At 71.2% G+C, this 57,671-nt stretch carries 44 protein-coding genes and 1 pseudogene (2 of these 45 only partly in view); 26 read left to right on the top strand and 19 right to left on the bottom strand.

Features of this window, described 5'->3' with window-relative positions; all coding sequences use genetic code 11:
- Positions 1 to 966 carry the 3' portion of a YihY/virulence factor BrkB family protein gene (locus ACIBCK_RS12045; protein ID WP_399389267.1) on the top strand. 177 nt of this gene lie to the left of the window's left edge, so the window shows 966 of its 1,143 coding nt (coding positions 178-1,143); its start codon lies beyond the left edge, outside the window; the stop codon is at positions 964 to 966.
- 179 nt (positions 967 to 1,145) lie between these two features.
- Here the strand turns inward: ACIBCK_RS12045 and ACIBCK_RS12040 are convergent, their stop codons facing one another.
- Positions 1,146 to 2,021: an NAD(P)H-binding protein gene (locus tag ACIBCK_RS12040; protein WP_399389265.1), complete on the bottom strand. Its 876-nt coding sequence runs from the start codon at positions 2,019 to 2,021 to the stop codon at positions 1,146 to 1,148.
- Positions 2,022 to 2,101: 80 nt separating this feature from the next.
- Here ACIBCK_RS12040 and ACIBCK_RS12035 point away from each other — a divergent pair, with 80 nt between their 5' ends.
- A complete protein-coding gene (locus ACIBCK_RS12035) occupies positions 2,102 to 3,037 on the top strand; it encodes an AraC family transcriptional regulator (protein ID WP_399389263.1) in 936 nt (311 codons plus the stop codon).
- 27 nt (positions 3,038 to 3,064) lie between these two features.
- Positions 3,065 to 3,784 (top strand): helix-turn-helix domain-containing protein, encoded by a 720-nt coding sequence (locus tag ACIBCK_RS12030; RefSeq protein WP_399389261.1) that lies wholly within the window; start codon positions 3,065 to 3,067, stop codon positions 3,782 to 3,784.
- On the opposite strand, the gene ACIBCK_RS12025 is transcribed toward ACIBCK_RS12030, so the two are convergent.
- A complete protein-coding gene (locus ACIBCK_RS12025) occupies positions 3,765 to 4,184 on the bottom strand; it encodes a VOC family protein (protein ID WP_399389259.1) in 420 nt (139 codons plus the stop codon). The genes ACIBCK_RS12030 and ACIBCK_RS12025 overlap by 20 nt on opposite strands.
- A 100-nt stretch (positions 4,185 to 4,284) precedes the next feature.
- Here ACIBCK_RS12025 and ACIBCK_RS12020 point away from each other — a divergent pair.
- Positions 4,285 to 4,616 (top strand): annotated as a pseudogene (locus tag ACIBCK_RS12020) (NUDIX hydrolase); the annotation flags it as partial.
- 8 nt (positions 4,617 to 4,624) lie between these two features.
- On the opposite strand, the gene ACIBCK_RS12015 reads toward ACIBCK_RS12020, so the two are convergent.
- Both ACIBCK_RS12015 and ACIBCK_RS12010 read right to left on the bottom strand, forming a co-directional pair.
- A complete protein-coding gene (locus ACIBCK_RS12015) occupies positions 4,625 to 4,774 on the bottom strand; it encodes a hypothetical protein (protein ID WP_399389792.1) in 150 nt (49 codons plus the stop codon).
- A gap of 155 nt (positions 4,775 to 4,929) precedes the next feature.
- Entirely contained in the window at positions 4,930 to 7,857 is a 2,928-nt protein-coding gene (locus ACIBCK_RS12010; protein ID WP_399389258.1) for a glycoside hydrolase family 2 TIM barrel-domain containing protein, read from the bottom strand.
- Positions 7,858 to 8,139: 282 nt separating this feature from the next.
- On the opposite strand from ACIBCK_RS12010, the gene ACIBCK_RS12005 reads away from it, so the two are divergent.
- Both ACIBCK_RS12005 and ACIBCK_RS12000 read left to right on the top strand, forming a co-directional pair.
- Positions 8,140 to 8,805: a pyridoxamine 5'-phosphate oxidase family protein gene (locus ACIBCK_RS12005; RefSeq protein ID WP_399389770.1), complete on the top strand. Its 666-nt coding sequence runs from the start codon at positions 8,140 to 8,142 to the stop codon at positions 8,803 to 8,805.
- A 256-nt stretch (positions 8,806 to 9,061) separates the two neighbouring features.
- Positions 9,062 to 11,605 carry a polysaccharide lyase family 8 super-sandwich domain-containing protein gene (locus tag ACIBCK_RS12000; RefSeq protein WP_399389256.1) on the top strand — a complete coding sequence of 848 codons (2,544 nt, stop codon included), beginning with the start codon at positions 9,062 to 9,064 and terminating at the stop codon, positions 11,603 to 11,605.
- A gap of 80 nt (positions 11,606 to 11,685) precedes the next feature.
- Here ACIBCK_RS12000 and ACIBCK_RS11995 read toward each other — a convergent pair whose 3' ends face one another.
- The 3 genes from ACIBCK_RS11995 to ACIBCK_RS11985 all read right to left on the bottom strand — a co-directional run bounded on the left by ACIBCK_RS11995 (position 11,686) and on the right by ACIBCK_RS11985 (position 14,287).
- Positions 11,686 to 11,895, bottom strand: coding sequence for a ferredoxin (locus ACIBCK_RS11995; protein ID WP_399389254.1), 210 nt, complete (start codon positions 11,893 to 11,895; stop codon positions 11,686 to 11,688).
- Positions 11,896 to 11,916: 21 nt separating this feature from the next.
- On the bottom strand, positions 11,917 to 13,119 hold the full coding sequence (locus ACIBCK_RS11990; RefSeq protein ID WP_399389253.1) for a cytochrome P450: 1,203 nt from the start codon (positions 13,117 to 13,119) through the stop codon (positions 11,917 to 11,919).
- Between the two features lie 136 nt (positions 13,120 to 13,255).
- A complete protein-coding gene (locus ACIBCK_RS11985; protein WP_399389251.1) occupies positions 13,256 to 14,287 on the bottom strand; it encodes an AraC family transcriptional regulator in 1,032 nt (343 codons plus the stop codon).
- Between the two features lie 69 nt (positions 14,288 to 14,356).
- Here ACIBCK_RS11985 and ACIBCK_RS11980 point away from each other — a divergent pair, with 69 nt between their 5' ends.
- The 3 genes from ACIBCK_RS11980 to ACIBCK_RS11970 all read left to right on the top strand — a co-directional run bounded on the left by ACIBCK_RS11980 (position 14,357) and on the right by ACIBCK_RS11970 (position 18,868).
- Positions 14,357 to 15,997, top strand: coding sequence for a flavin-containing monooxygenase (locus tag ACIBCK_RS11980; protein WP_399389249.1), 1,641 nt, complete (start codon positions 14,357 to 14,359; stop codon positions 15,995 to 15,997).
- A gap of 222 nt (positions 15,998 to 16,219) precedes the next feature.
- Positions 16,220 to 17,347, top strand: a complete 1,128-nt coding sequence (gene rsgA / locus ACIBCK_RS11975; protein ID WP_399389247.1) for a ribosome small subunit-dependent GTPase A — start codon at positions 16,220 to 16,222, stop codon at positions 17,345 to 17,347.
- A 129-nt stretch (positions 17,348 to 17,476) separates the two neighbouring features.
- Entirely contained in the window at positions 17,477 to 18,868 is a 1,392-nt protein-coding gene (locus ACIBCK_RS11970; RefSeq protein WP_399389769.1) for a DNA-3-methyladenine glycosylase 2 family protein, read from the top strand.
- A gap of 111 nt (positions 18,869 to 18,979) precedes the next feature.
- Here the strand turns inward: ACIBCK_RS11970 and ACIBCK_RS11965 are convergent, their stop codons facing one another.
- The 4 genes from ACIBCK_RS11965 to ACIBCK_RS11950 all read right to left on the bottom strand — a co-directional run bounded on the left by ACIBCK_RS11965 (position 18,980) and on the right by ACIBCK_RS11950 (position 23,461).
- A complete protein-coding gene (locus ACIBCK_RS11965) occupies positions 18,980 to 19,348 on the bottom strand; it encodes a PPOX class F420-dependent oxidoreductase (RefSeq protein ID WP_399389245.1) in 369 nt (122 codons plus the stop codon).
- A gap of 9 nt (positions 19,349 to 19,357) precedes the next feature.
- Entirely contained in the window at positions 19,358 to 21,772 is a 2,415-nt protein-coding gene (locus tag ACIBCK_RS11960; protein WP_399389243.1) for a glycosyl hydrolase family 95 catalytic domain-containing protein, read from the bottom strand.
- 142 nt (positions 21,773 to 21,914) lie between these two features.
- Positions 21,915 to 22,397, bottom strand: coding sequence for a DUF456 domain-containing protein (locus ACIBCK_RS11955; protein ID WP_399389241.1), 483 nt, complete (start codon positions 22,395 to 22,397; stop codon positions 21,915 to 21,917).
- 80 nt (positions 22,398 to 22,477) lie between these two features.
- Complete coding sequence (locus ACIBCK_RS11950) at positions 22,478 to 23,461, bottom strand: helix-turn-helix transcriptional regulator (protein WP_399389239.1); 984 nt, start codon at positions 23,459 to 23,461, stop codon at positions 22,478 to 22,480.
- A gap of 234 nt (positions 23,462 to 23,695) precedes the next feature.
- Between ACIBCK_RS11950 and ACIBCK_RS11945 the strand changes: the two genes are divergently transcribed.
- The 3 genes from ACIBCK_RS11945 (at position 23,696) to ACIBCK_RS11935 (ending at position 31,058) form a co-directional block, all read left to right on the top strand.
- Positions 23,696 to 27,448 (top strand): S8 family peptidase, encoded by a 3,753-nt coding sequence (locus ACIBCK_RS11945; RefSeq protein WP_399389237.1) that lies wholly within the window; start codon positions 23,696 to 23,698, stop codon positions 27,446 to 27,448.
- A gap of 129 nt (positions 27,449 to 27,577) precedes the next feature.
- Positions 27,578 to 29,230, top strand: a complete 1,653-nt coding sequence (locus ACIBCK_RS11940) for a protein phosphatase 2C domain-containing protein (protein ID WP_399389236.1) — start codon at positions 27,578 to 27,580, stop codon at positions 29,228 to 29,230.
- A gap of 85 nt (positions 29,231 to 29,315) precedes the next feature.
- The gene (locus tag ACIBCK_RS11935; RefSeq protein WP_399389234.1) at positions 29,316 to 31,058 is read left to right on the top strand and encodes a pyruvate dehydrogenase; all 1,743 of its coding nucleotides are present in this window, start codon (positions 29,316 to 29,318) and stop codon (positions 31,056 to 31,058) included.
- 16 nt (positions 31,059 to 31,074) lie between these two features.
- Here ACIBCK_RS11935 and ACIBCK_RS11930 read toward each other — a convergent pair whose 3' ends face one another.
- Positions 31,075 to 34,131 (bottom strand): alpha-mannosidase, encoded by a 3,057-nt coding sequence (locus ACIBCK_RS11930; protein WP_399389232.1) that lies wholly within the window; start codon positions 34,129 to 34,131, stop codon positions 31,075 to 31,077.
- Positions 34,132 to 34,348: 217 nt separating this feature from the next.
- On the opposite strand from ACIBCK_RS11930, the gene ACIBCK_RS11925 reads away from it, so the two are divergent.
- Positions 34,349 to 34,831 (top strand): ATP-binding protein, encoded by a 483-nt coding sequence (locus tag ACIBCK_RS11925; protein WP_399389231.1) that lies wholly within the window; start codon positions 34,349 to 34,351, stop codon positions 34,829 to 34,831.
- 39 nt (positions 34,832 to 34,870) lie between these two features.
- Here the strand turns inward: ACIBCK_RS11925 and ACIBCK_RS11920 are convergent, their stop codons facing one another.
- Both ACIBCK_RS11920 and ACIBCK_RS11915 read right to left on the bottom strand, forming a co-directional pair.
- Entirely contained in the window at positions 34,871 to 35,947 is a 1,077-nt protein-coding gene (locus tag ACIBCK_RS11920) for a DUF2637 domain-containing protein (RefSeq protein WP_399389229.1), read from the bottom strand.
- Positions 35,948 to 36,181: 234 nt separating this feature from the next.
- Positions 36,182 to 37,033 (bottom strand): (2Fe-2S)-binding protein, encoded by an 852-nt coding sequence (locus tag ACIBCK_RS11915; RefSeq protein WP_399389227.1) that lies wholly within the window; start codon positions 37,031 to 37,033, stop codon positions 36,182 to 36,184.
- A gap of 135 nt (positions 37,034 to 37,168) precedes the next feature.
- On the opposite strand from ACIBCK_RS11915, the gene ACIBCK_RS11910 reads away from it, so the two are divergent.
- On the top strand, positions 37,169 to 37,963 hold the full coding sequence (locus tag ACIBCK_RS11910) for a GntR family transcriptional regulator (RefSeq protein WP_399389225.1): 795 nt from the start codon (positions 37,169 to 37,171) through the stop codon (positions 37,961 to 37,963).
- Between the two features lie 259 nt (positions 37,964 to 38,222).
- Here the strand turns inward: ACIBCK_RS11910 and ACIBCK_RS11905 are convergent, their stop codons facing one another.
- Positions 38,223 to 38,984, bottom strand: coding sequence for a hypothetical protein (locus ACIBCK_RS11905; RefSeq protein WP_399389223.1), 762 nt, complete (start codon positions 38,982 to 38,984; stop codon positions 38,223 to 38,225).
- Between the two features lie 154 nt (positions 38,985 to 39,138).
- Positions 39,139 to 40,851: a PucR family transcriptional regulator gene (locus ACIBCK_RS11900; protein ID WP_399389221.1), complete on the bottom strand. Its 1,713-nt coding sequence runs from the start codon at positions 40,849 to 40,851 to the stop codon at positions 39,139 to 39,141.
- A 343-nt stretch (positions 40,852 to 41,194) separates the two neighbouring features.
- Between ACIBCK_RS11900 and ACIBCK_RS11895 the strand changes: the two genes are divergently transcribed.
- From ACIBCK_RS11895 to ACIBCK_RS11870, 6 genes are all read left to right on the top strand, one after another.
- Complete coding sequence (locus tag ACIBCK_RS11895) at positions 41,195 to 42,085, top strand: FAD binding domain-containing protein (RefSeq protein WP_399389220.1); 891 nt, start codon at positions 41,195 to 41,197, stop codon at positions 42,083 to 42,085.
- Positions 42,085 to 42,678 carry a (2Fe-2S)-binding protein gene (locus tag ACIBCK_RS11890; protein WP_367045984.1) on the top strand — a complete coding sequence of 198 codons (594 nt, stop codon included), beginning with the start codon at positions 42,085 to 42,087 and terminating at the stop codon, positions 42,676 to 42,678. The genes ACIBCK_RS11895 and ACIBCK_RS11890 overlap by 1 nt, the downstream gene beginning before the upstream one ends.
- Before the next feature lie 2 nt (positions 42,679 to 42,680).
- Positions 42,681 to 45,071 (top strand): xanthine dehydrogenase family protein molybdopterin-binding subunit, encoded by a 2,391-nt coding sequence (locus ACIBCK_RS11885; protein ID WP_399389218.1) that lies wholly within the window; start codon positions 42,681 to 42,683, stop codon positions 45,069 to 45,071.
- A 293-nt stretch (positions 45,072 to 45,364) separates the two neighbouring features.
- Positions 45,365 to 46,843, top strand: coding sequence for an NCS2 family permease (locus tag ACIBCK_RS11880; protein ID WP_399389217.1), 1,479 nt, complete (start codon positions 45,365 to 45,367; stop codon positions 46,841 to 46,843).
- Positions 46,844 to 46,879: 36 nt separating this feature from the next.
- The gene (locus ACIBCK_RS11875; RefSeq protein ID WP_399389215.1) at positions 46,880 to 48,037 is read left to right on the top strand and encodes an XdhC family protein; all 1,158 of its coding nucleotides are present in this window, start codon (positions 46,880 to 46,882) and stop codon (positions 48,035 to 48,037) included.
- A 91-nt stretch (positions 48,038 to 48,128) separates the two neighbouring features.
- Positions 48,129 to 49,385, top strand: a complete 1,257-nt coding sequence (locus ACIBCK_RS11870; RefSeq protein ID WP_399389214.1) for an FAD-dependent monooxygenase — start codon at positions 48,129 to 48,131, stop codon at positions 49,383 to 49,385.
- 16 nt (positions 49,386 to 49,401) lie between these two features.
- Here the strand turns inward: ACIBCK_RS11870 and ACIBCK_RS11865 are convergent, their stop codons facing one another.
- From ACIBCK_RS11865 to ACIBCK_RS11855, 3 genes are all read right to left on the bottom strand, one after another.
- Complete coding sequence (locus ACIBCK_RS11865) at positions 49,402 to 49,860, bottom strand: SRPBCC family protein (RefSeq protein WP_399389212.1); 459 nt, start codon at positions 49,858 to 49,860, stop codon at positions 49,402 to 49,404.
- 18 nt (positions 49,861 to 49,878) lie between these two features.
- Positions 49,879 to 50,682 (bottom strand): polysaccharide deacetylase family protein, encoded by an 804-nt coding sequence (locus ACIBCK_RS11860; RefSeq protein ID WP_399389210.1) that lies wholly within the window; start codon positions 50,680 to 50,682, stop codon positions 49,879 to 49,881.
- A gap of 67 nt (positions 50,683 to 50,749) precedes the next feature.
- Positions 50,750 to 52,213, bottom strand: coding sequence for an aminopeptidase P family protein (locus tag ACIBCK_RS11855; protein WP_399389208.1), 1,464 nt, complete (start codon positions 52,211 to 52,213; stop codon positions 50,750 to 50,752).
- 90 nt (positions 52,214 to 52,303) lie between these two features.
- On the opposite strand from ACIBCK_RS11855, the gene ACIBCK_RS11850 reads away from it, so the two are divergent.
- The 6 genes from ACIBCK_RS11850 to ACIBCK_RS11825 form a co-directional block, all read left to right on the top strand.
- Positions 52,304 to 53,485, top strand: a complete 1,182-nt coding sequence (locus tag ACIBCK_RS11850) for an NAD(P)/FAD-dependent oxidoreductase (RefSeq protein WP_399389206.1) — start codon at positions 52,304 to 52,306, stop codon at positions 53,483 to 53,485.
- A 20-nt stretch (positions 53,486 to 53,505) separates the two neighbouring features.
- A complete protein-coding gene (locus ACIBCK_RS11845) occupies positions 53,506 to 53,766 on the top strand; it encodes a (2Fe-2S)-binding protein (protein WP_399389205.1) in 261 nt (86 codons plus the stop codon).
- A 171-nt stretch (positions 53,767 to 53,937) separates the two neighbouring features.
- Entirely contained in the window at positions 53,938 to 55,365 is a 1,428-nt protein-coding gene (locus ACIBCK_RS11840; protein WP_399389203.1) for an NAD(P)/FAD-dependent oxidoreductase, read from the top strand.
- A gap of 77 nt (positions 55,366 to 55,442) precedes the next feature.
- Positions 55,443 to 56,342, top strand: a complete 900-nt coding sequence (locus tag ACIBCK_RS11835; RefSeq protein WP_399389767.1) for a dihydrodipicolinate synthase family protein — start codon at positions 55,443 to 55,445, stop codon at positions 56,340 to 56,342.
- A 40-nt stretch (positions 56,343 to 56,382) separates the two neighbouring features.
- Positions 56,383 to 57,384 (top strand): proline racemase family protein, encoded by a 1,002-nt coding sequence (locus ACIBCK_RS11830; RefSeq protein ID WP_399389202.1) that lies wholly within the window; start codon positions 56,383 to 56,385, stop codon positions 57,382 to 57,384.
- Between the two features lie 61 nt (positions 57,385 to 57,445).
- Positions 57,446 to 57,671: the beginning of a GntR family transcriptional regulator gene (locus tag ACIBCK_RS11825; RefSeq protein WP_399389200.1), read on the top strand. 467 nt of this gene lie beyond the right edge of the window; the window shows 226 of its 693 coding nt (coding positions 1-226); the start codon lies at positions 57,446 to 57,448; the stop codon falls past the right edge of the window.

Raw genomic sequence — 57,671 nt, 5'->3', positions numbered from 1 at the left:
CTCTCCGTGCCGCCGCTGCTCCTGAGCCTGATCGGCCTGCTCGCGTACGTGGACCGGTGGACCGGCGCGAACACGATCGCCAGCGTCGAGAACAACATCCTCGAAGCCTCCCGTACGGTCCTCTCCGACAAGGGAGTCCGGCAGATCGCGGAGCCGATACTGGAGGACGTGATGCGGGTCGGCCGGCCCGACGTCATCTCCATCGGATTCCTGTTCGCCCTGTGGTCGGGCTCGCGCGCCGTGAACGTCTTCATCGACACGATCACGGTCATGTACGGCCTCGACGGCGCGCGCGGCATCGTCAAGACCCGCCTCCTCGCGTTCGGCCTGTTCATCGTGGCGCTGCTGATCGGTTCGGTGGCGCTGCCGCTGATGGTGGCGGGTCCTGACGCGGTGGTGAATCTGGTGCCCGGCTCCACGACGGTGGTGCAGATCCTGTACTGGCCGGTGGTGACACTTCTGTCGGTGGTCTTCCTGACGACGCTGTACCACGTGTCCGTCCCCGTGCGCTCGCCCTGGGTGGAGGACATGCCGGGCGCGCTGATCGCCCTGGGGATGTGGGTCCTCGGCAGCTTCCTGCTCCGGATCTACCTGACGAGCACGGTCGAAGGCCCCACGATCTACGGTTCGTTGGCGGCGCCGGTGGCCGTGCTCCTGTGGATCGGCGTGTCGGCGTTCGCGGTCCTTGTGGGCGCGGCCGTGAACGCGGCCATCGACCGGGTGTGGCCCTCCGTCGCCACGGCCGCTGCGCGAGCTGCCAATGACCGGATACGGGAGGCGCGGGCGGTGGAGGTGGTTGCGCGGGCCGCGGCTGCTCGGGAGGCTTCCGCGGACCCGGACGACCCCGACATGCCGTCGGAGTTCCCCGAGCGCTGGTCCCGCTTTCTGCCCCCGGATGACGTCTCTTCACGCCTGCGGACGCACGTGAAGAAGAACGGGGCGAACGGGGAGAAGCCGCCGGAGTAGGGCGGATTCATCCCCAACCCCGCCCCTTCCCGAAAACCGTGCCTGCGCCCCGGGCCTACCTGGGGCTCCGCCCCAGACCCCACTCCTCAAACGCCGGAGGGGCTGAATTCTCAGCCCCTCCGGCGTTTGAGGAGGCCCTCGCGCAGCCAGTTTTCGGGAAGGGGCGGGGTTGGGGAATTTCACGCCTTCCAGACGCCCGCCTCCGCCTGCTCCCTGGCGAAATCAGCGAAGTCACGCGGCGCCCGCCCCAGAATCTCCCGCACCCCCTCGGAGAGATACGCGTTGCGGCCGTCCAGGTTCGTCTCGAAGAGTTCGATCAGGAACTCCGCCTCCTCCGCAGGAACCCCGTACTCGGCAAGAGCACCCCCGTACTCCCTCGCCGAGACGGGGACATACCGAATCTCCCGCCCCACGGCCGCCGACACCTCGCCCACCGCGTCGCGGAAGGAAAGCAGCCGCGGCCCCGATATCTCCACCACCCGCCCCGCGTAGCCCGAGTCGGGGCGAAGGACCGCCACCACCACATCCCCGATGTCCCGCGCGTCGATGAACGGTTCGAGCACCTCCCCGGCGGGGAACACCAGCTCCCCGGCCCGCATGTCTTCGAGCAGCGGCCCCTCGCTCAGGTTCTGGGCGAACCAACTCGCCCGTACGACCGTCCACTCCGCCCCGGACTCCCGCACCGCCCGCTCGGCCGGCTCCGCCTGGTCCTCGCCCCGTGCCGACAGAAGGACGAGCCGCCGTACGTCGAGCTCCACCGCCCGCCGGGCCAGCGCGCCCACCGTGTCACCCGCGCCGGGCGCGCCGACGTCCGGCATGTAGGCGAGGTACGCGGCGTCCGCGCCCCGCAGCGCGTCGTCCCACGTCGAGGTGTCGTACCAGTCGAACCGCACGGCCCCCGAGCGCGATGCCGCCCGCACCGTGCAGCCCGCCGCCTCGGCGGCCTCCGCGACTCGGCGCCCGGTCTTGCCGGTGGCCCCCGTCACCAACACCGTCATGTTCTGCGTGCCATTCGTGCTCTGCGTGCTCTGCGTGTTCCCCGCGTTCTCTGTCATGACTTCAGTGAACTGGCTCGCGCCACAAGGAACCATCCGCCAGGGACTCACCCCCATACGCGTGCGTCTACGCTCGTGACATGGACGTACTCGCAGGCTTGCTGGAAGGCCCCCGCGCCCGAGGAGCCTTCATGATCCGCGCGTGCTTCGACCCGCCCTGGTCCGTCCGCATCGCGGACGAGGCGCCGCTCTCGGTCATGATCATGGTGCGGGGATCCGCCTGGATCGTGCCCGATCACGACGAACCCCAGCTGATCCGCCCCGGAGACGTCGCCATCGCCCGCGGCCCAGACCACTACACCGTCGCCGACGAGCAGGCGGCCCCGCCCCGCGTCGAGATCCGGCCCGGCGAACACTGCGTGCCCCTCGGCGACACCCCGGCCGACCAGTACCGGGACCTGGGCCCGCGCACCTGGGGCCAATCGCTCGACGGCGCGTCGGAGATGCTGATCGGCACCTATCAGGCGCGCGGCGAGATCACCGGACGGCTCCTCGACGCCCTGCCGCCGCTCCTCGTCCTGCCCACCGAGGTGTGGGACTGCCCGCTCACCCCGCTGCTCGCCGACGAGATCGCCAAGGACGAGCCGGGGCAGGACGTCGTCCTCGACCGGCTGCTCGACCTGCTGATGATCGCTTCGCTGAGGGCGTGGTTCTCGCGGCCGGAGGCGGAGGCCCCCGCCTGGTACCGCGCGATGGGTGACCCGGTCGTCGGACAGGCGATCCGGCTGCTCCAGGACGACCCCGCACACCCCTGGACGATTGCCGCGCTCGCCGCGAAGACGGGCGTATCGCGGGCCGCACTCGCCCGGCGGTTCACCGAACTCGTGGGCGAGCCGCCGATGGCGTACCTCACGGGCTGGCGGCTCGCGCTCGCCGCCGACCTGCTGCGGGACAGCGAGCAGACGATCGCCTCCATCGCCCGCCGTGTCGGATACGGCAGCGCGTTCGCGCTCTCCAGCGCCTTCAAGCGGGTGTACGGCGTCAGTCCGCAGGAGCACCGCTCACCCGCCGCGTGACCCCGTTGGCGGCGTAGCCTGAAGAACGTGTCGTACGAGAGCGTCGAGTACGCGGAGCGGCCGTCCCGGCTGGCGGGCGCGGTCCTGTGGACCCGGGCCTCCGGCGGCGCGGCGGGCCCCGTGTACCCCGTCCTGCCCGACGGCTGCATGGACCTGCTGTGGACCGGCGGCAAGCTCCTGGTCGCGGGCCCCGACACGCGCGCCCACCGCCCCGAGGCGAACGTCGCCGCCCGGTACGTGGGCATCCGTTTCTACCCCGGAACCGCCCCCGCCTTCCTCGGAGTGCCCGCGCACGAACTGCGTGACCGGCGCGTCGACCTCGCCGACCTGTGGCCGTCCGCAGAAGCACGCCGCCTGACCGAACGCATGGCCACGGCCCGCGATCCCGCGGCCGTCCTGGAATCCGTCGCCCTGGCGCGCGCGGGCGCCGTGGAGCCGCCCGACCCGCTGCTCGCGCATGTCGTCAAGGCGCTGGACGCGGGGCGCAGCATCGCGGCGACCGCCGAGGAGGCGGGCATCAACGCCCGCCGCCTGCACCGGCGTTCACTCGCCGCGTTCGGCTACGGCCCCAAGACCCTGGCCCGGGTCCTGCGGCTACAGCGCGCGCTGACCCTGGCCAGGGGAGGCCTTGCGTACGCGGAGACCGCGGTCGTCGCGGGCTTCGCGGACCAGGCCCATCTGGCGCGTGACGTCAAGGAGTTGGCGGGCGTACCGCTGAGCGAGCTGCTCAGCCCGCGGCCGGAGTAGGCAGCGGCGCGAACAGGTCGACGCCGTTGCCGTCCGGGTCGAGGACGGAGGCGTACCGCTGGCCCCAGAAGGCGTCCCACGGCTTGAGCTCACCGTGATACCCGGCGCCGACCAGCTCCTCGTACGCCGCGTCGACGCCCGCCGGGGTCTCGCAGTGGAACGCGAGTCCGATGCGGCCCGAACCGCTCGGCGGCTCCCAGTTCTCGGCGAAGGAGCGGATGGTCTCCTCGGTGTCGAACGCGATGCGCAGGCCGCCGGGGAGCGCGGCCTCGACGTGCGGCTGGTCCTCGGAACCCGCGGGGAACTCCAGGCCGAGGCGGCGGTAGAAGGCGAGTGTGGCGGCCATGTCGGCGACGACGATGCCGACGAGGTCGAAACGGGGTGTGATGTTCGTGTTCATGCTTCGCAGCGTAGACAGCCCTTCGCCACCCGTATTGAAGAAATCGGACGCCCCATCGGCCGACTGTCCCGTGCCGCGAATCCTCGCCACGGTGGATGCCATGCACTTGCCGAGCGACAATCGCGGGCGTGTGCTGCTCGTGCGGCGCAGTGGGACCGAGCGGTTCCTGCCCCGAGTGTGGGGCGTTCCGTGCGGCAAGCTGGAGCCCGGCGAGAGTCCCCTGGACGGCGTGCTGCGGGAGCTGAAGGAGGAGACCGGCTCCTCGGCGAGGTGCTCGAAAAGGTCGGCGAGTCGTCCTTCGTTAGCCGGTACCGCGGGCACGAGGTCAAGAACTGGTAGGACAACTTCCTGGTGCGGCCGCTGAGCCTCGAGGTGTCGCTGCCCCACCCCGACCAGGACCACCGCTGGCTCGCCCCGGCCGACTTCGGCACGGCGCCGGGTCACGGGGAGATCAGTTTCGCCAGAGACTCCAGCTCCGCCAGATACTCCTCCACCTCCATCGGCCGCTTCACCACCGCCTCTGCGCGGCCACCCGCGTGCGATTCGGACGACTCGGCCGAGCCGGTCGAGGCTGCCGAGTCGGCGAACACGTCCGTGTGGCCAGTTCGCGCACCAGGTCGAAGAGTCGTTCGGGGGAGCCGAGTTCGGCGACAGCGACGCGGGCGGCCCCCCGCAGCCGAAGCCGCCGAGCCAGCCCGCGAACCGTCCGGGGCGTGAGTAGTGCTGAGTCACCGGAAATCCCCGGTCAGAGCGAGGTTCCCCCGGGCGTATCCGGTACCGGCGGCTCTTCCTCGGGCGTGGCGTCCCGGTACGAGAAGGTGAACGCGAACTCGGCGGGTGCGGCGTGGAGTTCGTAACGTGGCAGAACCCCGGGGCCGCAGGACTGCGAGCCGATGCCGTGCTGCCCGTGGTCGAGGTGGACCCACACCGTGTCGCCCGGGGTGAGATCCGTACGGTGCGTGGCCGCGTCGAGCTGCTCGGTGGTCCAGCGGCGCGCCGTGAACCAGAAGGCGGGCTCGCCGACCATCCGTACGCCCTCGCCGGTGAAGCCCGCCCGCAACTCGGCCCAACGGACGTCCGCACGGGCGCCGTTCTCCTGAGGGCGGACGTAGGGCGTCTGCATCCGGTCGACCGGTGAGAAGTGCCGACTGCTGATGGATGCCGCCGCCGTGTCCGGATAGGCCTCGCCGATGCCGCCGAACCAGTGCGCGTACCCGTACGCGGCAGGCAGCCCGAGCCGGATGCCGAGCCGGGGCAGCGGCGCCGTCCACTCGCCTTCGGGCGTGACCGAGACCGTGAGCGTCAGCCGGTCGCCGTCGGAGGTCCATCGGTAGGCCGTGCGCAGGCCGATGTCACGCGCGGCGGGTGCCACGCGGGTACGGACGGTGAGGCCGTCGTCCGTCAACTCCACCGCGTCGACCCGGTGTTGCATCCGATGCAGGCCGAGCTCGCGCCAGACGATGCCGTGGCGCTGCCCGCTCTGCCAGGACGCACCGTTGTCGTTGTCGGTGGGGGCGCGCCAGATGTCCAGGCGGGGGGCGCCGGACAAGGTGATGTCGTTCAGGGTGAGCAGCTCGCCGGTGCGGGCGTCGAAAGTGCCGGGGCCGAGCGTGATGAAGTGCCCGCCGTGCACCGGGCGTTCACCGGTGGCGGCGGGGACGGCCGGCCGTGGCGTGACGGGGAACTCGGCCCGCGCGACGACGTGGTCCAGCTTCGCCCAGTTCGTCTTGACGCCGACCATCGCCGTGAGGTGCAGGAGGGTCTCGGCCCGGCGGCTCGCGGGCGGCGCGTCGGGCAGCTTCAGGTCGACGGATTCACCGGGACCCAGGTCCGGTGGGACGGCCAGCTCTCCGGCCTCGTACACCGCGTCGTCGTCGCTGATGTACGACCACTCGAACGACAGATGGGACAGGTCCGCGAAGTCGTGGAGGTTGGTGATCCGGGCCGTCCCCGCTTCCGCGTCGTACGCGAAACCCACCGGCTGGATCACCCGCTTGTACACGTCGAGCCCCGGCGACGGCAGCCGGTCGGGGAAGACCAGGCCGTCGCAGACGAAGTTCCCGTCGTGCAGCTCCTCGCCGAAGTCGCCGCCGTACGCATAGCCGAACTCCGGGTGCCTGAGGCCGTGGTCGATCCACTCCCAGACGAAGCCGCCCTGGTTGCGCTCATGCGCGTCGAACAGCTCCTGGTACTCGCTCAGGCCGCCGGGTCCGTTGCCCATCGCATGGCCGTACTCGCAGAGGATGAAGGGGAGTTGGCGCCGGGACTCCGGACCGTCCGTGTCCGCTCGGTGGCCGATGCGCTCGACCTCGGCATGGTCGGCGTACATGCGCGAGTACATGTCCGTGTCCGCGCAGGAGCGGTCGCCCTCGTAGTGGATGAGGCGACCCGTGTCCCGCGCGCGGATCCAGTCGGCCATGGCGGTCAGGCCGCGGCCCGTGCCGCATTCGTTGCCGAGGGACCAGATGATCACCGAAGCGTGGTTCTTGTCGCGCTCGACTATGCGGGCCGCGCGGTCGAGGAGGGCGGGCGTCCAGCGGTCGTCGTCGACGGGGTTGCCGCGCCAGCCCTGCTCGGTGAAGCCGTGGGTCTCCAGGTCGCACTCGTCGATGACCCACAGGCCGAGCTCGTCGCAGAGGTCGGGGAAGGCGGGGTGCGGCGGATAGTGGCTGGTGCGTACCGCGTTGATGTTGTGCTGTTTCATCAGCAGGACGTCGGTGCGCATGGTGTCGAGGTCGAGCGCGCGGCCCGTCTCCGGGTGGAACTCGTGCCGGTTCACGCCCCGGAACAGGATCCGCCGCCCGTTGACCTTGATGACGCCGTCCTCGACGGCGACGGTGCGGAAACCGATCCGCAGCGGGACGCGTTCGCCCGTCGTGGCGAGGACACCGTCGTAGAGGCGTGGTGTCTCGGCGGTCCAGGGCTCGACGACCACCGTCACGGACTCGCCCGTGGCGACATCGATCCCCAGCTCGGGCACACTGACCCGCCCCTCGACGTCCGATGCGACGCGCAGGGTTCCCGTCCCCGCGCGATGGTCGTACGACGCGTGCGTGAAGAAGTCGGACACGCAGCCCTCGGGGCGGTGCAGCAGGGTCACGTCCCGGAAGATTCCCGGCAGCCACCACTGGTCCTGGTCCTCCAGATAGGAGCCGGACGACCACTGGTGGACGCGGACCGCGAGGACGTTGCCGGACGGCTTCAGAAGGTGGCCGACCGCGAACTCGTGGGGCAGGCGCGAGCCCTTGAACTCACCGAGCTCGGTGCCGTTCAGCCAGACGCGCGCACAGGACTCGACGCCGTCGAAGCGGAGTGTGCCGCCGCCGGTCGCGGGCCAGTCGTCCGGCAGGTCGAAGGTGCGCAGGTGGTCGCCGGTCGGGTTCTCGGTGGGCACGCGGGGCGGGTCGACGGGGAAGGGATAGACCACGTTGGTGTAGATGGGCGCGCCGTGGCCCTGCAACACCCAGTGACCGGGCACCGCCACGGTGTCCCAGCCATCGGCGTCGAAGCCGACCGATGCGAAGGAGGCGTCGGTGGTGTCGGCGGCAGGGGAGAGCCGGAAGCGCCAACTGCCGTTCAGCGAAAGGGAGATGGCATCGGACTTCGCATACCACGCGCGGGGCGGGAGGCTGCCGGTGCCGGGGGATACGTCCTCGAGGTAGGGGAGCTCCATGGCTTCCATCAGACAGGGGAGGGGCGGGGCGTCACAACACTCACGCGGCGGGGGTTGTTGGATTCTCGGCGGCGCGGTTGGACGAATCGCGCATGAGGTGCGGATTTCGTCGTACGTCGCCGACTACTCGGGCGTAAACCGCTGAGGTATGGCATTCGCGGCACGATATCGGTAGCTTGCGGAAGCGTGACCACCAGCGAACAAGCCACCAGCGAACAAGAAAGCGGGCCGGAGAGCGCCCACCCCGTGCCCCAGACCTCCCCCTCACCCCCACCCCCGCCCCTGTCCGGCACGCTCCCGCTGACCGACCGCACCCGCCACAGCCGGCTGCGGGAGCAGGGCAGCCAGGACCGCGCCGACCTCGAAGCGATCCTCGACGCGGGGTTCATCTGCCATCTGGGCGTTGTCGTAGACGGTCACCCCATGGTCGTGCCCACCGTCTACGGCCGCGACGAGAGCCACCTCTACCTGCACGGCTCGGTCGCGAGCCGCAGCCTGGCCGCCGATCCCGAGGCCACGGTCTGCGTCACCGTCACCCACGTGGACGGTCTGATCCTGGCCCGCTCGGTCTTCGAGCACGGCGTCAACTACCGCAGCGCGATGATCTATGGCGTCCCGCGCAAGGTCACCGACCCGGACGAGAAGCTGGCGGGCCTGCGTCTGCTCACCGAGCACGCGACCCCCGGCCAGTGGGACTACGCCCGACGCCCGAGCCGCAAGGAACTCGCCGCCACGACCATCCTCGCCCTCTCCCTGGCGGAGGCCTCGGTCAAAACGAGCGAGGGCCCTCCGGACGACGGCGAAGGCCCGGACGCGAACCTAGGACTCTGGGCGGGAAACCTCCCCCTGACGTCCACTTGGGGCACCCCGCTCGCCGACCCGCTGCTGCCGCCGGGCATCGCGGTCCCGCGGCACATCGCGGAGCGGGGCGGGAGGCGGCACGGCTGAGAGCACCCGGAGTGGAGGTGGGGCGCTCCGGTCCGCCGACCAACTGCTGGCGCCCGGCACGCTCCGGGACCGCACGTGACGCCATCAACAGGGACCAGGCCGCCGCTGCTCCGATCGGTCCGTGCTGCGGGGCGGCGGGGCGCTCACCCTTGTCGTCGCCCTGGGCATCTGCTTGACTCCGCCCGCCAGAACGCGAGTACAGCTGAACGCGAGTACGCCAGAACGCCAGTACGCCATCTCACCGGCGGAGGCCGCCATGGACATCACCCGCAGACGTCTGTTGTCCGCCCTGTCGGCCGCAGGCCTCCTGGCAGTGGTCCCCGCACCGCCCGTCGGTGCCGCCGAGGCCGCGGCCGGCGGGGAACGCCTCCTGGCCAACACCGTCGGGATCTTCGCGGGGACCGCCGAGTCCAACGCACGCCCAGAGACGGCCGCCAAGCTCGCCGCGATCGACAGGACAGCCCGGACGAACCTGAAGGCGATGGACGACGCGGGCGAGGGCGAGCTCTTCGCCGGTCAGGCGCTCGGCACCGACGACGCCAACCTCAACACGGCCTTCAAGCGGCTGTACGAGATCGCCCTCGCCACCCGCACACCGGGCTCCCTCTCCGACCTCCACGGGAACACCGCCGTGCAGCGCCGCGTGATCGACGGCCTCGGATGGCTGCACGAGCGCTACTACGGCGACCAGTCCAAGGGCTACTACGGCAACTGGTTCAACTGGGAGATCGGCATCTCCCAGTCCGTCAGCAAGACACTCGTACTCCTCCTCGACGAGGTGCGCGCCTACAAGCCCGACCTCATCACCACGTACGTCGCCTCGATGGACGCCTACCTCCGCAACGGCACCGACGGGGACGTGAACCTGGACTCGCGCTTCCACACCGGCGCCAACCTCGCCGACATCACCACCAACCGGATCCTCCAGGGCGCGCTCCTCGGCGCGGGCGGCGAGGCCCGCATCCGCAAGGCCCTCACCGACCAGCTGACGGTCTTCGTCACGATCGACCCCTACCGCCTCAACCATGGTGTGACGGACGGCCATTACGCCGACGGCTCCTTCATCCAGCACGCCTCCGTCGCGTACACGGGCTCGTACGGCAAAGGTCTGCTCACCCGGGTCGTGCAGACCCTCAAGATCCTCGACGGCACGGGCTTCGCGCACGGCGAGGAGCTGGTGCCGACCATCCGGGGATGGGTGCGCGACGGCTTCGCTCCGCTCATCTTCGAGGGCTGGATGATGGAGATCGTCAAGGGACGCGCGGTGTCGCGGCCGGACGGCGGCTACGTCGACGTGGCGGTCGTGGTCGAGGCCGTCGTCGACCTCTCGTCCATCTCCACCGGCGCCGACGCCACCGCCCTCAAGAGCTACGTGAAGCACATCCGCTCCACCTCGCGCGCCACGCTCAACCCGACCGCATTCGTATCGCCGGTCAGCGTCGCGCTCCACGCCGACATCATCGGTGACGCGTCGGTGCCGCCCGCCGACCTGAACCCCGCCTCGCGCAGCGTCGCCTTCAACGCCATGGACAAGACCGTCCACCGCAGACCGGGCTACGCCTTCGCGCTCGCGCGCAGCTCCGACCGGATCAGCAAGTACGAGTACATGAGCGGCGAGAACCTCATGCCGTGGTTCCAGGGCGACGGGGCGTACTACCTCTACCTCTCGGGACAGGACCAGACGCAGGCGTACGGGGTCGACTACTTCACCACGGTCTCGCCGTACGGCCTGGCGGGAGTGACCGCGCCCGTCGAGCAGCGCCGGACGGTACCGGACCTCTACGGGAAGCCGTACTACGACAACCCCGGCCACCCGCTGAACTTCACCGCGTCGTCCGAGTCGCAGAACAAGTACGTCTACTTCCCGCGCGGCACCAACCAGTACTCGGGGGGCGCCGTCCTCGGGACGTACGGCGCGGCCGGGGCGGTGCAGTCCAGTGACGCCGCCTTCCACGACCGGGAGTTGCTGCCGGACGACTTCGTGGTCTACCGGGGCGCGACGGCGACGAAGTCGTGGTTCTTGCTCGACGAGGAGATCGTCGTGCTCGCGGCGGGCGTCGGGGACGGCGCGGGGCGGGCCGTGACGACGACGGTCGACGCGCGGACCGCGGCACCGGACGACCAGGTCTCCGTCACCGGGGAGTTGCGTGACGGCCGCCCCTGGACCGGCGCGGGCACGGGCGACCTCCGGTGGCTGCGCTACGCCAACACCACGCAGCGCACCTCCGTCGGCTACGTCTTCCTGGACACGCCGAAAGTGCGGGTCGCCCTGGACAAGGTCACCCGAAGCCGCCGGGTCGTCCGCACCGCGAACCCGGACACCGCGGTGACGCGCACGGTCCTCGGCGTGAGCGTGGACCGGGCTGCCGGCGCCCGGCCCGTCTCCCTGGCGTACGCGCTCGTGCCGAACGCGGCCGATGCGGGGCTGCGGTCCTACCGGGGCGGACGGCCGCTGAAGGTCCTGGCGAACACTGTCCGGCTCCAGGCCGTCAGCCACGCGGGCCTGGGCCTGACCGCCGCGAACAGTTTCACGGCGGGCCGCCACGAGGTCGCGGGGCTGCGGATCGATGGGCCCGCCTCCGTACTCGTACGGCGCGAGCGGCGCGGCACCACCACCGTGGCGGTGTCCGACCCGACGATGGACCGCGCCGGTATCAGCGTGTGGCTGCGCGGCCGTCTGCTGCGGGAGGTGAGGGCGGATGAGGGGGTACGCGTGAGCCGGGCCCACGGCGGAACTCGGATAGACGTGAACACCCGCCAGGCGTACGGCAGAAGCTTCACGGTGACGCTGCGGGTCTGACAACTGCTGCTAGGGCGAAGGGGCTTGGTCCGATGCCGCTACTGCAGTGGGGTCACTGAGCCCACAGCCAGGCCGAACAGCTACTCGCCCGGGGGGCCGTCGAGGGTAACGGCCTGCACCGGGCAGGCCCGTACGGCCTCGCGCACCAGCGGGTCGCCGCCGCCGTCGGCGCGGCCGGGGAGCACCTCGCTGAAGCCGTCGTCGTCCTGGGTGAAGACGCTCGGCGCGGTGAGCGCGCACATTCCCGCGCCCACGCACCGGTCCTTGTCCACATGAACGTTCACACTCATCGCTTCCCGCTCCTCCATCTCCTACCAGGTGACGGGCAGTTCGAGCATCCCCTGGATCGTGTCGCCCGGCTTGAACGGTATCTCCCGTGCGGGCACCGCGAGGCGAAGCTCCGGCATCCGGTCGAAGAGCGTCCGCAGGGCGATCTCGATCTCGGCGCGGGCGAGGTTCTGACCGAGGCACTGGTGAATGCCGAACCCGAAGGCGAGATGGTGGCGGTCGGCACGGTGGAAGTCGAGCTCCTCCGGCGTCTCGTAGGCCGCGCCGTCGCGGTTGATGAGGGAGGTGGAGAAGATGACGCCGTCGTCCGCGCGGATGGTGCTTCCGGCGATGTCGATGTCCTCCTTCGCCACCCGCAGCATGCCGTCCGCGATGGACAGGAAGCGCAGCAGTTCCTCGACGGCCGCGGGCATCAACTCCCGCTGGGCGCGCAGTTCGTCGAGCTGGGCGGGGTGCTGCAGGAGGGTGAAGACCCCCAGGGAGATCATGTTCGCCGTGGTCTCGTGCCCCGCTACCAGCAGGATCGTCGCCAGGCTGACCAGTTCGCCGCGGTCGAGCGCGCCCTCGGAGAGCTGCCGGTGGATCAGCTCGTCGAGGAGCCCGTCTCCCGGCTCCCGCCGCTTGCGGTCGATCAACGCGTGGAAATACGCGTCCAGTTCGTCCCGTGCCCGCTCCGTGTCCTCGGCGCGGGGGCCGCGAAGCAGCCGGCGCGACTGCTCCTCGAAGAACTCGTGATCGGCGTAGGGCACTCCGAGGAGGGCGCAGATCACCATGGACGGAACCGGCAGCGCGTACGCGCCGACCAGTTCGGCCCGTGACCCCTGCGCCTCCATGGCGTCGAGGAGCCGGTCGACCGTCTCCTGGATCCGGGGCCGCAGCGCGGCGATCCGCTTGACGGAGAAACTCGGGATCAGCATGCGGCGCTGCGCGTTGTGCACGGGGTCGTCGACACCGAGCAGGGCGACCCGGCGGTTGCGTAGCTTCGCGAAGCGTTCGGTCGGCGCGGGAAACGCCTCGTTCTCGCGGTCGGTGGACAGGCGCGGGTCGATGAGCAGGTCACGGGCGGCGGCCTGCCCGGTGACCACCCAGACGGAACGCCCGTCGAACAATCGCACCCGCGACAACGGCCGGGCCTCGCGGAGCGGCTCGTACGACTCGGGCGGGTGGTAGGGGCAGGTGCGGTCCTGCGGGAAGGCGACTGACTCGGACGCGACTGACTCGGTCATGGACGTACCTCACAAGCGGAGGGGCTCCTTTTACCTGTTTCCATTGGATGCCTGGGGCATCTAGTTGGTCCACGGCAAGACAAGCCAGATCACACCTGATCTGCGGCGTAAATCTGGCCGGAACCAAACCCTCCGCTCAACCTCGGGAACCCGGCGGCTCCGCCGAGCCCGGCCCCTGTGCGCGGACTGCGCGGGGTGTCGTGTTCCACCAGCGGCGGCAGCAGCGGTTCAGGGCCGACTGTTCGGAGAGGCCCAGGAGCAGGGCCACCTGGCCCAGGGGGAGGTCGGTTTCCGTGAGGTAGCGGTGCGCCGCCGTGCGTCGTTCGGCGTCGATGACCTCGGCGAACGTCGTGCCCGCGGCCCGCAACCGGCGCTGCAGGGTCCGCGGATGGACGTTCAGGAGGTGCGCGACGGTGCCGATCTCCGGTGGCGATGTGCCGAGCGAGCGGCCCACCACGGCACGGACGCCGCTGACGATCTCCGTTCGCTCCGCGGGCAGTTGCTCGTCCAGGTACGCGAGGGCGAGGCGGCGTAGGTGGGCGTTGCCGCCGCCCAGCGGCCGGTCGGCCAGGCTGAGCGGGACGCGCAGCAGCGCCGCGGGGCGGTCCGCCTTCACGGGTACGCCGAAGAAGTCCTCGTACGCCGGCAGCGGGGCAAGGAGCGGATGCGGCAGTTCGACCGAGCCGAGGCCGTACGGGCCGACCAGGTAGACGATGGCCCGGTGCATGAACCCCAGGGAGAGGTCGATGCCCTGCGGCGGCGCCGCCACCCCCTCGCGCACGCCGTAGCGCAGGGCGGCCACCCCCGGCGTGCCGTACGGGTCCGGCTCCAGGCTCAGGCTCAGCGAGCGCGCGTGGACGAACAGATAGCGCGTGGTGCACTCCAGGGCGTCCCCGAGCGTGGCGGAGTTCTGGATGGCGAGGGCCAGGGCGCCGAGCATGCCCAGGTCCTGCCGGGCCGCGATGCGCAGGCCGAGGTCGGGGCAGACGAGGTCCTCCGCGGCCAGCTCCAGTACCGTGGCCATCGCCTCCTCGGGCACCAGAAGGTCGTCCCCGTCGAGCGCGGCCGTGGGCACGCCCGCCTGCCGGGCGTAGGCTTCGGCGTCGCCGCCGAGCTCCGCCACCGTGGCGCGGAACCCACGTAGCCCCGCCGATCTGATCACGGACATGTCGTCCAGGGTCAAAGATCTGTCGTCCCGGGTCAATTCCTGCCGGGTGTGCTTCCGGACACTGGAGGAATGACGTACTCCGCAGACTCAAGGACCGAGGGCCCGGAAGGCGCCGCCGACCCCGGCACCCCCACCGAGCACATCGACGTCGTGATCGTGGGCGCCGGGCTCTCCGGCGTCGGCGCCGCCTACCGGCTGCAGACCGAGTGCCCCGAGCGCTCGTACGCGATCATCGAGGCGCGGCAGTCCATGGGCGGGACCTGGGACCTGTTCCGCTACCCGGGCGTCCGCTCGGACTCCGACATGTTCACCCTCGGCTACGCCTTCAAGCCCTGGCGCGACACGAAGGTGCTCGCCGACGGCCACTCCATCCTGAGCTACATCAAGGAGACGGCGGCGGAGTTCGGCATCGACCGGCGCATCCGCTACGGCACCAAGGTCGTCGGCGCCGACTGGTCCACCGCGACCGCACGCTGGACCGTGACCCTGGAGCGCACCGACGCGGACGGCAGCCGCACCCTGACCACCATCACCTGCGACTTCCTTTACTCCTGCGCGGGCTACTACGACTACGACCAGGGCCACGCCCCCGAGTTCGCGGGCGTCGACTCCTTCACCGGCACGGTCGTGCACCCGCAGTTCTGGCCCGAGGACCTGGACCACGCGGGCAAGCGCGTGGTCGTCATCGGCAGCGGCGCCACCGCCGTCACGCTGGTGCCCGCGATGGCGAAGAGCGCCGCGCACGTCACCATGCTGCAGCGCAGCCCGACCTGGATCGGCTCGCTGCCCTCGCGGGACAGGCTCGCGGACGGCATCCGCGCCGTACTGCCCGCGGGCGCCGCGCACCGGGTCGTGCGGACGAAGAACATCCTCTTCGCCATCGGCCTCTACCAGTTCTGCCGCCGCAGCCCGAAGGCCGCGCGGAAGCTGCTCACCGGCCTCAACAAGCGCATCGTCAAGGACGACCGCCTGGTCGCCGACCACCTCACGCCGTCCTACGACCCGTGGGACCAGCGGCTGTGCGCGGTGCCCGACGCCGACCTGTTCGAGTCGCTGAAGGCGGGCGACGCCGAGATCGTCACCGACCACATCGACCGCTTCGTCCCCGAAGGCATCCGGCTGAAGTCCGGCCGTGTCCTGGAGGCCGACGTCGTCGTGACCGCCACCGGGCTCCAGCTCCTCGCCTTCGGCGGCATCGCGCCCCGCGTCGACGGTCAACCGGTCCAGCTGAACCGGCAGTTCGTGTGGCGCGGCGCGATGATGACGGGCGTACCCAACTTCGCCGTGTGCATCGGCTACACCAACGCGTCCTGGACGCTGCGCGCCGACCTCACGTCCCGGCTCGTCTGCAAGGTGCTCAACCACATGCGCGCCAACGACTACGCGGCGGTGGAACCGAAGCCGGCCGGCACGCTCACCGAACGCCCGCTGCTCGACCTCGCCTCCGGATACGTCCAGCGTTCCATCGACGCCTTTCCCCGGCAGGGCGACCGCGGCCCCTGGAAGGTCCGGCAGAACTACGTGCTCGACGCCGCGTCGACGATGCGTACCAACCTGCGCAGGACGCTGGCGCCCACGCCGATGTCCGCCGTACGCCGGGCCCGCGCGGCGGCGGCCGTGTCGCCCGTCGCGGTCGGGGGCGTCGCGGGCGGGCGCGTCGTGGGCGGGCCTGTCGCGGCCGGGCGGGAAAAAGGTTGGCGCTCCGCCTGAGGCCGGGGCTAGGGTTGGTTCCGTTCCACCGGCGGCCGTGAAGGCCGTCGGTCGTCGGCGGAGTGTGTGATCCAGGAGGTGTGACCGATGGCTGTCGTTGAGATGGGCGCTGCCCGCATCGAGAAGTCCGTTCATTCCACCTCCGTGGCCACCGGCTGACCTTCCTCTTCTTCGCGCGCCCGTGTGCGCGTGCGCCGGGGCCACCCCTGTGAAGGGTCCCCCTTGTCTTCCTCTTCTCCATCCCAGTTTCGATCTCAGCCTTCATCCGCGTCCTCGCACCCTCTGGCGCCCTACGGCTGGGACGAGGACTGGGAAGCCGAGTTCACCCCGTACGCGGCGCAGGGTCTGCTGCCCGGCCGCGTCCTGCGCGTCGACCGAGGCCAGTGTGATGTCGTCACGCCGGACGGCACGGTCCGTGCCGACACCGAGTTCGTCGTGCCCCGCGACCCGATGAAGGTCGTGTGCACGGGGGACTGGGCCGCCGTCGACCCCGACGGCGGCGATCCTCGGTACGTCCGTACGCTGCTGCCGCGCCGGACGGCCTTCGTGCGGTCCACTTCCTCGAAGCGGTCCGAGGGGCAGATCCTCGCGGCCAACGTCGACCACGCGATCATCGCGGTCTCGCTCGCCGTCGAGCTCGACCTCGGCCGGATCGAACGGTTCCTGGCCCTGGCCTGGGAGTCCGGGGCCCAGCCGCTGGTCGTCCTCACCAAGGCCGACCTGGTTCCGGACGCCACCGGCCTGTCGTACCTGGTCGAGGACGTCGAGACCTCGGCCCCCGGCGTCCAGGTGCTCCCGGTCAGCGCGACGACCGGGGAAGGCGTCGACATCCTGTGCGCCGTCGTCGCCGGCGGTACGTCCGTCCTGCTCGGCCAGTCCGGAGCGGGCAAGTCGACGCTGGCCAACGCGCTGGTGGGCGAGGACGTCATGGTCGTCAACGCCGCCCGTGACGTGGACGGCAAGGGCCGCCACACCACGACCACCCGCAACCTCCTCGTGCTCCCCGCGGGCGGCGTACTCATCGACACGCCGGGACTGCGCGGCGTCGGCCTGTTCGACGCGGGGGCGGGCGTCGGCCAGGTCTTCGCCGAGATCGAGGAGCTGGCGGCCGACTGCCGCTTCCACGACTGCGCCCACGCCGCCGAGCCCGGCTGCGCGGTACTCGCCGCCGTGGAGGACGGCACACTCCCCGACCGCCGCCTCGACAGCTACCGCAAGCTGATCCGCGAGAACCAGCGCATCGTCGCCAAGACGGACGCGAAACTCCGCGCGGACATGCGCCGCCTGTGGAAGCTGCGGGGCGCGGAGGGCAAGGCAGCGATGGAGGCGAAGCGGGGGCGCGTCCGCTAGGGGTGAGCCTGGGGGACGCCCGGTGCGGGGCAGGTCACCCACCCCGCACCGGGCGTCCCCCTGCCCAGCAGCAGCGCACCCGGCGCCACGCGACCTTCGTCCAACGTGGTGTCCGAAAGCCGCCAGCCGATGTGGGCTCGGCGTCGCACACTGGGAGGTGTGATCGATGACGAGAACAGGTACGAGGCGGTTCGCAGTCGGGACGCTCGCTTCGACGGGGAGTTCTTCTTCGCCGTCGAGACCACCGGCATCTACTGCCGGCCCAGCTGCCCCGCCGTCACCCCGAAGCGGCAGAACGTCCGCTACTACACCACCGCGGCCGCCGCCCAGGGCTCCGGGTTCCGGGCCTGCCGGCGCTGCCGTCCGGACGCCGTGCCGGGGTCCGCGGAGTGGAACGTACGCGCGGACGTCGTAGGGCGCGCCATGCGCATGATCGGGGACGGCGTCGTGGACCGCGAGGGCGTCCCCGGTCTCGCCGTCCGCCTCGGCTACAGCTCCCGGCAGGTGCAGCGGCAGCTCACCGCCGAGCTGGGGGCCGGTCCCGTCGCCCTCGCGCGGGCCCAACGGGCACACACCGCCCGGGTGTTGCTGCAGACCACCGCCCTGCCGATCACGGAGATCGCGTTCGCCGCGGGGTTCGCCAGCGTGCGCCAGTTCAACGACACGATTCGGGCGGTGTACGCCCTGACTCCCACCGCCCTGCGCGCCGCCGCGCCACGTGGCCGGGGCGCGGGTGCGGGACGGGCCACCCCGGCCGCCGGGATCCCGCTGCGGCTCGCCTACCGAGGGCCCTACCAGGCAAGCGCCGTCTTCGACCTGCTCTCCGAAGAGGCGGTGGCGGGGATCGAGCAGGTCAGCGGGGAGCGGGGCGGGCGGACGTACCGGCGTACGCTGCGGCTGCCGTACGGCACCGGGATCGTGGCCGTCGAGGAGAGCGACCACGGGGTCGGCGGATGGCTGGACGCCAGGCTCCACCTGACCGACCTCCGTGACCTCACGACCGCCGTGCAGCGGCTGCGACGCCTCTTCGACCTCGACGCGGATCCGTACGCCGTGGACGAGCGGCTCGGCACGGACGTGCGGCTTGCTCCGCTGGTCGCGGCGCGGCCCGGCCTCCGGTCGCCCGGGGCCGCGGATCCGGAGGAGTTCGCGGTGCGGGCCCTCGTGGGGCGTGCGGAGGCTTCGCTCCTGGTGGAGCGGTACGGGAAGGCGCTGGACGCGCCGTGCGGCTCCCTCACCCATGTCTTCCCCGAGCCCGGCGCGCTCGCCGGGGAACCGGGGCCTTTGGGGGAGCTGGCCGCCGCGCTGGCCGATGGGCGGGTTCGGCTTGACGCGGGGGCGGATCGGGACGATGCGGAGGCTGGCCTCGCGGCCTTGGGCGGGGTGGATGCGGGGGCCGTGGCGGTTGTCCGGATGAGGGCGCTGGGGGATCCGGATGTGGGGTTGCCGGGGGTGGGGGTGTCTGAGGGGTGGCGGCCGTGGCGGTCTTACGGGGTGCGGCATTTGCTGGTGGCGGGGTAGGGATTTTGTCCCCCACCCCGCCCCTTCCCGAAAACCGTGCCTGCGCCCCGGACCTACCTGGGGCTCCGCCCCGGACCCCGACAAGACGGTCTCAAAGGCCGGCCGGGCCAGCTACTGCTCAAGCCCCCAGCTATGGATCCGCCGAGGATGGATCCGGATCAGCTCCTCGCTGAAGTGAGGGCCCAACTCATGCGGGCCCGCGAGGAGTTCCGCGTCCCCTCGGATGTCGACGCCCCGCACCTTCCACGGCCGCTCACTCACGATGTCATCGACGACCAGTGACACCTTCGGATTCCGCTGGAGGTTCCGCCACTTCTTGGTGGTGCCCAGCGCGTAACCGCCGATCAGGATCGTCCCGTCGTTCTGCGGGAAGAACCCGACAGGATTCGCCTGCGGCTGCCCCGTCGCGTCGACGCTGGCCATCCGGCCCAGACGCTGGGACTTGAGGTACGCCCGCTCGGCCTCGCTGAATTCGGTCATGGAGCGAGCCTAAGCCGCAGGCAGGCCCCAGCGCGGCGCCTCCTCGTCCGGTTCGACCGGAGCGATCCGCAGGTCCGGCCGGTCGCCCTCGGCCGTGATCAGCGCCGACCCGCCCCGCCGCAGAGCGATCCGCACGGCGCCGTCGCCCGCGTCCTCGTACGAGAGGGGCCGCCCCCGCTCGTCCCGCACCTCGATCGCCCCCGCGATCCCGTGCCGCACGACGCAGGGCGCCCCCGCCTCACTCACGAGCCGCACCCACCGGGTCGCCCCGCCCTCCCGTACCGCGCTGAGCAGGAACGCCCCCTGCGTACGGAAGTTGTGCACCGTGAGGTCCGCCCACGCCGTCGGCAGTGCGGGGAAGACGCGGATGACGTCGCCCCAGGACTGGCAGACCATGTCGTGCAGGGACTGCGCGGCGGAGAGCGGGGTCTCGATGACCGGGCCCGACTCCTTGTACATGGTGTTGGGCTGGATGAAACGCGCCATCAGCTGCCCCAGGTATCGCAGCGCGTCCTCGCCCTTGCCGAGGAGCGCGGACATCGACGCGGCTCCGGTGAACGTGTAACCCTGCAATGCGCCCTCGAAGCCGACCCAGTGTGCCAACGACCGCTCGATCAGGGCTCGTTCCTCCGCCGTGCGGCCCGTCACCTCGTACAGCGGGTAGACCGCGAGCAGGTGGGAGTAATGGCGGTGCGACTTCGCGAAGGGGATGTCCGCGCCGATCATGTAGCCGTTCGCGTCCGTCGGATACGCGGCCAGCCTGCTGCCGACCTCCCGCCAGCGTGGCGCCGACTCGTCCTTCACATCGAGGAGTTCCGCTGTCTCAAGCAGCGTGCGGCAGCCCCACTTCAGCAGCATCAAGTCATAGTTGCAGTCGCGCGAGTTGCCCCCGTACTCGGGGGAGTAGGTCGCCGGAAGGTGCAGCTTGCCGTCCGAGCCCGGCTCCAGGAAGTGCAGGTAGTAGTTGATCGCCTTCCGCAGGAGCGGGAAGAGGACGTCGCGCAGGATCGCCTTGTCCATCGTGTGGCGGTAGCTCAGCCAGACGTTGTGCAGCGCCCAAGTGAGGTTGCCGACCTCGGGTGTCGGCGGGTCCTGGCCGGGGATGCCGACTCCGTAGCCGCCGTCCGTGACCGATGCGCCGTTCACCAGGGACGCGTCCGTGGTGCGCGGGACGCCGAGCGAGTCGGCGCGGTAGGGGGCCGCCATCTCCTGGGTTAGGTGGGCACGGAACTCGCTCAACGCACGTGTCACGGCGTCCAGTTCCAGGTGGTTGGAGCCGTGGATCAGCCAGTACTCCAGCTGGACGTTCAGGTTCCACCAGGTGTTGGGCCACGGCGTGGGCTCCAGCCAGGGGCCGCAGGTCGCCATGACCGGGGCGTCGCGGCGGGCGGCGGCGGCCGCCTTGTAGAGCTGGATCCAGTAGAAACGCTGCATCCTGGCATCGGGCAGCGACAGGAAGCTCCTGCGGTAGTACGCGTGCCACCTGGCCCGATGCGATCTCGCGAGCCAGTCGTACGAGAGGCCCGCGGCACCCCGCACCGCGCGCACCGCACGGTCGCGTGCCGTCGTCCCCGGATGCGAGTGCGCCACGTTCACGTACAGCGTCCGGACCTCGCCCCGTGTCCGCTCCCGCCAAGCGGCGACGTGCCCGCCGCCCGCGAGCAGCGGCTGGACCGCGGCCGAGACGCCGTCGTACTCCTTGATCTCGGCGGGCGGGTTGCCCGCGTAGCCCTCCGGCAGCGGCTTGAACGCGGCGCGCGGACTGATCGCCTCCGCGGGGTGGAACACCCAGCGGAAGCCGCGCTCGCCCGCGCTGGGCGTGACCTCGACGGCGAGGACGGAGCGCGTGTCGTGCACGTGCGCGCGGAGTTTCAGGGTGCCCTTGTCCGTGGTGAGGGTGCCGGTCAGCTCGGCGTCGCGCAGGCGCAGCCGCCAGTCGACGCCGGTGATCCTGCCGACCGGTTCGAGGGTGAAGTGGCCGATGGGCAGGCGTGCGAGGCCGAAGAGGGAGCCGAACTCGGGGCGGTGGTCCTGTACTTCCGAGTGCTGAACGTTGAAGCGCAGGGCGGTGATCGCGCCGTCCGGCCGCGTGCTCGGTTCGGTGTAGATCCCCGAGCCGAGGAAGCCGTTGCCGAGGAACGGGCCCTCGTACCAGGTCTTCGGGAGCTTCTGCCAGACCAGGTCGGCGTCGTCGAGGACGGTGCGCCAGGGGTCGCCGGGGGTGGTCACCTCGGCCGCGCTCAGGCCGGCCGTGCTCAGGCCGGCCGTGCTCACCTGCGCCGCCTCCCGGGGCGCGGCGGTGGCCTGGGCGGGCAGGGCGCCGGCGATCAGGGCGCCGCCCACCGCGGACCCGGTGGCGAGCACGGTCCTTCTGGACGGACTGGCGGATGGTTCGGCGGACGGTCCGGCGGAAGGTCTGGGCATCGCGTCTCCCGAGGCATGCACGAGTCATCGGAGTCATCGGAGCTTTACCTCGCTGAAAGCTAGGGAAGGGGCGTCATCCCGTCAATGAGTCCGGAAAGATCCGATGGAAGTGTGTCTACGTGAACACATGCCGCCCATGTGCTCAGCCCCAGATCAGCACCCCGAGCCACGCCCCCGCTATCAGCAGGCACGCGAACAACTCGGTCAGCACGCTCCAGCCGCCCGCCCGCATGGCCGCCCGCGTGGCGGTCACCGCCTGCCCGTGCCCCCCGAGCCGCAACCGTTCCCCCAGGTAGATCCCTCCGATGAAACCCGGCAGCGACCCGATCACCGGCACGACGCAGAACCCGACGAGGGCCCCGGCCCCCGCATACACAGCGGTACGGCGCGTGGCGCCGCTCTGCCGGAAGCGCCGGGGCGGCAGCAGCCATCGGATGCCCTGCGCCACGAGGAGCACCACGGACGCGCCGACGAGGACCCACCAGGCGACCGGGTCCGGGTCCTTCAGTGCCCACCACAGAACCGCGGCCCACACCAGCCACGGCCCCGGCACGCCGGGTACGAGCACTCCGCCGATCCCGAGCAGCAGCACCACTCCGACCAGCAGGAGTTCCCAGGCTCCCATCTGTCAAGCGTGCCGGAAACGGGGCAAAACCGCAGGTCGCACGAGTCCCCGCAAGCCTCCTGAGCAGGCTCGGCGAACCCTCAGCGCGCCACCCAGCCCCGCTCGTAGGCATGCCAGCCCAGCTGCAGCCGCGTCGTCACGCCCGTCAGCTCCATCAGGCGCTTGACCCTGCGCTGCACCGTCCGAAGGCCGAGGTCCAGCTGTTTGGCGACGCTCGCATCCGTCAGGCCCGCGAGCAGCAGCGACAGGATCTCCAGGTCAGCGCTGTCGGGACCGTCGGGGGCGTCCTCGGTCACCGCGTGGCCGCCCTCGCCGAGCCGCAGCGGCAGCGCGTCCCGCCACACCGCTTCGAAGAGCCCCGTCAGGGATTCGAGCAGGCCGCTCGCGTGGACGACGAGCGCGGCCGGCTCCGCCCTGCGCGAGGTCAGCGGCACCATCGCGAGCGAGCCGTCGGCGATCACCAGCTTCGTCGGGACGCGGTCCACGACCCGCACCTGTTCGTCGCGGCCGATCGCCGTCGACAGCTCCAGGAGGCCGGTGGGGAGCGCGAGGACGGACCGCTCGACCACCACGCGGTAGGTGACGCCGCGGCCCGCCGCCTGCTCCTCCGCGTCGTTCTCCATGCCGGTCACCGCCACCGGGTTGCCGGTCACCAGCGCGCACACCTCGTGGCTCGCGCCCAGCTGTAGCTGGAGGAAGCGCTGCGAGACCGCGCCCGCGCCGGTGACCACCTCGACCAGGTCGTGCACCGCGGGCTCGGCGGCCTGCGCGCGGTACTCCTCGGCAAGGAGCTTCGCCGCGAGCTCCGCCTTCTCCAGCTCGTGCCGCTGCTGGGTCAGGAGGGCGCCGAGCGCCACGCCGGGCGGGGCCGCCACCCACCGGCCCGCCTTACCGGAGGCCTGGGCGGCCAGGCCGTGCAGTTCGAGGCGGCGCAGCGCGCTCACCGTGTCCGGCTCGCCAAGCGAGAGCCGCCGCGCGAGGTCGGGCACATCGGCGGCGCCCACCGCCACCAGCGCGCGGTACGCCGATTCGTGCAGCTCGTCCAGACCTATCGCAGCCAGCATGCGGCGACGCCCCTCCCCACGGATCCGTTCCGACGGCGCCCTGGCGGAAAACAGCCACGGCGTAAACCCGCCCCGGGACATCATCCCCGTACCCCCCGGCTCTCTGCCAAGGTGACGCCACCGCAGCACCAACGGCAGCCGCGATTAGGGCCTTTGGTCCGATTTCAGCTGTGGTTCCGCATGCCTGCACAGGCATGTCCGCCAACCGCATGCCCATCAACCCTGGGGAGAGCGATGCGCCCGATATCGCGCACGGCCTTGGGGGCGGCGTCCGCCGTCGTCCTCGCCGTCACCGCGGCCGTCCCGTCCGTGGCCGAGCCACGTACGGCGGCGGACACGAGTCCGCTGGTCGGCAGCGCCCCACAGGGCGAGGGGAGTTCCGTCGTCACCCTCGTCACCGGCGACCGCATCCTCGTCTCGACCGACGGCAAGAAGCGGGCGGGCGCGAGCGCCCTGCCCCGCGCCGACGGCACGGTGCCCCTCGTCCAGACCAGACAGGCGGGCAAGGACCTGTACGTCTACCCCGAGGGCGCCGTGCACGCGATCGCCGCAGGCAAGGTCGACGAGGAACTCTTCAACGTCACCAGCCTCGTCCGGCAGGGCTACGACGACGCACACGCCAAGAAGCTCCCGCTGATCGCCGTGTACGACACGTCCGTCGACGTCACGCGCGCCGTGCCTGCCACTCCGCGCGGCGCCGAACGCGGGCTCGTCCTCGACCCCGTCGACGGGGTCGCGATGAAGGCCGACAAGAAGAAGGCCGCGGACTTCTGGGCGGACATCACCTCACCCACGTCCCGTTCCGCGTCCGACCTGAAGAAGCTCTGGCTCGACACCAAGGTCGAGGCCACCCTGGACCGGTCGACGAAGCAGGTGCACGCCCCCGAGGCCTGGGCAGCGGGCTACGACGGCAAGGGCACCAAGGTCGCCGTGCTCGACACCGGCGCCGACGCCGCACACCCCGACCTCAAGGGCCGGATCGGCGCCGCCAAGAACTTCACTGACTCCCCGGACGGCGAGGACCGCCAGGGACACGGCACCCACACCACCTCCACCGTCGGCGGCACCGGCGCCGCGAGCGACGGCAAGAAGAAGGGCGTCGCGCCCGGCACCGAGCTGCTGCACGGCAAAGTACTCAACGACAGTGGCTCCGGGGCCACTTCGTGGATCATCGCGGGCATGCAGTGGGCCGTGGACGAGAAGGCCGACGTCGTCTCCATGAGCCTCGGCAACCCGGCGCGGTCCGACTGCACCGACCCGATGAGTACGGCCACGGAGGAGCTCGCGCAGTCGAGCAAGGACACCCTCTTCGTCCTGGCCGCGGGCAACACGGGACCGAGCCTCAACTCCGTGTCCTCGCCCGGCTGCGCGCCGAGCGTCCTGACCGTCGGCGCCGTGGACCGCGACGACTCGACGGCCTCGTTCTCCAGCCGCGGGCCCGCGTACGGCTCGCACACCCTCAAGCCGGAGATCGCCGCACCCGGCGTCGACATCTCCGCCGCAGCGGCGGGCGGCAGAGGCGTATACGCCTACCAGTCCATGAGCGGTACGTCGATGGCGACCCCGCACGTCGCGGGCGCCGCTGCCCTGGTCAAGCAGCGCCACCCGGACTGGAACGCCCAGCAGATCAAGTCGGCCCTCGTCTCGTCGGCGGACAGCGTCATCCCTGGTGACGTGACCGAGACGGGCGGTGGCCGCCTCGACGTGAAGGCCGCCATCGACCAGAAGGTGCTCGGCTCGCCCGCCGTGCAGGGCGGCAGCTTCGGATGGCCCCAGGACAACTCGGACCGGACGACGGTCGACGTCCCGTACACCAACACCACAGGCAAGGCTGTGGAGTTGAAGCTGTCCGTGCAGGGTGTCACCGGCAACGACGGCTCGGCCGTGCGGTCGGACATCGCCCGGCTCGGCGCGCGCTCCGTCAAGGTCCCCCCAGGGGCCACGGTCAAGGTCCCGCTGAAGCTGGACCCCGACGCCCACCTGAAGAAGGCCCAGTACGGCGACGTGACCGGCCGCGTCCTGGCGAAGGCCGACGGGGACGTCGCGGTCTCCACGCCCTTCTCCCTCTACGTACAGCCGCAGACGGTCAGCCTCCGCGTGAAGCTGGTCGACCGCGCCGGAAAGCCCGCCGACGGACCGTCGTCCGTCGACCTCATCGGCACGGACGACGCCACCGGTGAGCGCCGCTTCAACGAGGGCGCCAACGACCAGACGTACCAAGTCCGCCCGGGCGCCTACTTCCTGACCGGATTCATCGCGACGCCGGACGCCGACGGCGGCACCCTGACCGACTCGCTCACGCACATCGCCCGGCCCCAGGTCGAGGTGAAGAAGGACATGACCCTCACGCTCGACGCCCGCGAGGCACACCGCCTCACCGTCAAGACGGACAAGAAGTCCGAGGTGCGCGGCGCCACCCTCGGGTTCGCCCGCTCCTGGGGCACCGACAACTGGCTGCACGCGGGCACCGCGGCAGGGCCGCGTTCCATCCGCGGCTTCTATCAGTCCGTCGAGGGCAAGGCGACCGACGGCACCTTCGAGTCGAGCTCCTACTGGCGTGCGGCGGCGCCCCTGCTCTCCGAACTCGCCGTGGTGGGCGGCACATCACTGCACCCCACGCCCGCGTCCACCGGATCGGCCAACCTCGACGGCACGGGCAAGGCTGCCCTCGTGGACGCCGGGTCCGGTACTCCCGCGGAGCTGGAAGCCGCAGGGGTGAAGGGCAAGATCGCTCTCGTCAAGGTTCCGGACGGCGGCGGCGCCAGCGCCGTGGCGACGAACGCGAAGGCGGCAGGCGCGCTCGCGGTCGTCGCCCACCGCACGGCACCGGGCCGCTGGTACCCCTCGGTCGGCCTGAGCGGATCACCGCTGCCGGTACTCGGCATCCCGACGACCGAGGCGACCGCGCTGCTCGCCGAACTGGCGCAGGGCAGCGTCGGGTTGAAGTGGAAGGGAACGGCGAAGAGCCCCTACGTCTACAACCTCGCCTTCCCCGAGACCGGCCAGATCCGCGACGACCGCACCTACCGGGTGCGGGACAAGGACCTCGCGGCGAACGAGGCGACGTACCGCGCGATGGGCACGGCCACGGACTATGTGGACCTCCCGTCCGCCGTCCGTCCCTCGGGTCTTGAGGTGTACTTCGCCGACATCGAGTCGGTCCCGGCCCCCGGCAAGCGCACCGAGTACTACTCGGCCGGCACGACCGGCTGGGGCCACCAGGTCTCCAGCAGCTTCCCGTTCGGTGAGTTCATGATCGACCCGGTGCGCACGTACGAGAAGGGGGAGCGGCGCAGCGAGAAGTGGTACGAGGGTGTGCTCACCCCCGTCGCGCCACGCGACGCCGACGGCGGCCTCGGCCTCGCCGGGGAGCGGCAGGGCAACCTGATCGGTGTCGCGCCCGGATTCTGGGGGGACAGCCAACACGCAGGAATCCAGGGCGGGTTCGGCGACATCGGCGGCCTGGAGCTGAAGCGGGACGGCGAGGTCGTGGGGGAGACGGGCTGGCCGTACGGCGTGTTCTCGGTCCCGGCCGGCGACTCGGCGTACGAACTCACCCTCCACACGCACAAGATCGGCTCGAAGGTCTGGAAGCGTTCCCTGAACACCCAGACCACGTGGGCGTTCCGCTCGCACCTCGACGAGGAGGTCTACTCACAGGGCATCCCGATGCTGTTCCCGCGCTACCAGCTGCCGGAGGACGGCATGAAGACGCTGGCCGCCGAGGACGGTCTGAAGATCGGGATCACCGCGACAGGACACGCGGGCTACAAGCCCGGGGCGCTCAAGTCGGCGGCCCTGTCCTACTCCTACGACGAGGGCAAGACCTGGACCGAGGCGAAGACGTCCGCCTCCGGCGGCAAGTGGACCGCCACCGTGGATCACGCGGGCGCCTCGGGCAAGGAGGTCTGGCTCAAGACCGAACTGACGGATACGAACGGAAGTTCCGTCACTCAGACGGTGGCCCGCGCCTACGACGTGCGATAAACACACAGACACCGCCGGGCGGTCCTCCCGTGGGGGGTGGGCCCGCCCGGCGGCCCTCATCACTCTTCCGGTGGCCGGAATTTCCGGATGCACCGTTTTCGTACGGCCTTTGCGGTGGACAATAGGGGCATGAGCCAGCAGGGGGAGAGGCGCGACGGAGCCTCCGGCCAGGAGGACGACTGGTGGGGTCAGCTCTACGACGACTCCGCTCATGACACGGGTCCGGCCGAGGCGGCCGACACCCTCGACGACAGGTTCGCGTCGGCGGTTTCCGCGTCGGCGGGCGAGGGCGTGGTCGTTGCGGCCCCCGAGGACGAGGCCGAGGCTGTGCAAGGGGCACCGCCCCGCTCCGGCCGCTTCCCCGCCCCGGAGCCGCCGCCCCCGGGTTTCCAAGACCGGCGGAGTGCCCCCGGCTCCGCCCCTGGCCCCGCTCCCCGGCCGCCGGACTCCGCGCCGCCGCGGGAGCCATCGCCCCCGCCCTCTGCCGCAGCGCCCCCGCCCTCTCCCGCAGCGCCGCCGCCTCCCTCGTACGGCCCGCCTCCACCCACCGCCCCCGTCCGCCAGGACGTCGCCCCCTGGGAGCCATCCGCAGCGCCCACGGGACCGGTGACCTTCCCGGCGGGCCCGGCGAAACAGCCCGGCGACGCTAGCCGCACCACCGCCGTCCCCGCGCCCCGCACGCCCGAGGAGTCCGCGGTTCCGGAACCGCAGGCACCCGCCCCGGTGGCATCGCGGCCACCCGCCCCAGCGGACGCGGGACCGGCCGTGGTGGCGGCAGCACCCGTGGCGGCGGCAGCGCCCGTGGACGCCGTCTCGTACGTCGGCGACGGGCCGCCCACCTATGACGCCGAGCCCACCGTCCTGCCCACCGCCGACCCCGACGACCTGGGCGATCTGGTCGCCGACACCGTGCTCGACGGCGCCCGTTACGGCAACTCCACCCTGCGGGCCGTCTCCGTGCGGGGGGACTCCGCGCGCTATCGCGGTGAGCCGCGCCGCGACTCGCTGCTCACCGCCCGGTTCGGGACCGGGGAGAGCGCCCTGGTCCTGGTGGCCATGGCCACCGGCGCGCGGGCCACGCCGGGTGCCCACCGCGCCGCCGCCGAGGCCTGCGCGTGGATCGGGCGGGCCGTGGGCCGCAGCCATCAGCGCCTCTCCGAGGACATCCGGGCCGCCCGGCGCGGGGACCTCAAGAGCGGCCTTCACCGGCTCACGGACCGCAGCCTCGGCAAGCTCCGCGCGCACGCCGCCGACCTCGGCATCGAGCCCGAGGAGTACGCGGCGTCGCTGCGCTGCCTCCTCCTGCCGGCCGACCCCGAATGCCGTACGCGCGTCTTCTTCGGTGTCGGCGGCGGCGGACTCTTCCGGCTCAGGGACGGCGCATGGCAGGACATCGAGCCGCATGTCAGCGACTCCGCGGGTGACGCGGGACCGCCCGTGGTCGGGTTCGGTTCCGTGCCGCCGGAGACCCCCGACGGCGATCGGCTCACCATGGACATGGGGATCATCACGCCCCCGAGTCCCTACGAGCCCGCACCCGAGCCGCCGCCCCGCGAACCCTTCCGGTTCCGGGCCTCCGTAGCCCGCCCGGGTGACGCCCTGCTGCTCTGCAGCGGCGGCCTCGCCGAGCCCCTGCGCGGTGAGCCCGAGCTGGCCGCCCACCTCACGCAGCGGTGGGCGAAGAGCGGTCCACCGGGGCTCGCGACGTTCCTCGCGGACATCCAGGTCAGGGTCAAGGGGTACGCGGACGACCGGACGGCGGCCGCGGTCTGGGAGGCATGAGCGCCCGCCCTTGGGAGGCGTGCGCGTCCGCCCTGTGAATTCATGGACCCCAAGAGAACAAGGGGACTGAAGGGTTCGTGAAGCCATGGCCAAGCAGAACGTCGCCGAACAGTTCGTCGACATCCTCCACCGCGCCGGTGTGCGCCGCGTGTACGGAGTCGTGGGCGACAGCCTCAACCCGGTCGTGGACGCGATCAGGCGCACCAAGGGCATCGACTGGGTGCAGGTCAGGCATGAGGAGACGGCGGCCTTCGCGGCCGGCGCCGAGGCCCAGATCACCGGCAGCCTCGCCGTCTGCGCCGGCTCCTGCGGCCCCGGCAACCTCCACCTGATCAACGGCCTCTACGACGCCCACCGCTCCATGGCGCCCGTCCTCGCCCTCGCGTCGCACATCCCGTCGAGCGAGATCGGCCTCAGCTTCTTCCAGGAGACCCACCCCGACCGGCTCTTCCAGGAATGCAGTCACTACAGCGAGATGATCTCCAGCCCGCAGCAGATGCCTCGGCTGCTCCAGACCGCCATCCAGCACGCGATCGGGCAGTCCGGCGTCAGCGTCGTCACCCTGCCCGGAGACATCGCCGACCAGCCCGCCCCCGGCAAGTCCCCCGAGAGCGCCCTGGTCACCTCGCGCCCCACCGTGCGCCCCGGCGACACGGAGATCGACAAGCTCGCCGAGATGATCGACAAGGCCGGCAAGGTCACCCTCTTCTGCGGCAGCGGCACGGCCGGCGCACACGCCGAGGTCATGGCGTTCGCCGAGAAGATCAAGTCCCCGGTGGGCCACGCCCTGCGCGGCAAGGAATGGATTCAGTACGACAACCCGTACGACGTCGGCATGAGCGGTCTCCTCGGCTACGGCGCCGCGTACGAGGCCACCCACGAGTGCGACCTCCTGATCCTGCTCGGCACCGACTTCCCGTACAACGCCTTCCTGCCCGACGACGTCAAGATCGCCCAGGTCGACGTGCGGCCCGAACACCTCGGCCGCCGCACGAAGCTGGACCTCGCCGTCTGGGGCGACGTACGCGAGACCCTGCGCTGCCTCACCCCGCGCGTCGCGCCAAAGAGCAACCGCAAGTTCCTCGACAAGATGCTGAAGAAGCACGCGGACACCCTCGAAGGCGTCATCAAGGCCTACACCCGCAAGGTCGACAAGCACGTCCCGATCCACCCCGAGTACGTCGCCTCCGTGGTCGACGAACTCGCCTCCGACGACGCGGTGTTCACCGTCGACACGGGCATGTGCAACGTCTGGGCCGCCCGCTATCTCTCCCCGAACGGCAAGCGCCGCATCATCGGATCCTTCAGCCACGGCTCGATGGCCAACGCCCTGCCGCAGGCGATCGGCGCCCAGTTCACCGACCGTAAGCGTCAGGTCATCTCCCTGTCGGGCGACGGCGGATTCTCCATGCTGATGGGCGACTTCCTCACCCTCGTCCAGCACGACCTGCCGGTGAAGGTCGTCCTCTTCAACAACTCGGCGCTCGGCATGGTCGAGTTGGAGATGCTCGTGGCCGGGCTCCCTTCGTTCGGCACGGACAACCACAACCCCGACTTCGCCGCCGTGGCCCGCGCCGCCGGTGCCTACGGCGTACGCGTGGAGAAGCCCAAGCAGCTCGCGGGCGCCCTGAAGGACGCCTTCTCGCACAAGGGGCCCGCGCTCGTCGACATCGTCACGGACCCCAACGCCCTCTCCATCCCGCCCAGGATCAGCTCCGAGATGGTGACCGGCTTCGCGCTCTCCGCCAGCAAGATCGTCCTGGACGGCGGCGTCGGCCGCATGGTCCAGATGGCACGCTCGAACCTGCGGAACGTGCCACGCCCTTGAATGATCTGACGACAGATCAGGCGGGCCGCAGCCGCAGCGTCACGATCTGGAACGGCCGCAGCGCGAGGACGAGCCCCGCGTCGTCGGTGTGGGCCGTTTCGAGCGGACGCTCCAGGAGGTCGGTCACCTCGGCCGCGCTCACCGCGAACGACGTGGTGAGCGTGGCGGCGGCGCGCCCGCCCCGCGACTCGTAGAGACGCACCACGACATCACCGCTCCCGTCGTCCGCGAGCTTCACCGACTCCACGGTCACCGCCGGATTGTCCACGCTGACCAGCGAGGGCAGCGCGGGACCTTCAGCGACCCGCAGCGGCAGGTTCAGCGCGAGGCCCTCCGCGACCGCGTCACCCGTCGTCGCCCCGGGCAGCAGCGCGTACGTGAACCGGTGCACGCCCAGATCCGTCTCCGGGTCGGGGCTGTGCGGGGCACGCAGGAGCGTGAGCCGCACGGTGGTGCCGAGCCCCTCGTCGTGCGGCACGCGCGTCACGTCATGGCCGTACGTCGAGTCGTTCAGGACCGCCACGCCGTACGACTCCTCGGCGACCCGCAGCCACCGGTGCGCGCAGATCTCGAAACGGGCCGCGTCCCAGCCGGTGTTGGCGTGCGTGGAGCGGTGGACGTGGCCGAACTGGATCTCGGCGGCGGACCGTTCGGCGTGTACATCCAGCGGGAAGGCGGCCTTGAGCACCTTCTCCGACTCCCGCCAGTCGACCTCCGTGACGACGTCGATCCGGCGGCTGCCCGCGGCGAGCCGGATCTCCTGGGTGATGCGCGAATCGCCGAAGGCCCGCACCACACGGACGGCGACCCGCAGCGGCCCGTCCTCGACCAGCTCCACCGACTCGGCGTCCGTGAGGTCGGTGTGCGTGTTGCGGTAGTGCTTGTCCAGGTCCCACGCGTCGTAGTGCGTGGGGTGATCGGGGTGCAGCTGGAGGAGGTTGCCGCGCGATCCGGGGGAGAGGACCTCGCGGTGCGCGTCGATGTCGTGCACGGAGGTCAGCAGCCCGTCCGCGTCGACGGCGACGCGCAGATGCTCGTTCAGCAACTGGATCTCGCCGTCGGCGAGCAGGGCGGTCGCACCGGTCTCCCGCGTGTACGAGGCCGCCTCTTCGAGACTCTTGCTCCCCAGCGCCGGGACGTTGACGTGTACGAGGTCGCCGTCGTCAGCCGTGACGACCTCGCTGCGAGCGTACGGCGACGCGTTGAGCGCGACGGGTCCTCCCGGGCCCAGGGAGCGCACCGCCGACGCGGTGATCTCGTCGAGCTCGGCCAGCACGCGCGCGTATGTGTCGCGCGCTTCCCGGTGCACCCATGCGATCGACGAGCCCGGCAGGATGTCGTGGAACTGGTGCAGGAGCACCGTCTTCCAGAGCCGGTCCAAGGTGGCGTAGGGGTAGACGTAGGCGGGGTCGCGGACCGCGGCGGCCGTGCACCACAACTCGGCCTCGCGCAAGGCGTGTTCGGTGCGGCGGTTGCCGCGCTTGGTGGCCGCCTGCGTCGTGTACGTCGCGCGGTGCAGCTCCAGATAGAGCTCGCCGGACCAGACCGGCGCCTTGGCCCCGTACTCCTCCTCGGCGGCGGCGAAGAACGCCGAAGGCCGCTCGATCTCGACGCGCGGCGACCCCTCCAGGGACCGCAGCCGCCGTGCCTTCTCCAGCATCTCGCGCGTCGGGCCTCCGCCCCCGTCGCCCCAGCCGAACGGCACGAGGGAGTGGGACGCGCGTCCCTTCTCGGTGAAGTTGCGTTCCGCGTGGGCGAGTTCCGCGCCGTGGATCTGGGAGTTGTAGGTATCGACCGGAGGGAAGTGCGTGAAGACGCGGGTGCCGTCGATGCCCTCCCACCAGAAGGTGTGATGCGGCATCTTGTTGGACTGGTTCCAGCTCAGCTTCTGGGTGAGGAACCAGCGGATGCCCGCGAGCTTCGCCAGTTGCGGGAAGGCAGCCGTGTAGCCGAAGGAGTCCGGCAGCCAGATCTCCTCGGTCTCCACCCCCAGCTCGTCGCGGAAGAACCGCATGCCGTGCGTGATCTGCCGGGCGAGCGCCTCGCCGCCCGGCATGTTGGCGTCCGACTCGACCCACATCGAGCCCACGGGCGCCCAGTTGCCGTCCGCCACGGCCTTCTTGATGCGCTCCCAGATGTGCGGCTGATGCTCCTTGACCCAGGCGTACTGCTGGGCCTGCGAGCAGGCGAAGACCAGCTCGGGATAGTCATCGGCGAGAGCCGTCACATTGGCGAAGGTGCGCGACGCCTTGCGTACCGTCTCGCGCAGCGGCCACAGCCAGGCCGAGTCGATGTGGGCGTGTCCGGTCGCCGACACCCGGTGCGCGCTGGCGTGGGCGGGGCTCGCGAGGACCTCCGTCAGCTCGGCCCGCGCCGCTGCGGCCGTGCCCGAGACGTCGTGCAGATCGAGGGCGTCGAGCGCTCGCTCCAGGGCGCGCAAGATCTCGTGACGCCGCGGACGGGTGGCGTCCAGTTCGTACATCAGCTCCGAAAGGACTTCCATGTCCAGGGTCAACTGCCAGACGTCCTCGTCCAGTACGGCGAGATCGGCAGACGCGAATCGGTAGATGAGGCCATCGCCCGCGGTCAGTACGTCGCCCAGGGGGGTCGGTTCGAAGTCGTGCAGGACGGCGGGGTTGGCCGCGGCCTCCAGGAGGAGGTGCACCGGCTCGTCGCCCCGCGCGGAGGCGGCCACGGGGACGTGCCGGTTGCGGGGGTGAATGCCCTTGAGGGGGACGCCCGAGGCGTCGTACACCAGACCCTCCGCCTGGAAACCGGGGCCCTCGCCGGTGAACCCGGGGTCGATGACCACCTCGACGTGGCGCCCGCGCCAGGCCTCCGGCACCTGGCCGCGCAGCCGGAACCAGCTGGTCGACCAGGGCTTTCCCCAGGCGGTGCCCGTCTCGAAGGGCTCGTACGCGGCGTCGAGGGCCTCGGCGACGGGGACCGGTTCGCCCGGCGCGTGCCAGACGGAGAGGGCGAGCGACACACGGTCCGCGTACTGGGCGGGGCGGATGAACTGCCGCAGGGCGCGCTCGAGGCGGCCCTCCACCAGCAGTCGGTCGTCGTGCACGGCGGCTCCTCTGAATGCTCGGGCGGGCCCGGAGCGGTGCGTCCGGGCCCGGTCAGGATCATGTGGAAACGGTCCACCGCTTCACTTCCCCGCCGGGCTGGGGTGCACCCACTCCAATGGTTGACGAATGGACATGAGTGCCGCCCACCGGGTGGGGCATGCATTCCGTGAGGGTGTTCGAGCAGGGAGGAATGGACTCAGTTCGTGGGCGGGGGTCATGACCAGGCAGTTAAGAGGGGGCGGTCCGATTCATCTCGGGACCTCTTCACCGAAGGCAAGGGACGAGGCGATCGACGACAAGCCGGTGGAGCTCGAGCGGGCTCAACTCCGGCGCAGATTGGGGCGATCCGACCTGCGAGCGGTCCCTGAGGTCAGGGGCGCGCTGCGCGAACTGCTCCGGACCTGGGGGAGGCCCGGACGATCCGAGACAGCCGAGCTGCTGACCAGCGAACTGGTCACGAACGCACTGGTGCACACCGATCGCGATGCCATCGTGACGGTGACCGTGCGGCCCGGCAGGCTGCGCGTCGAGGTCAGGGACTTCGTGGGGCGCCGGCCGAAGCTCTGCGCGGCGAACGCCGACGACAGCACGCACGGCAGGGGCCTGATGCTCGTGCAGTCCCTCGCCGACGCGTGGGGCGTGCGGGCGCACGGGGTCGGGAAAGTGGTGTGGTTCGAGCTGGACGGCGGCCCGGCCTGAACCGGACCGCCTGCCAACTCCCGTCCTGCGCTGCTGACATCAGCCGAACTGCTGCTCCAGATCCTTGAGCTTCTGCTCCAGGGAGTCGAGCCGCGGCAGCGTCTGGGTGTCGTCCTCGGCGGTGAGGTCGACGGTGACGGGTTCAGTGCCGTTCTTCACGGCCTGGAGGGAGGGACGGGAGCGCAGCGGCAGCTGGTCCTGTTCCTGCGGCGCCGGGCCGGGGGCTATCGCAGGGTCCGCGCCGACCTGCGCGGACCCGGCGGCAGGAGCGACGGCCGGCAGATCGACCTGCCGTCCGCCGCCGCGGCCCGGGAGGCTGCGATGGCCCCTGCTGATCGCCTTGAGCTGCGCACGCTCCAGCTTCTCGCGGCCCCGCCTGGTGATCTTGGTGCGCTCCTTCTCGCGCCGGTCCTCGCGGACCTCCTCGACCGCCTCGTCCAGGGTGCGTACGCCTTCCAGGAGCATCAGCGACCAGGCGCCGAAGGTCTCCCGGGGCGCGCGCAGCCACCGTACGATCCGGATCTGCGGCAACGGCCGCGGCACCAGGCCCTGTTCGCGCAGCGCCGCCCGGCGGGTCTGCTTCAGCGCGCGGTCGAAGAGCACCGCCGCCGACAGCGACATCCCGGCGAAGAACTGCGGGGCGCCCGCGTGGCCGAGTCCTCTGGGCGCGTGCACCCAGTTGAACCAGGCGGCGGCGCCCGCGAACGTCCACACCAGGAGCCGCGAGCCGAGGGCCGCGTCACCGTGGCTCGCCTCGCGCACGGCGAGCACGGAGCAGAACATCGCCGCGCCGTCGAGTCCGAACGGGACCAGGTACTCCCAGCCGCCGGTCAGGTTGAGGTTCTGCCGGCCGAAGCCGACCAGGCCGTGGAAGGAGAGTGCGGCGGCGACCGCCGCACAGCAGAACAGCAGAACGTACGAGGCCGTTCCGTAAACGGCCTCCTTGCGCCTGCGGCGCTCCTCGCTGCGTTCCCAGGAGTCGTCACCGGAGATACCGGCGGTCGCCTTCTGCCCGGCGCGCTTGCCGCGTGCGAGTACCGCCACCGCCACCAGCATGCCCAGGAGCAGGACGCCACCCGGAAGCAGCCAGTCCAGCGATATGTCGGTCAGTCTCATCTGGGGTCCCTTGCGTCGCGGTAGGGCGTTCGGGCGCCATAGTGGCCCAATCCCGCCGGCCCCCAGTGGGCTTTTGGAGCAAGAGAACGCCAAGGGGGGTGCAAAGGGGTGCGGCGCGCGCCGTTTTGCTCGAACTCAGGCCTCAGTAAGGAGAGTTGAGTTCGATTAAACGAACACGAAAGGGTGGTTCAACGGGGAGGGGTTCGCGGTTTCGGCTCGGGAAGGAACTCCGGGTCAGGCCGCCGCAGCGGCGCTGAGGCGCGCGACGCGCTCCGCGTCGCAGGTGCGCGGGCAGGTCACACAGGTGTCCTCGGGCCGCAGCGTGTAGAACATGCAGCAGCTCGCGCGGTCCCGCGTCGGCAGGGACTCGCCGTTCGGACCCCGCAGCTCACGGAACCCCGCCGTCCCCACGTACGGCTTGGTGGCACCCGGAAGCAGCCGTTCGAGCTCGGTCGTGGCGCGCTGCTCCTCGCCGAGGAGATGGGCGATGTACCAGAGCCCCTCGACGATCTCGTCCGTGGCGACGCTCCACAGGGCGCGCGAGCGGCGCCGCATCCGTGGCCCGAAGGCGTCCAGGAGCGGTCCCAGGTGCTCGGCGACGGAGGCCCGCACCTCCGCGCGCAGCGCCTCCTCGTCCGGCACGACGTGGGCTCCGGGGAGCGAGGCGGCCGGATCGCCGGGCAGGCAGGCGAAGCCCGCGCTGCGGACGGCCAGGCGGCCGAGGGTGCGCTGGAAGGACACGTTCTGTACGGGGTAGCGGGGCACCCGGCGGTGCAGGAACCACGGCAGGGTGATCAGGAGCGTGGCCGGCCAGGCGTAGCGGTGCAGCGCGAAGCTGGCGATGACGTCCGGACGCCCGGCCTGGCCGTAGTCCTTGCGTACCTGCGCCTCGTCCCACGCCATGAAAGCGTCGAGGTCGGCCCCGCCCTCCGCGAGCCGGGAAGCGGTGACCCAACCGCCGCCCTGGGGGGCCTGCTCCTCGTCGACGAGCTCGGTCACGCGCAGTCCGGGGAACACCTCGGTGAGGCGGGCGTAGGCGTCCGCGAGGGCGCTCGGGGCGCTCTTGGCCAAGGTGGGTACGGACATGCGGGGACCACCGAATCACGATCGATTACAGGTAAGCCTAACCTTACCCAGAATGATCGAGGTTTCAACCGCGGGGCTGTCCGCCTATGGTGCCTCTCGTACCTTTCGGACCGAGCGGACTTTGGGGTGGACCTCGTGGAGCAGGCCAGAGCGCATGACGCGTACCGCCTCGCCGTCCGTGTCCCGGAGCAGGTGCGGGCCGCGACGGCCCGGGACGCGAGCCCGGCGGCGCCTGCGAGTGCCGTCCGCGGTGAGCACACGCACGGGGAGTCGGCGCTGCCCGCGCCCCGCGCGCCCCGTAAGACGGTCCAGCGGAACTCGGTACGCGGGCAGATCCTGGACGCCCTGCGGAACGCGCTTGTCGGGGGCGACCTCGCGCCCGGCGAGGTGTACTCGGCGCCCGTGCTCGGCGAGCGCTTCGGGGTGTCGGCGACTCCGGTGCGCGAGGCGATGCAGCAGCTGGCGATCGAGGGCGCCGTGGAGGTCGTGCCGAACCGCGGCTTCCGGGTCACCGAGCGGAGCGCGCGGGAGCTGGGGGAGCTGGCGGAGGTGCGGGCGCTGATCGAGGTGCCGGTGATGCTGCGGCTCGCCCGTACGGTGCCCGCGGCGCGGTGGTGCGAGCTGCGGCCCCTCGCGGAGGCGAGTGCGGTGGCGGCGGCGGGCGGTGATCTTGCCCGGTACGCGGAGGCGGACCGGGCCTTTCACGGGGCGGTGCTGGGTCTCTCCGGGAACCAGCAGCTGGTGCAGGTGGCGGATGACCTGCACCGCCGGTCGCAGTGGCCCCTCGTGAGCGGGCCCGTCCACGCCCGCCGCGCGGACCTCGTCGCTGACGCGGCGGAGCATATGGCTCTGCTGGAGGCGTTGGTGGCGCAGGACCTGGGGGTCGTCCGGTCCCTGGTGCGGGAGCATTTTGCGGGGGCGGAGGGCTGAGGTCCGGGCGGTCCCTGCGGGGCATTCCCCAATCCCACCCCTTCCCGAAACTGGGGCTCCGCCCCAGACCCCGTACAAGATGGCCTCAAACGCCGGACGGGCTGGAAGTATCCAGCCCGGCCGGATACTTCCAGCCCGTCCGGCGTTTGAGGACGAACTCGGCGGAGCCGGTGATGACGCCCACCAAGGCCCCCGCGCCAGAGCGGGTTTTCGGGAAGGGGCGGGGTTGGGGAATGAAAACGCCCCTGCCCGCAGCCGCCTACGCCGCCGGCGCCGGGGGAATCAGATGCTGCGCCAGCCAAGACGGCACCCCGCCCATAAGGCGGAAAAGCCGCGCCGCCTCGGCCCGGAGGCGGCCCGCCTCCGGCTCCGGCTCCGCGTCGGCGAGCGCGGCCAGCGCGGGGGCCGTGCCGACCAAGTACCCGAGCTCCTCCCGAATCCGTAGCGACTCCGCGAACCCATGCCGCGCCTCCGCCAACTCGCCCTCCCGCAGGGCGAGTCCGGCCAGGTGGCGCCAGGTGAAGGAGAGCAGCAGAGGGTCGGAATGCGCCGTCGCCCCCGCATGCGCACGCCGGTAGGCGGCCCGTGCCGCCTGGGGCGAGTCCGAGATGTGCTCGGCGATCAGGCCCCGGCGGAAGTCGAGCAGAGGGCGCCCCGAAGCATTCGGGGCAAGGAGCGCCGCCGCCCGCCCCAGCGCCGTACGCGCCTCGTCCGCCCGGTCCCGCACGGCAAGGACCGTGGACGCGTACGCCAGTTGGCCGCGCTCGCACGCCGCCGCCCCGCGGTCCTCGTCCGCCACGGCCAGCGCCTCGGCCGTCCGCAGCCCGTCCTCCGCCTCGGCCCAGCCCTCTCCCGTGAACAGGCACCGCTCCACCAGGAGTGAGGTTCTCTGCAGTGCGGGCCCCGGGCCCTCCCGCGAGGCCAGCAGCGCTGCCGCGTCGGTCCAACAGCCGCGCGAGCGCAGCCGCCATACCGCGGTCTGGAGTGGATCGTCCCCTGCAGTCGTTCCGGAACCAGACATGGCGGTATGCGCCACGTTGCCCTCCCCGAGCACGCCATTGAGCTGTTGAGTCGTGGGCGCATCTCAGCATGGATCGGCGCACCCGGCCAAGAGGCTGGGTGAAAGAATTCACAAAGGGCGGGTCATGAAAGGTGTTCGACGCAGGCCGACCGTGTCAGCTCATGCGCAGTGCCAGGAAGAAATCGAGCTTGTCCTCGAGGCGCGAAAGGTCACGACCCGTCAACTGCTCGATACGCCCCACCCGGTAGCGCAGCGTGTTGACGTGCAGATGGAGCCGGGCCGCGCACCGCGTCCAGGAACCGTCGCAGTCCAGGAACGCCTCCAGCGTCGGAATGAGCTCGGCCCGGTGGCGCCGGTCGTAGTCCCGCAGCGGGTCCAGGAGGCGGGCGGTGAACGCCTTGCGCACGTCGTCCGGGACGAAGGGCAGCAGCAGGACGTGCGAGGCCAGCTCCTGGTGGCCCGCCGCGCAGACCCGCCCCGGCCGCGCCGCCGCGACCCGGCGGGCGTGCCGGGCCTCCTCCAGGGCGCCGCGCAGGCCCTCCGCCGAGTGCACGGAGGCGCTGACACCGAGCGTGAGGCGGCCATCGCCGTCGAGGCCCGCGGAGAGCGGCTCGCGGACGGACTCCAGGAGGGAATCGGCCAGCAGGCCCGTCTCCGAGCCGTCGTGCTCCGCGGAGACCGCGGGCAGCGGCACGAGTGCGATCGCCTCGTCACCCGTATGGGCCACCGCGATGCGGTCGGATGGTTCGGGCCCGGCCGACAGCGGGTCGACGAGGATCTCTTCCAGGAGGGACTGGGCCACCGGGCCGCCCTCGATGTCGCCGCCGTCCCACTCCACGCGGGCCACCACGACCTGCCAGTGCGGTGCCGCGCCGAGGCCGGGCAGCAGCACGGGGGCGGCGACCCGCAGGCGCGCCGCGATCTCCGCGGGGGCCGCGCCCGTCTGGACCAGCTCCAGGACCTCCTGGGCCAGCCTGCGCCGCACCGTGCGGGCGGCGTCGCGCCGGTCGCGCTCCACCGCGATCAGCTGCGTGACGCCCTGCAGCAGGTCGAGCCGCTCCTCGGGCCAGTCGCCCGCGTCGGCCTCGACCGCCAGGAACCAGTCGGAAAGGACCGTCTCGCGTACGTCGCGCAAGGCGGCCGTGCTCGCCGCGGCGGCCGCCGAAGCCGACGCCGCGGCCGGTCCGCGCCCACTGCTCCGAATGGGGAAAAGGGAGTACGTCGTGCCGTCCAACTGCACGCGATGCGGGCCCCTGCGCCCCGTACGGACAGCGGCCAGGTGCTCGCCCCCCAGGCGTGTGCAAACGGCGGCCGGGAGGGCGGGGCCCGCGGCGCTCGACCCCGCGATGGCGCGGCCCGCGGGGGACAGGACCCAGGCCCGCAGGTCCAGGTCGGAGCCGAGCAGGTCGAGGACGACGTCGGGGCCGCCGCCGGCGGGGCCCGAGGTCATCAGGCGGCGGTGGCGGTCCACGACGGCGGCCAGGTCGCCCGCCCGCTCGCCGGAGACCTGGCGGACGACGTGCTCGGTGATCGTCGCGAAGGCGACCGACTCGTTCACGGCGAACAGCGGCAGGCGGTGCCGCGCGCAGGCGTCGACGAGGTCGGCCGGGACGTCCCCGAGCTCGGCCTCACCCGCGGCCAGGGCCGCCACTCCGGCGCTCGCGAGGATGCGTACGAAGGGTTCGGTGTCCGAGGCGTCGCGGCGCCAGGCGAGGCCGGTGAGGACCAGCTCGCCACCGGCCAGATACCGGCTGGGGTCTCGCAGGTCCGTGGTCATCACACCGCGCACGGTGCGGTCGAGCTCGTCCTCGCCGCCGAGCAGCCGCAGGCCCAGCGCGTCGGTGTCAAGGAGTGCGCGCAGCCGCATGGTGGTCGCCGCCGATCTTGTCTCGAATGGGATGTACAGGCAGTTCGGGTCTGTCGACTCTGTGTGGTCGCCGACCGCCCCAGGCCCCTGTGTCCTGGGGTCCCTCCGGTTTCCGGGGGGAAGCCGCGAGGTTACTGAGGCTCGTTCTTCATACGAATCTACAAGACGCGCGCCTTGGCCAGCCAACTCCTTCATGGTTTCGGTGACTGACCCCATCGGACGGCGGAGCGGTGTACTTGGCCCAATCCGCGTTAACAGCACATGAACAAGCAGTCGAGAGGCCTCCGGCCCGACTTGGCTGGATCCTCTCGAACGAACGACCCAATACGAAGAAGAGAGCCTCATGGACTTCCTTCGCCCTGCCAGCTGGGAGGAGGCGCTCGCCGCCAAGGCCGAGCACCCGACAGCTGTGCCGATCGCGGGTGGCACCGACGTGATGGTCGAGATCAACTTCGACCACCGTCGTCCCGAGTACCTGCTTGACCTCAACCGCATCGCCGAGCTGCGCGAGTGGGCGGTGGGCGAGGAGACGGTCCAGCTGGGCGCCTCGGTTCCCTACACCACGATCATGGAGGAGCTGCGCACCGAGCTCCCCGGTCTCGCGCTCGCCTCGCACACCGTCGCATCCCCCCAGATCCGCAACCGCGGCGGCGTCGGCGGCAACCTCGGCACCGCGTCCCCGGCCGGTGACGCCCACCCGGCGCTGCTCGCCGCCGACTGCGAGGTCGAGGTCGAGTCCGTACGCGGCTCGCGCCTCATCCCGATCGACGAGTTCTACACCGGCGTGAAGCGCAACGCCCTCGCCCAGGACGAGCTCATCAAGTCCGTCCACATCAAGAAGGCGGACGGCCCGCAGCAGTACTCGAAGGTCGGCACCCGCAACGCGATGGTCATCGCCGTGTGCGCCTTCGGTATCGCCCTGCACCCCGAGACCCGGACCGTACGGACCGGCATCGGTTCCGCGGCCCCGACCCCCATCCGGGCGAAGGCGGCCGAGGAGTTCCTGAACGCGGCGCTCGACGAGGGCGGCTTCTGGGACAGCAAGAAGATCATCACCCCCTCGATCGCCAAGCAGTTCGCGGAGCTCGCCTCCGGTGCAGCCAACCCGATCGACGACGTCCGCGGCACGGCGAACTACCGCCGGCACGCCGTCGGCATCATGGCCCGCCGCACGCTCGGCTGGACCTGGGAGTCGTACCGCGGCCAGGGCCGCAGCACTGAGGGAGTCGCATAATGCGCGTGAACTTCACGGTCAACGGCCGTCAGCAGGAAGCCGACGACGTCTGGGAGGGCGAGTCCCTCCTCTACGTCCTGCGTGAGCGCATGGGGCTTCCGGGCTCCAAGAACGCCTGTGAGCAGGGCGAGTGCGGTTCGTGCACCGTCCGTCTCGACGGCGTGCCGGTGTGTTCGTGTCTGGTCGCCGCCGGACAGGTCCAGGACCGCGAGGTCGTCACCGTCGAGGGCCTCGCGGACTACGCGAAACACCGCGACGACGCCCACCCGGGCGGCGCCTGCGGCTCCGTCTGCGGCGGCACCAGCCTCCAGGAAGCCCGCCAGTGGCAGGCCAAGGGAACGGACGGCCAGACCGGCGAGGGCGGCGAACTCTCCTCCATCCAGCAGGCGTTCATCGACGCCGGTGCCGTCCAGTGCGGTTTCTGCACCCCCGGTCTCCTCGTCGCCGCCGACGAGCTGCTCGAGCGCAACGCCTCGCCGTCGGACGCCGACATCCGTGAGGCGCTCTCCGGCAACCTCTGCCGCTGCACCGGTTACGAGAAGATCCTGGACGCGGTCCGCCTGGCGGCCGCCCGTCAGGAAGAGACGGTCTGATCATGGCTGGAACCAAGACCACCACGGGCGCGCCCACCGAAGTCACCCAGAAGCACAACAAGGGCGGCATCGGCGAGTCCACGCTCCGCCCCGACGGCACCCTCAAGGTCACCGGCGAGTTCGCCTACTCCTCGGACATGTGGCACGAGGACATGCTCTGGGGCCAGACGCTCCGCAGCACCGTCGCGCACGCCGAGATCGTCTCGATCGACACCGTCGAGGCGCTCAAGACGCCGGGCGTGTACGCCGTTCTGACGTACGACGACCTGCCCGCCGAGATGAAGAACTACGGCCTGGAGATCCAGGACACCCCGGTGCTCGCGCACGGCAAGGTCCGGCACCACGGTGAGCCGGTCGCCCTCGTGGCGGCCGACCACCCGGAGACCGCACGCCGTGCCGCCGCGAAGATCGTGGTCGAGTACAAGGAACTGCCCCTCATCACCGACGAGGCATCGGCGACCGCTCCGGACGCCGTGCTCGTGCACGAGGGCCGCGACGACCACCACATCGGTCACGTCCCGCACCCCAACATCGTGCACCGCCAGCCGATCGTCCGCGGCGACGCCGACGAGGCCGCCAAGAAGGCCGACTTCATCGTCAAGGGCGAGTACACCTTCGGCATGCAGGACCAGGCCTTCCTCGGCCCGGAGTCCGGCCTCGCCGTACCGTCCGAGGACGGCGGCGTCGAGCTGTACGTCGCCACCCAGTGGCTGCACTCGGACCTCGACCAGATCGCCCCCGTCCTGGGCCTGCCCAAGGACAAGGTGCGCATGACGCTCTCCGGCGTCGGCGGCGCGTTCGGCGGCCGTGAAGACATCTCGATGCAGATCCACGCCTGCCTCCTGGCGCTGCGCACCGGCAAGCCGGTCAAGATCGTCTACAACCGCTTCGAGTCCTTCTTCGGCCACGTGCACCGCCACCCGGCGAAGCTCTACTACGAGCACGGCGCCACCAAGGACGGCAAGCTCACGCACATGAAGTGCAAGATCGTCCTGGACGGCGGCGCCTACGCGTCGGCCTCCCCGGCGGTCGTGGGCAACGCCTCGTCCCTGTCGGTCGGTCCGTACGTGATCGAGGACGTCGACATCGAGGCGATCGCCCTCTACTCGAACAACCCGCCGTGCGGCGCGATGCGCGGATTCGGTGCCGTCCAGGCCTGCTTCGCCTACGAGGCCCAGATGGACAAGCTCGCCGACAAGGTGGGCATGGACCGGGTCGAGTTCCGCCAGCTCAACGCCATGTCGCAGGGCACGCTCCTGCCGACGGGCCAGTCGGTCGACTCGCCGGCCCCGGTCGCCGAGATCCTGCGCCGCGTCAAGGCCCGCCCGCTGCCGCCCGAGCGCCAGTGGGAGTCCAGCGAGGGCGCCGACGTCCGCGCGCTGCCCGGCGGACTCTCCAACACCACGCACGGCGAAGGCGTCGTCCGCGGTGTCGGCTACGCGGTCGGCATCAAGAACGTCGGCTTCTCCGAGGGCTTCGACGACTACTCCACCGCCAAGGTGCGCATGGAGGTCATCAACGGCGAGCCGGTCGCGACCGTGCACACCGCGATGGCGGAGGTCGGCCAGGGCGGCATCACCGTCCACGCGCAGATCGCCCGCACCGAGCTCGGCGTCCAGCAGGTGACCATCCACCCCGCCGACACCCAGGTGGGCTCCGCCGGTTCGACGTCCGCGTCCCGTCAGACGTACGTCACCGGTGGCGCGGTCAAGAACTCCTGCGAGCTCGTCCGCGAGAAGGTCCTGGAGATCGGCCGCCGCAAGTTCGGCTCGTACCACCCCGCGTGGGCCACCGCCGAGCTGGTCCTCGAAGGCGGCAAGGTCCTCACCGACGGCGGCGAGACCCTCGCGGACCTCGCCGAGCTCCTGGAGGGCGAGAGCGTCGAGGTCGAGGCCGAGTGGCGGCACCGTCCGACCGTGGCCTTCGACCTGAAGACCGGTCAGGGCAACGGCCACGTCCAGTACTCGTTCGCCGCGCACCGCGCGGTCGTCGAGGTGGACACCGAGCTCGGCCTGGTCAAGGTCATCGAGCTGGCCACCGCCCAGGACGTCGGCAAGGCGCTCAACCCGCTCTCCGTGGTCGGCCAGATCCAGGGTGGCACCACCCAGGGCCTGGGCGTCGCGGTGATGGAGGAGATCATCGTCGACCCGAAGACCGCGAAGGTGCGCAACCCCTCCTTCACGGACTACCTCATCCCGACCATCCTCGACACGCCGACCATCCCCGTCGACGTACTCGAACTGGCCGACCCGAACGCGCCCTACGGCCTGCGCGGCATGGGCGAGGCCCCGACCCTCTCCTCGACCCCGGCCGTCCTCGCGGCGATCAGGAACGCGACGGGCCTGGAGCTGAACAGGACGCCGGTACGTCCCGAACACCTCACCGGTACCTGATCCCAAGATCTCTCCGGGCGGCGCGTGCCTCCCAACGGAACGTCACACTTCCCGTCGCCCGTGCCGCCCGGAGAACCCCAGTACCGCACCGCTCGCGGTCAGCGCAGTACCTGAGCAGTACCTGAGCAGCACCCACGCAGCACCCACGCTCTTCGGAGCCCCAGTTCGTCTCGGGCCGTCCCCCGGGTCGTGCAGCCAAACGCACCATCCCAAATCCCGCAGTCTCCACAGGCCCAACCCTTGTTCGATCAGCCTGTTGCGGGTGCCCCTATGAACCTTGGGAGTTAGGCACCATGACCCAGCAGTCAACGGAGCCGAAGACCACGGCAGCGGACGCCGGCAACGGCACGCGCGTCCCCGCCGGCAGGTCCTGGCTCGACCGGTATTTCCACATAACCCAGAGAGGGTCGACGGTCGGTCGGGAGGTGCGTGGCGGCGTCACCACCTTCATGGCGATGGCCTACATCATCCTTCTGAACCCCGTGATCCTCTCGGTCCCCGACGCCACGGGACACCGGCTCGACGGTGATCAGCTGACCACCGCCACCGTCTTCGCGGCGGCCGCCACCACCATCGTCATGGGCATCCTCGGCAATGTGCCGCTCGCCCTCGCGGCGGGACTCAGCGTCTCCGCCGTCATGGCCTTCCAGGTCGCCCCGGAGATGACCTGGGGCAACGCGATGGCGATGTGCATCATCTACGGCGCCATCATCATCCTGCTGGTCCTCACCGGCCTGCGGACCCTGATCATGGACGCGATCCCCCTGGCGCTGAAGCACGCCATCACCATGGGCATCGGCATGTTCGTCACGCTGATCGGCCTGGTCCAGGCGGGCTTCGTCACCTCCATGCCGTCCGAGCACGGCGACATGTACGCGAAGCCGATCCAGCTGGGCGTCGACGACAAGCTCATGGGCTGGCCCGTCCTCTGCTTCGCCGTCACCGTCCTGCTGATCTTCCTGCTCCAGGTCCGCAAGGTCCCCGGCGCGATCCTCATCGGCATCGTCGGCGGCACCGTCTTCGCGGCGATCGTCCACCAGGTCGCGGGCATGAGCCCCAAGGAGTGGGGCCTGAACGCCCCGGAGCTCGACGGCTCCGTCGCCTCGTCGCCCGACTTCGGCCTCTTCGGCGAGGTGTCCTTCAGCGGCATCGGCGACATCGGCGCCATCACCGTGGGTGTCATCGTCTTCACCCTGGTCCTCGCCGGCTTCTTCGACGCCATGGGCACCATCATCGGCATCGGCCAGCAGGCCAACCTCGCCGACAAGGACGGCAAGATGCCGGGTCTGAACAAGGCCCTGGCGATCGACGGTGCCGGTGGCGTCGTCGGTGGCGTCGCCGGTGCCTCCGGCCAGACCGTCTTCGTCGAGTCCACCGCGGGCGTCGGCGACGGCGCGCGCACCGGCTTCGCCAGTGTCGTCACCGGTCTCGCCTTCGCGCTCTGCCTCTTCTTCACCCCGCTCGCCCAGCTCATCCCGACCCAGGTCGCGTCCGCCGCCCTCGTCGTCATCGGCGCGATGATGCTGAGCAACGCCCGGCACATCGACTGGACCGACCAGGCCACCGCCATTCCGGTGTTCCTGACCACGGTCCTGATGCCGTTCACGTACTCCATCACGGTGGGTATCGCGGCCGGTGTCATCGCCCACGTCCTGATCAAGGCCGTCCAGGGCAGGGCCCGCGAGATCGGCTGGCTGATGTGGGTGCTCGCGCTCGTGTTCCTCGCCTTCTTCGCGCTCCATCCGATCGAGAACTGGATGGGCGTCAAGTAGCCCATCCTGGAATCACACACCCGTTAGGAGACGGACATGCTGGACATCGCCGCGGAGCTGAACCGGTGGGTCGAGCAGGGACGCGACTTCGCCGTCGCCACCGTGGTGGCGGTCGGCGGCAGCGCGCCCCGGCAGCCCGGTGCGGCCCTGGCCGTCGACTCCGACGGCACGGCGATCGGCTCCGTCTCCGGCGGGTGTGTGGAAGGCGCCGTCTACGACCTGTGTCAGCAGGCGCTCGAAGACGGCGAGAGCGTCCTCGAACGCTTCGGATACAGCGACGAGGACGCCTTCGCCGTGGGCCTGACCTGCGGCGGAATCATCGACATCCTCGTCACCCCGGTCCGCGCGGACTCCTCCGTGCGGCCGGTCGTCGCGTCTGCCCTCGCGGCGGCCGCGTCGGGTGAGGCCTCGGCCGTCGCCCGCATCACTTCCGGACCCGCGGACCTCGTGGGCCGGGCTCTTCTCGTACGCTCCGACGCCGACGCCCCTCATGAGGGCGGCCTCGGCGGACATCCCGAACTGGACCGCACCGCGGCGGGCGAGGCCCGCGCGATGCTGGACGCGGGGCGCACCGGCACGGTGGAGATCGGTGAGGACGGCTCGCGCTGCGGGCAGCCGCTCACGCTCCTCGTCGAGTCGAGCGTCCCGCCGCCCCGCATGATCGTGTTCGGCGCGATCGACTTCGCGTCGGCGCTCGTCAAGATCGGCAAGTTCCTCGGTTACCGCGTGAGCGTCTGCGACGCGCGGCCCGTCTTCGCCACGGCGGCCCGCTTCCCTGACGCGGACGAGATCGTCGTCGAGTGGCCGCACAAGTACCTGGAGCGGACGGAGACCGACGGCCGCACCGTCCTGTGCGTCCTGACGCACGACGCCAAGTTCGACGTGCCGCTGCTCGAACTCGCCCTGCGTCTGCCGGTCGCCTACGTGGGCGCCATGGGATCGCGCCGCACACACGAGGACCGCAACAAGCGGCTGCGCGAAGTCGGCGTCAGCGAGCTGGAGTTGACCCGGCTCCGCTCGCCCATCGGCCTCGACCTGGGGGCGCGTACCCCGGAGGAGACGGCCCTCTCCATCGCCGCGGAGATCGTCGCGAACCGGCGGGGCGGCAGCGGGGTCTCGCTGACGGGCGCGCACACGCCGATCCACCACGAAGGCGGGCGGCGCCCGGCCGGACGCATCGGGTCGGTGGCCTGACGTCCCGGGTCGGGCAGTTCCAGGGGTTCATGACATGCGCCTGCTACGTTGCGTCACATAATGCCCATTATGTGACGCAACGGGAGCGTTCGTGAAAGTCGCCTGCGTCGGTGGCGGGCCCGCCGCCCTCTACCTCTCGATCCTGCTCAAGCGGCAGGACCCGTCCCACGACATCACCGTCCACGAGCGCAACCCGGCCGGGTCCACGTACGGCTGGGGCGTCACCTACTGGGGCGGCCTGCTCGACAAGCTCCGCGCCGGCGATCCCGAGTCCGCGCGCGCCATCAGCGAGCACTCGGTCCGCTGGAGCGACGGCGTCGCGCACGTCGGCGACCGCAGAGCCGTCCACCACGGCGACGAGGGCTTCGGCATCGGGCGCCACCGGCTCCTCGACATCCTCACGAGCCGGGCCCGGTCGCTCGGCGTACGCGTCGAGTTCGAGCGGGAGATCACCGACGCGGCCCAGCTGCCCGACGCGGATCTGATCGTCGCCGCCGACGGCGTCAGGAGCGCCCTGCGCGAGCGCCACACCGACCACTTCGGAGCCGAGGTCGCGCTCGGCCGCAACAAGTACATCTGGCTCGGCACCACCAAGGTCTTCGACTCCTTCACCTTCGCCTTCGTGGAGACCGCGCACGGCTGGATCTGGTGCTACGGCTACCGCTTCAGCGACGAGCGGAGCACCTGTGTCATCGAGTGCGATCCGCGGACCTGGACGGGCCTCGGCCTGCACGAGGCGAGCGAGGCCGACGGCCTGGCCCTCCTGGAGCGGCTCTTCGCGGGGCCCCTGGACGGGCATCGCCTGACCGGCCGCACACGCGCCGACGGCAGCGCGCAGTGGCTCAACTTCCGGACGCTGACCAACCGGACGTGGCACCGCGGCAACGTGGTCCTGCTCGGCGACGCCGCCCACACCACGCACTACTCGATCGGCGCGGGCACGACGCTCGCCCTGGAGGACGCGATCGCCCTGGCGGACGCGCTGCGGGGGAGCGGCGCCTCGCGGGGGAGCGACGCGCTGCGGGGAGACCCGCAGCTGACTCCCGCTCTCGCGCGCTACGAGCGGGAGCGGCGCTCCGCCCTGCTCTCCGTGCAGAGCGCGGCGCGCTACAGCGCCCAGTGGTACGAGAACCTGCCGCGCTACATCGGCCTCGACCCGGCCCAGATGTTCGCGCTCCTCGGCCAGCGCCACTCCCCGCTGCTCCCGCACGTCCCGCCGCAGCTGTACTACCGGATCGACCGCGCCGCCGAGCAGTTGGAGCCGTTGCGCAGGATGAAGCGCTGGCTGGGTCCGAGGGTGGCCCGCACCCTGCACGGCCGTTCGCGCCCGCAGACTTCACGGAGCTGAGCCGCGGCGGGCCGGGTCACGCGTACGGGCGCGGCGGGGGAGCGGTGAGCAGGCCGTCCACCGCCCGTCCGAACATGCGTCGCGCGGCGGCCCGGAGTACCCCGTCGAAGGCCCGCGGCAGCCACCGCACCCGCAGTTCCTCCCGCCAGACGACCGCCGAACCGGCAGTCCCCGGCCGGGCGGACACCTCGATCTCCGCCCACCCCGTCACGAACGAACCCCGCTTCTCCAGTCGGCACATGCCCCCGCCTTCCGCGGCGGGGCGCCACGTCACGACCTCCATCACGTCGTCGAACCCGACGGGCCCGAGACCGCTGCGGGCGACGAACACCGTGCCCTCGCCGCTGGGCGGGGGCGTGCGGACGGTGATCCGCGTCAGCGGCACCACATCGGCATGCCGCTCCCACGTGGTGAGCCGGCGCCAGACCTCGGCGGCGGGCAGAGATGATTCCCGGTCGATACGGAAGAGAGCCACACGACGATCCTGCCAGGGCTAGGGGCGGTAGACCTTCCCCGGCTCGGCCTTGCCCGGCGCGAGCAGCTGCGGAACCGTCACGAAGACGTAGCCGCGCTTCTTCAACGCGTCGATGATGCCCGGCACCGCGGGCACCGTCCCCTTGTAGATGTCGTGCAGCAGGATGATGCCGTCCCGCTTGGTCTGATCGATGACGCGCTTTCGGATCAGTACGGAGTCGTTGGTCGTGTAGTCCTTGGCGGTAACGCTCCACAGGACCTCCGAGAGGCCTTCCTTACGCGAGATCTCGTTGACGTCGGGGTTGGTGCGGCCTTGCGGCGGGCGCATCAGCGTCGGCTTGTGGCCGGTCAGCTTCTCTATCGCCTCGTCGGTCCTGCGCAGTTCCTCGCGCGCCTCGTCCGGCGTGATGTCGGTGAGGATCTTGTGCGACCACGTGTGGCTCGCCACCTCGTGCCCCTCGGCGGCCATGCGCTTCACCAGTTCGGGGCGCTCGGCTATGTGGTTCTTGCCGAGCAGGAAGAAGGTGGCAGGCACCTTCTCCTCCTTGAGGATGTCGAGCAACCGCGGCGAGTTCTCGCTCGGCCCCGCGTCGAACGTCAGGGCCACGCACTTCGCCTTGCGGCAGTCGACCGTTCCCAGCTTCGCCTGACGCTCGACGCTCACGGCCGCCGCGTCCTTGCGGACGGAACTGGGCGCCGTCGTGTCCACCTTCGTGCATCCCGTCAGGGCGACGGCCATGACCGCGGAGGTCATGGCCGTCATGGACGCGGCTCGACGGAACGCCGGGGTGGATCTCTTCATCTTGTTATGTGCAGCAGGCATGGCGAGCACTATACATAGCATGTATAAACGCTATGTATATACGGGGTGCATAGAGGGGCGGAGGCCTTCAGCGGTCGCTCGTAAGGCCCCTCATCCAGGCCTCGACCGCCGCGGAATCGCGTGGGAGCCCGGCCGACAGGTTCTTGTTGCCGTCGGCCGTGACGAGGATGTCGTCCTCGATGCGGACCCCGATGCCCCGGTACTTCTCGGGCACGGTGAGGTCGTCCGGCTGGAAGTACAGGCCGGGCTCGACGGTCAGCACCATGCCCTCTTCCAGTACGCCGCCGACGTACTGCTCCGTGCGGGCCTGGGCGCAGTCGTGGACGTCGAGGCCGAGCATGTGGCCCGTGCCCGCCATGGTGAAGCGGCGCTGCAGGGCCAGCTCGAAGACCCGCTCCGGGTCGCCGTCGAGGAGGCCCCACTCGACGAGCTTGCGCGCGAGGTGCCGCTGCGCCGCGTCGTGGAAGTCGCGGTACGCGGCGCCGGGCTTCACGGCGGCGATGCCCGCCTCCTGTGCCTCGAACACCGCGTCGTAGATCTTGCGCTGGAGCGGGGTGAACGTGCCGTCGATGGGGAGGGTGCGCGTGACGTCGGCGGTGTAGAGGGTGTGGGTCTCCACGCCCGCGTCCAGGAGCAGGAGTTCGCCTGGACGTACCGGGCCGTCGTTGTCCTGCCAGTGCATGATCGTGGCGTGCTCGCCCGCCGCGCAGATCGAGCCGTAGCCGATGTGGTTGCCCTCCAGACGGGCGCGGCGGAAGAAGGTGCCCTCGATCCAGCGCTCCGACGTGGCGACCGCCGTCGACAACTCCCTTACGACATCGGTGAATCCGCGAACCGTCGAGTCGACCGCCTTGCGCAGCTCGCCGATCTCCCAGTCGTCCTTGACCAGACGCAGGGCCGACAGTGCCTCGTCCAGCTCGGCGTCGCGCTCCTCGTCGGTCGTGACGGCGGCTTCGAGCGCCGGGTCGTGGCCCCGGACGATGCGGGTCGGTACGTCGGGCGAGGCGGCCAACTCGGCCGGGGCGTCGCGGACATCGCGGCAGGGCAGGCCGAGGAGAAGCTCGGACTCGGCGAGGCTGCGCCTGCGGCCCATCCACAGTTCGGCCGTCATGCCTGTCCAGAACTCGTCACTGTCCCGGCTGTCACGGGGGAGTTGGTAGAGGTGCGCGTCGTGGTCGTCTCCGTCGGCGCGCGGTTCGAGCACGAGAGCGCAGTCCCGGGCCTGGTCGCCGGTCATGTGGACGTACGCGGAGTACGCACGGAAGGGGTAATGGTCGTCGTTCGAACGGGTCTTGAGCTTCCCCGAGGGGATCACCAGGCGCTCGCCCGGGAACAGTGCGGACAGGGCGGCACGGCGGCGTGCGGCGTGCGGGGTCTGTTCGACCGGTCGCAGGTCGCGCTGCTCGGTGTCGGCCCAGCCGGTCCTCATCAGGGCGGAGAGCTCGGCGGAGATCTCGGGATAGAGCCTGTTCTTGCGCACGTTGGGTGCGGCGGGGCCTGCGGAGGCCCTGGAATCCTCGGAGTTGGCCATGGGGCTCACCTCTTCATCTCTTCTTCCGGTGGCGTTTCTGCCAGCGTAGGGACCCTTGGCCAGTAAGGGAACATGTGACATAGTACTGGCGTGACAAAGCGGCTGACCTGCGATGTTGTGGTAATCGGCGCCGGGATGGTGGGCGCCGCATGTGCCCTGTACGCGGCGCGGGCGGGACTGTCCGTCGCCCTGGTGGACCGCGGCCCGGTGGCCGGCGGTACGACCGGGTCCGGCGAGGGGAACATCCTCGTTTCCGACAAGGAGCCGGGACCGGAGCTCGAACTGGCCCTTCTCTCCACCCGGTTGTGGACACGGCTCGCTGCCGAGCCGGGCGTGGGCGAAGCCATCGAGTATGAGGCCAAGGGTGGCGTGGTCGTGGCGTCATCCGAGGAAGGACGCGCGGCCCTGGGGGAGTTCGCCGCCGGGCAGCGGGAGGCCGGGGTCGACGCGCGGGCCGTCACGGCCGACGAGCTGCACGACCTGGAACCGCACCTCGCTCCCGCCACGGCGGGCGGCGTCTTCTACCCGCAGGACGCCCAGGTGATGCCGTCCCTGGCGGCAGCCCAACTGCTGCGTATGGCACGGCGTTTAGGGGCCGAGCTGCGCACAGGCTGGACCGTCACCGCCGTGCTGCGAACCGCCGCCGGTGAGGTACGCGGCATCCGCGCCGACCGGGGCGAGATCCACGCCCCGTACGTCGTGAACGCGGCGGGTACCTGGGGTGGCGACCTCGCCGCCCTCGCCGGAACCGCGCTGCCCGTGCTGCCCCGGCGCGGCTTCGTCCTGGTCACGGAGCCGCTGCCGCGCATGGTCCGGCACAAGGTCTACGCCGCCGACTACGTGGCGGACGTGGCCAGCGGTTCCGCCGCGCTCCAGACGTCGCCGGTGGTCGAGGGGACGGCGGCGGGGCCGATCCTGATCGGGGCGAGCCGCGAACGGGTCGGCTTCGACCGCTCCTTCTCCCTGCCGGTCATGCGGGCGTTGGCGGCAGGGGCGACCCGGCTCTTCCCGTTCCTCGCGGACGTCAGCGCGATGCGCGCGTACATCGGCTTCCGCCCCTACCTGCCGGACCACCTCCCCGCCATAGGCCCCGACGCCCGCGTGCCGGGGCTCATCCACGCCTGCGGGCACGAGGGGGCGGGGATCGGACTGGCCACAGGGACGGGCCACTTGATCGCCCGGACGCTGACCGGGACGGCCCCGGATCTGGACCTGACTCCGTTCCGTCCCCACCGTTTCGCCGACAGCCGGTCGTCCGAGGAGGCGCCTTGAGTGGACGAATGAGTGCACGAATGAGTGGACACACCGTCACGTTCGACGGCCGGGAGATCCCGGCCCTGCCGGGCCAGACGGTGGCCGCGGCGCTCTGGTCGGCGGGCATCACGGCCTGGCGCAGCACAAGACGGGGCGGCGAACCGAGGGGCGTCTTCTGCGGGATCGGCGTCTGCTTCGACTGCCTGGTGGAGATCAACGGGCGGGTGAATCAACGGGCTTGCCTGGTACTGGCGGCTTCCGGAGTTGTGATCAGGAGCGGGGGTGAGGACGTTGCGTGACGGCGGTGGCGCTTCCCCGGAGCGCGGCTGGTCGCTGCGGGGCAATCGGGCGGGTGGGCGGGAAGGCTTGTTCGTCCAGGGTGAGATGCGGGGTTACGGCTGGGTGGGCGGGATAGGCGGGAGAGGCGGGAGAGGCCCGTTCGGCAAGGGCCGGATGCCGGGGGCCCAGCGGTGACGCCGGAGGCGAAGCCGCCCCGCACACTGGCGGCGATCGGCGCCGGCCCCGCAGGCCTCGCCGCCGCCATCGCCGCCGCGCAGCGAAACGTGCGGGTCACGCTGATCGACTCCGCCCCGCAGGCGGGCGGACAGATCTACCGCCGCCCCACTGTCGCGCTCGGCGCCCGCCGCCCGCAGGCCTCGCGCCACCAGCGGCGTACATGGGAGCGACTGCGGGACGGACTCGCGCAACAGATCGCCGCGGGCCGCATCACGCACCTGACAGAGCATCACGTCTGGTTCGTGGAGCGCGTCGAGGGACACGGCGGCTTCGCCGTGCACGCCCTCCTCGGGCCCGAGCAGCAGGAGTCCGTGGCCCTGCGCGCCGACGCCGTACTCCTCGCCACCGGCGGATACGAGAAGGTCCTGCCCTTCCCCGGCTGGACCCTGCCCGGCGTGGTCACCGCCGGTGGCGCGCAGGCCATGCTCAAGGGAGGCCTCGTGCTTCCCGGCCGCACCGCCGTCGTGGCCGGAACCGGGCCGCTGCTCATGCCCGTCGCCGCAGGGCTCGCGGCGGCCGGGGCCGAGGTGGCTGCCCTGGTCGAGTCCGCCGACCCCAAGGCCTTCGCGCGGCACGCCGCCACCCTCGCCGCCCACCCGGACAAGCTCGCCGAGGCTGCCCGGTACGGCGTGCAACTGCTGCGCCACCGCGTCCGGTTGGCGCCCCGCCACACCGTCGTCGAGGCGCACGGCAAGGCGTCCCTCGAAGCGGTGACCATCGCCGCCCTCGACCCCGCGGGGCACGTCAGGCCAGGCACCGAGCGCCGCATCCCCTGCGACACCCTCGCCGTCGGCCACGGCATGCTGCCGCACACCGATCTCGCCGAAGGGCTCGGCTGCCGCGTCGACGGCCTGAACGTCGCCGTCGACGCCGAGCAGCGCACCGACGTCCCCGGCGTCTGGGCCGCGGGGGAGGCGACGGGCATCGGTGGTGCCACCCTCTCCCTCGCCGAAGGGCACATCGCCGGGCGCTCGGCCGCCGCCCGCCTCCGGGGACGTACGCCCGACCCGCACGCGTGGGCCGCCGCCGGCAAGTCCCGTACGAGAGCCAGGGAGTTCGCCGCCGCGATCAGCGCCGTGTACCAGCCTCCCGCGCACTGGGCCGAGCGACTCCGCGACGACACCCTCGTCTGCCGCTGCGAGGAGGTGCCGGCATCGGCGGTCCGCGAGGCCGTCGACGAGCTCGGGGCCACGGACGCGCGGACCGTGAAACTCCTGACCCGGGCCGGCATGGGCTGGTGCCAGGGCCGGATGTGCTCGGCGGCCGTCGCCGGACTCGCGGGCTGCGAAGAGCGCTCCGCACGGCGGCCCTTCGCCAGACCTGTCCCCCTCGGCGTACTCGCGCGGACCCCCGACGAAGACGAGCCGACCCCCTCCTCCTGACCCGCGACGAAGGGACCCCGCCCATGACTCAGCCCATGACTCAGCCCATGACTCAGCCCGTGACTCCGCCCATGACCATGTCCGCCGACCACACCCACCGCCCCTGGCACGGCGTCCTCGTCGCCACCGCCCTCCCCCTGGACGAGGACCTCTCCGTCAACTACGGCCGCTACGCCGAGCACTGCGCCTGGCTCGTCGAGAACGGCTGCGACGGCGTCGTCCCCAACGGGTCGCTCGGCGAGTACCAGGTGCTCACCCCCGACGAACGCGCCAAGGTCGTACAGACGGCCGTCGCGGCGGTCGGCGGGCAGCGCGTGATGCCCGGCGTCGCCGCCTACGGCTCCGCCGAGGCCCGCCGCTGGGCCGAGCAGGCCAAGGACGCGGGATGCGCCTCCGTGATGCTGCTCCCGCCGAACGCCTACCGCGCCGACGAGCGTTCCGTCCTCGCCCACTACGAGGAAGTGGCCAAGGCGGGCCTCCCCGTCGTCGCGTACAACAATCCCGTCGACACCAAGGTCGACCTGGTGCCGGAGCTCCTCGCGAAGCTGCACGCCGAGGGGTACGTGCATGGCGTGAAGGAGTTCTCCGGTGACGTGCGCCGCGCGTACCGCATCACCGAACTCGCCCCGGAACTCGACCTGTTGATCGGCGCCGACGACGTCCTGCTCGAACTCGCCCTCGCGGGCGCCAAGGGCTGGATCGCCGGCTACCCGAACATGCTGCCCGCCGCGTCCGTCGAGCTCTACCACGCCGCCGTGACCGGAGACCTGGGCACGGCCACCAAGCTCTACCGGCAGCTGCACCCCCTCCTCCGCTGGGATTCAAGGCCCGAGTTCGTCCAGGCCATCAAGCTGTCCATGGACATCGCCGGGCGCCATGGCGGACCCTGTCGTCCCCCACGGGTGCCGCTCCTGCCCGAGCAGGAGCAGGCGGTACGCACCGCCACCGAGCGAGTCATCGCCGCCGGGCTCGGCTAGCAGCCCCCGGCACCGAAGCGACAAGCGGAAGGCACCGCACATGCGCAGCAAGCTCGTCCTGCACGCGGTCGACTCGCACACCGAAGGCATGCCGACGCGGGTGATCACCGGCGGCATCGGCACCGTGCCCGGCGCGACGATGAACGAACGCAGGCTTCACTTCCGTGAGCATCGCGACGACATCAAGCAGCTCCTGATGAACGAACCGCGCGGGCACGCGGCCATGAGCGGCGCGATCCTCCAGCCGCCCTCCAGGACCGACTGCGACTACGGTGTCATCTACATCGAGGTCTCGGGCTATCTGCCGATGTGCGGACACGGCACCATCGGCGTCGCCACCGTCCTCGTAGAGACCGGCATGGTCGAGGTCGTCGAACCCGTCACCACGATCCGTCTGGACACACCGGCGGGCCTCGTCGTCGCCGAGGTCGCCGTCCAGGACGGCGCGGCGAAGGCCGTCACGCTGAAGAACGTGCCGTCGTTCGCCGTCGCCGTCGACCGCGAGATCACCCTGCCCGACGGCCGTTCGGTGACGTACGACCTGGCCTACGGCGGCAACTTCTACGCGATCCTGCCCCTGGAGCAGTTCGGACTCCCCTTCGAGCGCGGACGCAAGGACGAGATCCTGGCGGCGGGGCTCTCGCTGATGGAGGCGATCAACGCCGAGGGCGAGCCGGTGCATCCGCAGGACCCCTCCATCCGGGGCTGCCACCACGTCCACCTCTACGCACCCGGCGCCACCGCCCGCCACTCGCGGCACGCGATGGCCATCCACCCCGGCTGGTTCGACCGCTCGCCGTGCGGCACCGGAACGAGCGCGCGCATGGCCCAACTGCACGCGCGCGGGGAGCTGCCGCTGGACACGGAGTTCATCAACGAGTCCTTCATCGGCACGCGGTTCAGCGGACGGCTCCTCGGCACCACCGAGGTCGCGGGAACCCCCGCCGTACTGCCCAGCTTCACCGGCCGTGCCTGGGTGACGGGCACCGCGCAGTACCTCCTCGACCCGGAAGACCCCTTCCCGGCAGGGTTCGTGCTCTAGCGGGCTGGGATACTCGACGCAGTCGTACGACGTGACATTGCACCCAGGAGGAACCGCCCCCATGGCCGCCCGGCGCACCCCCGCCCCGTCCGCAGCCCCCGCCGCCCTGCCCAGCCTCGGCGGGACCCGCAGCAGCTACCGCGAGCGGGTCGCGGACGCCCTGCGCGCCGCGCTCATCGCGGGTGAACTGCGGGCCGGCGAGGTCTACTCCGCGCCCACCCTCGCCGTCCGCTTCGGCGTCTCCGCCACTCCGGTCCGCGAGGCCATGCTCGACCTCGCCAAGGAGG

It is taken from the genome of Streptomyces sp. NPDC051218 (assembly GCF_044455475.1).
GTDB lineage: Bacteria > Actinomycetota > Actinomycetes > Streptomycetales > Streptomycetaceae > Streptomyces.
Note: the sequence above shows the minus strand (reverse complement) of the source record. Positions and strands in the feature narration are given on the sequence as shown.

Excerpts from the sequence above, each read along its gene's own strand:
- ACIBCK_RS12025 (WP_399389259.1), bottom strand. The coding sequence starts at position 4,184 with ATGAACACGAACATCACACCCCGTTTCGACCTCGTCGGCATCGTCGTC.
- ACIBCK_RS11935 (WP_399389234.1), top strand. The coding sequence starts at position 29,316 with ATGGCCAAGCAGAACGTCGCCGAACAGTTCGTCGACATCCTCCACCGC.
- ACIBCK_RS11965 (WP_399389245.1), bottom strand. The coding sequence starts at position 19,348 with ATGACCGAATTCAGCGAGGCCGAGCGGGCGTACCTCAAGTCCCAGCGT.
- ACIBCK_RS11835 (WP_399389767.1), top strand. The coding sequence starts at position 55,443 with ATGTCCGCCGACCACACCCACCGCCCCTGGCACGGCGTCCTCGTCGCC.
- ACIBCK_RS11915 (WP_399389227.1), bottom strand. The coding sequence starts at position 37,033 with ATGTCCGTACCCACCTTGGCCAAGAGCGCCCCGAGCGCCCTCGCGGAC.
- ACIBCK_RS11920 (WP_399389229.1), bottom strand. The coding sequence starts at position 35,947 with ATGAGACTGACCGACATATCGCTGGACTGGCTGCTTCCGGGTGGCGTC.
- ACIBCK_RS11860 (WP_399389210.1), bottom strand. The coding sequence starts at position 50,682 with ATGCCTGCTGCACATAACAAGATGAAGAGATCCACCCCGGCGTTCCGT.
- ACIBCK_RS11895 (WP_399389220.1), top strand. The coding sequence starts at position 41,195 with ATGGACTTCCTTCGCCCTGCCAGCTGGGAGGAGGCGCTCGCCGCCAAG.
- ACIBCK_RS12010 (WP_399389258.1), bottom strand. The coding sequence starts at position 7,857 with ATGGAGCTCCCCTACCTCGAGGACGTATCCCCCGGCACCGGCAGCCTC.
- ACIBCK_RS11845 (WP_399389205.1), top strand. The coding sequence starts at position 53,506 with ATGAGTGGACACACCGTCACGTTCGACGGCCGGGAGATCCCGGCCCTG.
- ACIBCK_RS11985 (WP_399389251.1), bottom strand. The coding sequence starts at position 14,287 with ATGTCCGTGATCAGATCGGCGGGGCTACGTGGGTTCCGCGCCACGGTG.
- ACIBCK_RS11955 (WP_399389241.1), bottom strand. The coding sequence starts at position 22,397 with ATGGGAGCCTGGGAACTCCTGCTGGTCGGAGTGGTGCTGCTGCTCGGG.
- ACIBCK_RS11855 (WP_399389208.1), bottom strand. The coding sequence starts at position 52,213 with ATGGCCAACTCCGAGGATTCCAGGGCCTCCGCAGGCCCCGCCGCACCC.
- ACIBCK_RS11950 (WP_399389239.1), bottom strand. The coding sequence starts at position 23,461 with ATGCTGGCTGCGATAGGTCTGGACGAGCTGCACGAATCGGCGTACCGC.
- ACIBCK_RS11875 (WP_399389215.1), top strand. The coding sequence starts at position 46,880 with ATGCTGGACATCGCCGCGGAGCTGAACCGGTGGGTCGAGCAGGGACGC.
- ACIBCK_RS11880 (WP_399389217.1), top strand. The coding sequence starts at position 45,365 with ATGACCCAGCAGTCAACGGAGCCGAAGACCACGGCAGCGGACGCCGGC.
- ACIBCK_RS11945 (WP_399389237.1), top strand. The coding sequence starts at position 23,696 with ATGCGCCCGATATCGCGCACGGCCTTGGGGGCGGCGTCCGCCGTCGTC.
- ACIBCK_RS11905 (WP_399389223.1), bottom strand. The coding sequence starts at position 38,984 with ATGTCTGGTTCCGGAACGACTGCAGGGGACGATCCACTCCAGACCGCG.
- ACIBCK_RS12000 (WP_399389256.1), top strand. The coding sequence starts at position 9,062 with ATGGACATCACCCGCAGACGTCTGTTGTCCGCCCTGTCGGCCGCAGGC.
- ACIBCK_RS12040 (WP_399389265.1), bottom strand. The coding sequence starts at position 2,021 with ATGACAGAGAACGCGGGGAACACGCAGAGCACGCAGAGCACGAATGGC.
- ACIBCK_RS11925 (WP_399389231.1), top strand. The coding sequence starts at position 34,349 with ATGACCAGGCAGTTAAGAGGGGGCGGTCCGATTCATCTCGGGACCTCT.
- ACIBCK_RS11885 (WP_399389218.1), top strand. The coding sequence starts at position 42,681 with ATGGCTGGAACCAAGACCACCACGGGCGCGCCCACCGAAGTCACCCAG.
- ACIBCK_RS11940 (WP_399389236.1), top strand. The coding sequence starts at position 27,578 with ATGAGCCAGCAGGGGGAGAGGCGCGACGGAGCCTCCGGCCAGGAGGAC.
- ACIBCK_RS11960 (WP_399389243.1), bottom strand. The coding sequence starts at position 21,772 with ATGCCCAGACCTTCCGCCGGACCGTCCGCCGAACCATCCGCCAGTCCG.
- ACIBCK_RS11900 (WP_399389221.1), bottom strand. The coding sequence starts at position 40,851 with ATGCGGCTGCGCGCACTCCTTGACACCGACGCGCTGGGCCTGCGGCTG.
- ACIBCK_RS11990 (WP_399389253.1), bottom strand. The coding sequence starts at position 13,119 with ATGACCGAGTCAGTCGCGTCCGAGTCAGTCGCCTTCCCGCAGGACCGC.
- ACIBCK_RS11830 (WP_399389202.1), top strand. The coding sequence starts at position 56,383 with ATGCGCAGCAAGCTCGTCCTGCACGCGGTCGACTCGCACACCGAAGGC.
- ACIBCK_RS11970 (WP_399389769.1), top strand. The coding sequence starts at position 17,477 with ATGTGGGCTCGGCGTCGCACACTGGGAGGTGTGATCGATGACGAGAAC.
- ACIBCK_RS11890 (WP_367045984.1), top strand. The coding sequence starts at position 42,085 with ATGCGCGTGAACTTCACGGTCAACGGCCGTCAGCAGGAAGCCGACGAC.
- ACIBCK_RS12035 (WP_399389263.1), top strand. The coding sequence starts at position 2,102 with ATGGACGTACTCGCAGGCTTGCTGGAAGGCCCCCGCGCCCGAGGAGCC.
- ACIBCK_RS11980 (WP_399389249.1), top strand. The coding sequence starts at position 14,357 with ATGACGTACTCCGCAGACTCAAGGACCGAGGGCCCGGAAGGCGCCGCC.
- ACIBCK_RS11995 (WP_399389254.1), bottom strand. The coding sequence starts at position 11,895 with ATGAGTGTGAACGTTCATGTGGACAAGGACCGGTGCGTGGGCGCGGGA.